The sequence below is a fragment of the Bradyrhizobium sp. I1.14.4 genome (assembly GCF_050435825.1).
In the GTDB taxonomy this organism is placed as follows: Bacteria; Pseudomonadota; Alphaproteobacteria; order Rhizobiales; family Xanthobacteraceae; genus Bradyrhizobium.
In genome coordinates, this window is record NZ_JBNDLA010000007.1 from 228,371 (window position 1) to 286,041 (window position 57,671).

The 57,671-nt window shown below is 64.5% G+C and carries 48 protein-coding genes (1 of these 48 cut by a window edge); 27 read left to right on the forward strand and 21 right to left on the reverse strand.

Going from position 1 to position 57,671, the window contains the following annotated elements; all coding sequences use genetic code 11:
• The 3 genes in view from ABIB78_RS17200 to ABIB78_RS17210 are tightly spaced (at most 36 nt apart) and all read right to left on the reverse strand, a layout consistent with a single transcriptional unit that may run on beyond the window.
• Window positions 1-24, reverse strand: the 5' end (the start) of a protein-coding gene (locus ABIB78_RS17200; protein ID WP_429026562.1) for a hypothetical protein. It extends 276 nt beyond the left edge of the window; the window shows 24 of its 300 coding nt (coding positions 1-24); its start codon is at window positions 22-24; the stop codon falls past the left edge of the window.
• Between the two features lie 36 nt (window positions 25-60).
• Window positions 61-798 carry a hypothetical protein gene (locus ABIB78_RS17205; RefSeq protein ID WP_429026800.1) on the reverse strand — a complete coding sequence of 246 codons (738 nt, stop codon included), beginning with the start codon at window positions 796-798 and terminating at the stop codon, window positions 61-63.
• Window positions 798-1,367, reverse strand: coding sequence for a sigma-70 family RNA polymerase sigma factor (locus tag ABIB78_RS17210; protein ID WP_429026563.1), 570 nt, complete (start codon window positions 1,365-1,367; stop codon window positions 798-800). The genes ABIB78_RS17205 and ABIB78_RS17210 overlap by 1 nt, the downstream gene beginning before the upstream one ends.
• Before the next feature lie 412 nt (window positions 1,368-1,779).
• On the opposite strand from ABIB78_RS17210, the gene ABIB78_RS17215 reads away from it, so the two are divergent.
• Window positions 1,780-2,928, forward strand: a complete 1,149-nt coding sequence (locus ABIB78_RS17215; RefSeq protein ID WP_429026565.1) for a GGDEF domain-containing protein — start codon at window positions 1,780-1,782, stop codon at window positions 2,926-2,928.
• A gap of 60 nt (window positions 2,929-2,988) precedes the next feature.
• On the forward strand, window positions 2,989-4,095 hold the full coding sequence (locus ABIB78_RS17220) for a DUF2336 domain-containing protein (RefSeq protein WP_429026567.1): 1,107 nt from the start codon (window positions 2,989-2,991) through the stop codon (window positions 4,093-4,095).
• Between the two features lie 33 nt (window positions 4,096-4,128).
• Here the strand turns inward: ABIB78_RS17220 and ABIB78_RS17225 are convergent, their stop codons facing one another.
• On the reverse strand, window positions 4,129-4,767 hold the full coding sequence (locus tag ABIB78_RS17225; protein WP_429026570.1) for an NrsF family protein: 639 nt from the start codon (window positions 4,765-4,767) through the stop codon (window positions 4,129-4,131).
• Window positions 4,768-4,769: 2 nt separating this feature from the next.
• Window positions 4,770-5,315: a sigma-70 family RNA polymerase sigma factor gene (locus tag ABIB78_RS17230; RefSeq protein ID WP_429026572.1), complete on the reverse strand. Its 546-nt coding sequence runs from the start codon at window positions 5,313-5,315 to the stop codon at window positions 4,770-4,772.
• A 324-nt stretch (window positions 5,316-5,639) separates the two neighbouring features.
• Here ABIB78_RS17230 and ABIB78_RS17235 point away from each other — a divergent pair, with 324 nt between their 5' ends.
• Together ABIB78_RS17235 and ABIB78_RS17240 are read left to right on the forward strand one after the other, a co-directional pair.
• Complete coding sequence (locus tag ABIB78_RS17235) at window positions 5,640-6,317, forward strand: hypothetical protein (RefSeq protein WP_429026574.1); 678 nt, start codon at window positions 5,640-5,642, stop codon at window positions 6,315-6,317.
• A 127-nt stretch (window positions 6,318-6,444) separates the two neighbouring features.
• A complete protein-coding gene (locus ABIB78_RS17240) occupies window positions 6,445-7,224 on the forward strand; it encodes an enoyl-CoA hydratase (RefSeq protein ID WP_429026577.1) in 780 nt (259 codons plus the stop codon).
• Here ABIB78_RS17240 and ABIB78_RS17245 read toward each other — a convergent pair.
• Entirely contained in the window at window positions 7,221-9,083 is a 1,863-nt protein-coding gene (locus tag ABIB78_RS17245) for an acetyl-CoA hydrolase/transferase C-terminal domain-containing protein (protein ID WP_429026580.1), read from the reverse strand. The two genes, ABIB78_RS17240 and ABIB78_RS17245, sit on opposite strands and share 4 nt — an antisense overlap.
• A gap of 242 nt (window positions 9,084-9,325) precedes the next feature.
• Between ABIB78_RS17245 and ABIB78_RS17250 the strand changes: the two genes are divergently transcribed.
• Complete coding sequence (locus ABIB78_RS17250) at window positions 9,326-10,744, forward strand: TolC family outer membrane protein (RefSeq protein WP_429026582.1); 1,419 nt, start codon at window positions 9,326-9,328, stop codon at window positions 10,742-10,744.
• 138 nt (window positions 10,745-10,882) lie between these two features.
• Window positions 10,883-11,851: an amidohydrolase family protein gene (locus ABIB78_RS17255; RefSeq protein ID WP_429026584.1), complete on the forward strand. Its 969-nt coding sequence runs from the start codon at window positions 10,883-10,885 to the stop codon at window positions 11,849-11,851.
• Here the strand turns inward: ABIB78_RS17255 and ABIB78_RS17260 are convergent.
• The 3 genes from ABIB78_RS17260 to ABIB78_RS17270 form a co-directional block, all read right to left on the reverse strand.
• Window positions 11,844-14,978, reverse strand: coding sequence for an efflux RND transporter permease subunit (locus ABIB78_RS17260; RefSeq protein ID WP_429026587.1), 3,135 nt, complete (start codon window positions 14,976-14,978; stop codon window positions 11,844-11,846). The genes ABIB78_RS17255 and ABIB78_RS17260 overlap by 8 nt on opposite strands.
• Window positions 14,979-15,093: 115 nt before the next feature.
• The gene (locus tag ABIB78_RS17265) at window positions 15,094-16,341 is read right to left on the reverse strand and encodes an efflux RND transporter periplasmic adaptor subunit (protein ID WP_429026590.1); all 1,248 of its coding nucleotides are present in this window, start codon (window positions 16,339-16,341) and stop codon (window positions 15,094-15,096) included.
• A 151-nt stretch (window positions 16,342-16,492) separates the two neighbouring features.
• The gene (locus ABIB78_RS17270; protein WP_429026592.1) at window positions 16,493-17,884 is read right to left on the reverse strand and encodes a CoA transferase; all 1,392 of its coding nucleotides are present in this window, start codon (window positions 17,882-17,884) and stop codon (window positions 16,493-16,495) included.
• Between the two features lie 183 nt (window positions 17,885-18,067).
• Between ABIB78_RS17270 and ABIB78_RS17275 the strand changes: the two genes are divergently transcribed.
• Window positions 18,068-18,355 (forward strand): hypothetical protein, encoded by a 288-nt coding sequence (locus ABIB78_RS17275; RefSeq protein WP_429026593.1) that lies wholly within the window; start codon window positions 18,068-18,070, stop codon window positions 18,353-18,355.
• Window positions 18,356-18,958: 603 nt separating this feature from the next.
• Here the strand turns inward: ABIB78_RS17275 and ABIB78_RS17280 are convergent.
• Window positions 18,959-19,495: a GlcG/HbpS family heme-binding protein gene (locus tag ABIB78_RS17280; protein WP_429026596.1), complete on the reverse strand. Its 537-nt coding sequence runs from the start codon at window positions 19,493-19,495 to the stop codon at window positions 18,959-18,961.
• A gap of 222 nt (window positions 19,496-19,717) precedes the next feature.
• Here ABIB78_RS17280 and ABIB78_RS17285 point away from each other — a divergent pair, with 222 nt between their 5' ends.
• Window positions 19,718-20,488 (forward strand): SDR family NAD(P)-dependent oxidoreductase, encoded by a 771-nt coding sequence (locus tag ABIB78_RS17285; RefSeq protein ID WP_429026597.1) that lies wholly within the window; start codon window positions 19,718-19,720, stop codon window positions 20,486-20,488.
• An 83-nt stretch (window positions 20,489-20,571) separates the two neighbouring features.
• Here the strand turns inward: ABIB78_RS17285 and ABIB78_RS17290 are convergent, their stop codons facing one another.
• The 3 genes from ABIB78_RS17290 to ABIB78_RS17300 are packed head-to-tail and all read right to left on the reverse strand — an operon-like array spanning window position 20,572 to window position 26,673.
• A complete protein-coding gene (locus ABIB78_RS17290) occupies window positions 20,572-24,180 on the reverse strand; it encodes an error-prone DNA polymerase (RefSeq protein ID WP_429026599.1) in 3,609 nt (1,202 codons plus the stop codon).
• Window positions 24,177-25,970, reverse strand: coding sequence for a Y-family DNA polymerase (locus ABIB78_RS17295; protein ID WP_429026602.1), 1,794 nt, complete (start codon window positions 25,968-25,970; stop codon window positions 24,177-24,179). The genes ABIB78_RS17290 and ABIB78_RS17295 overlap by 4 nt, the downstream gene beginning before the upstream one ends.
• Window positions 25,861-26,673, reverse strand: a complete 813-nt coding sequence (locus ABIB78_RS17300; RefSeq protein ID WP_429026603.1) for an ImuA family protein — start codon at window positions 26,671-26,673, stop codon at window positions 25,861-25,863. Before ABIB78_RS17300 ends, ABIB78_RS17295 begins: the two co-directional genes overlap by 110 nt.
• A 255-nt stretch (window positions 26,674-26,928) precedes the next feature.
• On the opposite strand from ABIB78_RS17300, the gene ABIB78_RS17305 reads away from it, so the two are divergent.
• Both ABIB78_RS17305 and ABIB78_RS17310 read left to right on the forward strand, forming a co-directional pair.
• Window positions 26,929-28,362, forward strand: a complete 1,434-nt coding sequence (locus tag ABIB78_RS17305) for a UdgX family uracil-DNA binding protein (RefSeq protein ID WP_429026606.1) — start codon at window positions 26,929-26,931, stop codon at window positions 28,360-28,362.
• A 538-nt stretch (window positions 28,363-28,900) separates the two neighbouring features.
• A complete protein-coding gene (locus ABIB78_RS17310) occupies window positions 28,901-30,523 on the forward strand; it encodes an inorganic phosphate transporter (RefSeq protein ID WP_429026609.1) in 1,623 nt (540 codons plus the stop codon).
• Between the two features lie 97 nt (window positions 30,524-30,620).
• On the opposite strand, the gene ABIB78_RS17315 is transcribed toward ABIB78_RS17310, so the two are convergent.
• Window positions 30,621-31,526 (reverse strand): LysR family transcriptional regulator, encoded by a 906-nt coding sequence (locus ABIB78_RS17315; protein WP_429026611.1) that lies wholly within the window; start codon window positions 31,524-31,526, stop codon window positions 30,621-30,623.
• A 136-nt stretch (window positions 31,527-31,662) separates the two neighbouring features.
• Here ABIB78_RS17315 and ABIB78_RS17320 point away from each other — a divergent pair, with 136 nt between their 5' ends.
• Entirely contained in the window at window positions 31,663-32,844 is a 1,182-nt protein-coding gene (locus ABIB78_RS17320; RefSeq protein WP_429026614.1) for a cytochrome P450, read from the forward strand.
• Window positions 32,845-32,847: 3 nt separating this feature from the next.
• Here the strand turns inward: ABIB78_RS17320 and ABIB78_RS17325 are convergent, their stop codons facing one another.
• Window positions 32,848-34,020, reverse strand: coding sequence for a M20 aminoacylase family protein (locus tag ABIB78_RS17325; protein ID WP_429026616.1), 1,173 nt, complete (start codon window positions 34,018-34,020; stop codon window positions 32,848-32,850).
• A 359-nt stretch (window positions 34,021-34,379) separates the two neighbouring features.
• Here ABIB78_RS17325 and ABIB78_RS17330 point away from each other — a divergent pair, with 359 nt between their 5' ends.
• Entirely contained in the window at window positions 34,380-34,805 is a 426-nt protein-coding gene (locus ABIB78_RS17330) for a hypothetical protein (protein ID WP_429026619.1), read from the forward strand.
• A gap of 307 nt (window positions 34,806-35,112) precedes the next feature.
• On the opposite strand, the gene ABIB78_RS17335 is transcribed toward ABIB78_RS17330, so the two are convergent.
• Window positions 35,113-35,883, reverse strand: a complete 771-nt coding sequence (locus ABIB78_RS17335; protein WP_429026622.1) for an IclR family transcriptional regulator domain-containing protein — start codon at window positions 35,881-35,883, stop codon at window positions 35,113-35,115.
• A gap of 174 nt (window positions 35,884-36,057) precedes the next feature.
• Here ABIB78_RS17335 and ABIB78_RS17340 point away from each other — a divergent pair, with 174 nt between their 5' ends.
• The 5 genes from ABIB78_RS17340 to ABIB78_RS17360 all read left to right on the forward strand — a co-directional run bounded on the left by ABIB78_RS17340 (window position 36,058) and on the right by ABIB78_RS17360 (window position 41,137).
• Entirely contained in the window at window positions 36,058-36,549 is a 492-nt protein-coding gene (locus tag ABIB78_RS17340) for a MaoC family dehydratase (protein ID WP_429026625.1), read from the forward strand.
• 11 nt (window positions 36,550-36,560) lie between these two features.
• On the forward strand, window positions 36,561-37,010 hold the full coding sequence (locus ABIB78_RS17345) for a MaoC family dehydratase (protein ID WP_429026628.1): 450 nt from the start codon (window positions 36,561-36,563) through the stop codon (window positions 37,008-37,010).
• Window positions 37,011-37,206: 196 nt separating this feature from the next.
• Window positions 37,207-38,514 (forward strand): MFS transporter, encoded by a 1,308-nt coding sequence (locus ABIB78_RS17350; RefSeq protein WP_429026630.1) that lies wholly within the window; start codon window positions 37,207-37,209, stop codon window positions 38,512-38,514.
• Window positions 38,515-38,608: 94 nt separating this feature from the next.
• Window positions 38,609-40,228, forward strand: coding sequence for a GMC family oxidoreductase (locus ABIB78_RS17355; RefSeq protein ID WP_429026633.1), 1,620 nt, complete (start codon window positions 38,609-38,611; stop codon window positions 40,226-40,228).
• Window positions 40,229-40,234: 6 nt separating this feature from the next.
• Window positions 40,235-41,137, forward strand: a complete 903-nt coding sequence (locus tag ABIB78_RS17360; RefSeq protein ID WP_429026636.1) for an alpha/beta fold hydrolase — start codon at window positions 40,235-40,237, stop codon at window positions 41,135-41,137.
• Between the two features lies 1 nt (window position 41,138).
• On the opposite strand, the gene ABIB78_RS17365 is transcribed toward ABIB78_RS17360, so the two are convergent.
• On the reverse strand, window positions 41,139-42,107 hold the full coding sequence (locus ABIB78_RS17365; protein WP_429026641.1) for a LysR substrate-binding domain-containing protein: 969 nt from the start codon (window positions 42,105-42,107) through the stop codon (window positions 41,139-41,141).
• Between the two features lie 106 nt (window positions 42,108-42,213).
• On the opposite strand from ABIB78_RS17365, the gene phnA reads away from it, so the two are divergent.
• The 7 genes from phnA to ABIB78_RS17400 all read left to right on the forward strand — a co-directional run bounded on the left by phnA (window position 42,214) and on the right by ABIB78_RS17400 (window position 48,236).
• Complete coding sequence (phnA, locus tag ABIB78_RS17370; RefSeq protein ID WP_429026643.1) at window positions 42,214-43,446, forward strand: phosphonoacetate hydrolase; 1,233 nt, start codon at window positions 42,214-42,216, stop codon at window positions 43,444-43,446.
• A 30-nt stretch (window positions 43,447-43,476) separates the two neighbouring features.
• Window positions 43,477-44,778, forward strand: a complete 1,302-nt coding sequence (locus ABIB78_RS17375) for an MFS transporter (RefSeq protein WP_429026644.1) — start codon at window positions 43,477-43,479, stop codon at window positions 44,776-44,778.
• Between the two features lie 96 nt (window positions 44,779-44,874).
• On the forward strand, window positions 44,875-45,141 hold the full coding sequence (locus ABIB78_RS17380; RefSeq protein WP_429026647.1) for a hypothetical protein: 267 nt from the start codon (window positions 44,875-44,877) through the stop codon (window positions 45,139-45,141).
• 392 nt (window positions 45,142-45,533) lie between these two features.
• Entirely contained in the window at window positions 45,534-46,487 is a 954-nt protein-coding gene (locus tag ABIB78_RS17385; protein WP_429026649.1) for a metallophosphoesterase family protein, read from the forward strand.
• Between the two features lie 12 nt (window positions 46,488-46,499).
• On the forward strand, window positions 46,500-46,823 hold the full coding sequence (locus ABIB78_RS17390) for a cupredoxin domain-containing protein (RefSeq protein WP_429026651.1): 324 nt from the start codon (window positions 46,500-46,502) through the stop codon (window positions 46,821-46,823).
• A 94-nt stretch (window positions 46,824-46,917) separates the two neighbouring features.
• On the forward strand, window positions 46,918-47,475 hold the full coding sequence (locus tag ABIB78_RS17395; RefSeq protein ID WP_429026652.1) for a sigma-70 family RNA polymerase sigma factor: 558 nt from the start codon (window positions 46,918-46,920) through the stop codon (window positions 47,473-47,475).
• Complete coding sequence (locus tag ABIB78_RS17400) at window positions 47,472-48,236, forward strand: anti-sigma factor family protein (RefSeq protein ID WP_429026654.1); 765 nt, start codon at window positions 47,472-47,474, stop codon at window positions 48,234-48,236. Before ABIB78_RS17395 ends, ABIB78_RS17400 begins: the two co-directional genes overlap by 4 nt.
• 147 nt (window positions 48,237-48,383) lie before the next feature.
• On the opposite strand, the gene hpnO is transcribed toward ABIB78_RS17400, so the two are convergent.
• Window positions 48,384-49,775, reverse strand: a complete 1,392-nt coding sequence (hpnO, locus tag ABIB78_RS17405) for an aminobacteriohopanetriol synthase HpnO (RefSeq protein WP_429026656.1) — start codon at window positions 49,773-49,775, stop codon at window positions 48,384-48,386.
• Between the two features lie 102 nt (window positions 49,776-49,877).
• Between hpnO and ABIB78_RS17410 the strand changes: the two genes are divergently transcribed.
• Entirely contained in the window at window positions 49,878-50,510 is a 633-nt protein-coding gene (locus ABIB78_RS17410; RefSeq protein WP_429026658.1) for a DUF2147 domain-containing protein, read from the forward strand.
• A gap of 147 nt (window positions 50,511-50,657) precedes the next feature.
• Here the strand turns inward: ABIB78_RS17410 and ABIB78_RS17415 are convergent, their stop codons facing one another.
• Window positions 50,658-53,273, reverse strand: coding sequence for an MMPL family transporter (locus ABIB78_RS17415; RefSeq protein WP_429026661.1), 2,616 nt, complete (start codon window positions 53,271-53,273; stop codon window positions 50,658-50,660).
• A 455-nt stretch (window positions 53,274-53,728) separates the two neighbouring features.
• Here ABIB78_RS17415 and ispH point away from each other — a divergent pair, with 455 nt between their 5' ends.
• Window positions 53,729-54,655, forward strand: coding sequence for a 4-hydroxy-3-methylbut-2-enyl diphosphate reductase (gene ispH, locus ABIB78_RS17420; RefSeq protein WP_429026663.1), 927 nt, complete (start codon window positions 53,729-53,731; stop codon window positions 54,653-54,655).
• A gap of 45 nt (window positions 54,656-54,700) precedes the next feature.
• Entirely contained in the window at window positions 54,701-55,861 is a 1,161-nt protein-coding gene (hpnH, locus tag ABIB78_RS17425; RefSeq protein WP_429026666.1) for an adenosyl-hopene transferase HpnH, read from the forward strand.
• 68 nt (window positions 55,862-55,929) lie between these two features.
• Here hpnH and ABIB78_RS17430 read toward each other — a convergent pair whose 3' ends face one another.
• Together ABIB78_RS17430 and ABIB78_RS17435 are read right to left on the reverse strand one after the other, a co-directional pair.
• Complete coding sequence (locus ABIB78_RS17430) at window positions 55,930-56,832, reverse strand: Rossmann-like and DUF2520 domain-containing protein (protein ID WP_429026669.1); 903 nt, start codon at window positions 56,830-56,832, stop codon at window positions 55,930-55,932.
• A complete protein-coding gene (locus ABIB78_RS17435; RefSeq protein ID WP_429026671.1) occupies window positions 56,829-57,671 on the reverse strand; it encodes a class II aldolase/adducin family protein in 843 nt (280 codons plus the stop codon). Before ABIB78_RS17435 ends, ABIB78_RS17430 begins: the two co-directional genes overlap by 4 nt.

Below are 57,671 nucleotides of genomic sequence, written 5' to 3' on the forward strand. Positions count from 1 at the left end.
TCTGGTCCGGCCGTTAGCGGTCATGGTGACCACAGCTCGGCGCAGAACCGTCAGCGCCGCTTACGGCGTTTCGACCGCGAGGCTGACGATCTTCTCTTTCTGCAAGCGGGCGATCAGCGCGGCGACGGCGTTCTTGTCCATCGCGCGGAACTGCAACCGGAACATCCCGCCCTTACCATCGACGATCGAGGCCTGGTAATTGTCGAGCAGCGACGTGATATCGGCGATCCTGGCATCCGGCGTGAAGCGCACCAAGAGCCGCGTCGGCGTGGCCGCCACGCTGGCGCCGAGGTCGCGAGTGATCGGTGCACTGGCCGCGCTCGGCGCTGTTGGGGCGCTGCGTTGTTCGGCGACATCAAGCGAGGCGGTCTGGAACGAAGCCGGCGGGCTGTGCATCAGCACCGCGCCGATCACGCCGGCTTGCAGCAACACTACGAGCGCACCGAGGCTGGACGACCAGGCCAGCGTCCGCGGCGACAATTTCGAAAAGAACTCCGAGACGCTGGCCGACATGCGCGCGCCCATCGACGGCTTGCGCTCCGGCTCGGCATCGATCGCGGCAAACAGCTTCTGCATGGCGCGCGCCGATGGCGCACCGAGGCTCTCGTTGAGGCCGATGGTCTCGGCATATTCCTCGCGGATGACGGCATATTGCCGGGCCAGTTCCGGATCGCCCGCGAGCGCGTCCTCGACGCGGCGCGCGTCACGCGCGTTCAGCGTACCGGCCGCATGCCAGGGCAGCAGCATTTCGACATCGTCTGGCTCTTGACCCTGCACCTTCTTGTTGCTCGCAGCCATCATGGCCAACCTCGCTCGACACCGGCTGCCTTCAGCAACTCGGCAAGTTTCTTGCGCGCATAGAACAGACGCGTCTTCACGGTGTTCTCCGGAATCCCGACGATCTCTGCGACGTCTTCCACGGATTTCTCGTGATAGTAGACAAGATCGACGATCTCCCGATGTTCCGCTGATAGTCCCGTCAGGCACTTACGCAGCGTGTCGCCGGTGTCCTTCTTTTGCACCACCGTTTCCGGATCGTCGGACGTGTCCTCGATCGCGTTCGCGGCCTCATCGTCCAGTTCGGCGTCCTTCCTTCGCCGCAGCGAAGACAACGCCTTGAACCGGGTAATCGCCAGAAGCCAGGTCGAAACGGCGGATCGTCCCTCGAATTTGCCCGCCTGACGCCACACGTCCAGAAAGACCTCGCTGATGAGGTCCTCCGCCACCTGTTCGTCCCGCACGAGCCGGAGCCCGAAGCGGTACACCCTAACATGGTGCCGTCCGTACAGCACCTGCATGGCGATCCGGTCGCCTTGAGCGATCCGAGCGATCAGAACCTCGTCTGAAGCCGCCTGTGTCGCGCTCAATGGCCGTCTCGCAAAGTTGGTCTGAGGGGGGTGGTGCGTGGTTCGACGCGAGAGCCAAGATTCTTCACATTACGGCAATGTCCGGACCGCATGTGTGATCTATGACACAGTCGGCAGTCCAAATATGGAAAAATCGCCGAAGGCTCGAGAAACGGTATCATAATAATGGACACTCTCGCAGACACACACCATCCGGCGTGACCATACCAAGGCCTTGCCGGCAAGCCAGCAGGGTCACGAAGCCAGCCCAGCCCCCCGGCAGAATCGCTCCCGCTCCGCGTCGGTGAACGGATTCCCCTTACGAAACAAGGATGATAACCGCATTTCCCCGGAGCAGATTCGGTTCCAAAAGATACCAAACCTAAAGGCTTTCCCACTTAGATTTTCGCCGGATTTCACCAATGGCGAGACCATGGGCAGCGCGGCGTCGTCACTTCCCAGCCCGATCACGGACACATCGGAAAGCGTCCGTCCCAGGCTGACGGTCGAGCGCCTCACGCGCCGGGCCAAGCAGCGCCGCCAGATCCAATCGATGATTGCCGCCTGCTTCGTGCTCGATGCCGTCGTGCTGCTGGTGTACGCGCATGGCGGCACCACGTCGGCTCTGGTGGCGGCGGGCTATGCCCTGACCGGCCTCTCTCTGGTCGCCGTCTACGTGTTGCTCTCGGAGCGCGGCTTTCACGAGCGCTTTCGCGACCACTATCTGGTCGCGCCGCAATCGGCCGTCAACATGGTTAACCTGCTGGTGTTCACCTACATCGCGCCGGAAGTCGGCGTGCTGTTCCTCTGCAACCTGTTCGTGGTGTTCGGCTTCGGCGCACTGCGTACCTCGGCGCGGCAGACCGCGATCATCTGGACCATCATGGTGCTGGGACTCGCCGCGCTGTTCCTCGGCACCGACAAGGCGATCGGGATGCCGACCGGCACCAGGATCGATCGCCTCGCCACCATGCTGGTGTTCGCGCTGACGATCGGGCGCTGCATGTATCTCGGCATCTTCTCGAGCTCAATGCAGCAATCGCTGTATCAGAGCGGCCTGAAGCTGAAGGAGGCCTACCGGCGCATCGAGGAACTCGCCGAGCTCGACGAACTGACCGGCGCCTCCAATCGCCGCAGCATCATGCGCACGCTCGAGGAGGAGATCGCGCGCTGCGCCCGCAATGGCAGCTCCTGCGCGGTCGCGCTGATCGACCTCGACCACTTCAAGCGCATCAACGACGTCTACGGTCATCCGATTGGCGACGAGACGCTGCGCACCTTCGCCATCGGCATGTACGCCAATCTCCGCAGCATTGATCGCTTCGGCCGTTACGGCGGCGAGGAATTCCTGCTGGTGCTGCCCGACCTGTCGCAGGACCAGGCGATCCGCGCGCTCGAGCGGCTGCGCGCGATCATCGCCGATCTCGACTGGAGCGCGTTCTCGCCGGGCATGCGGGTGACGATCTCCGCGGGCGTCACGACGCTCAAGCCGCGCGAAAACTCCGACACATTGCTCGCCCGCGCCGATGGCGCGCTTTACGCAGCCAAGGCGAGGGGACGCAACCGCATCGCCAGCGCCTGAATCCTTTCATTTCCCTATTCGGCGCCGGAGAATCCGTCGCCACCGCTCCAGGACAGAGTCATGAGTTCGAAGCCCGCGACCGCCCCCGAAAGCCTGCTCGACGAGCTGCAGACGACCCTCGCCCACGGCACCGTCGCACGCCGTGTCGAGACGCTGCGCCGCGTCACCGACCTCTTCATCAACGGCTCGGTGAACTATTCGGACGAGCAGATCGTGCTGTTCGATGACGTGTTCCAATGCCTGCTCGAGCACATCGAAAACTCGGCCAAGGCGCTGCTCGCGAACCGCCTTGCCCCGATCGACATCGCGCCGCCGCAGACCATCCGCACCCTGGCATTCGACGACCTGATCGAGGTCGCGGGCCCCGTGCTGACCCTGTCGCCGCGGCTCGACGACGACAACCTGATCGAGACGGCGCGCAGCAAGAGCCAGGCGCATCTGCTCGCGATCTCCAACCGGAAGACGCTGAGCGGCGCCGTCACCGACGTGCTGGTGCTGCGCGGCAATGACGAGGTGATCCAGAGCGCCGTCAACAATCCCGGCGCGGAATTCACCGAGCGCGGCTTCACGCGCCTCGTCAGCCGTGCCGAAGGCGACGACAACCTGTCGACCTGCGTCGGCCTGCGTCCGAGCATCCCACGGCATCTTTATCTCAAGCTGGTCGCCAAAGCGTCGGACACGGTCAGACAGCGACTCGAGGCCGCCAATCCTCAGCAGGCCAAGGAGATTCCGCTTGCGGTGAAGGAAGCGACGCGACGCGCGCGCTCGGCGCCGGCGGCCGTGACGCCGGACACCACGATCGCGCATGCGCTGGTCAAGTCGCTCTACCAGGACGGCCGGCTCGACGAATTCCAGCTCGCAGCCTTCGCCGAGGCCGGCAAGTTCGACGAGACCAATGCCTCGCTTGCCGCGCTCGCCAACGTCTCGGTCAGCGTCGCCGAGAACATGATGATCGAAACCCGCGCCGAGGGCGTGATGATCCTGGCCAGGGTCTCGGGCCTGTCATGGTCGACGGTGCGGGCAATCATCAACCTGCGCGACGACATTTCGGGCGGCGAGCCGACCGACCTGCAGGCCTGCAAGGACACCTATGAGCGGCTGCGGCCATCCACCGCGCAGCAGGTGCTCCGCTTCCACCGCATGCAGCAGTCCGCGCCCGCGGCCTGATTTTCCCGTTGGGTCCATACGGACTACAAGCAGTCAGTATCGCAACGCCCGATTTCCCATCAGGGCGCCGACGCTCGCGACGATTGCGGTCGCCAGCGTGTACCAGGTTGCGACGAACAGCGGCGAGTCATCGGTGCAATGCGACGCGTAGACGGTCGCCGCCAGTCCTGCCGAGAGCAGGCCCGCAACCGCGCCGGCGACCGCCGGCCGCGCCGGTGCGCCCTGCCGCAAGCCGTACAGCGCGCCGACCAGCAGCGGCAGCGACATCGCGGGAATCGCGGTCATGCACGCCATCGAATTCTTGCCGATCAGGCGCGTCATCATCGGCGTACGCTGCAGCATCATCATCTCGCCGCTGATGGCGGCAACGAGGATGCAGGCGGGAATCAGCAGCCACCAGCCGAAGCGGCGCAGCGAGGCTTCCGGCCGCGACAGATGCAGACTGACCGCGATCGCCGAAGCGGCGAGCGCCAGCGTCACCGCGAACTTCAGGTCGAAGAACGGATTGTGCATCGCGGTCATCACGTCGGGCCGCACGCCGAGCTCCGCGAAGAAGATCAAGAGCGAGACCGGCGCCGCCGCCAGCAGTGCCAACATCAGCGCTAGACCGATCGGACGCGCACGATAGGTGTTGTCGGCGGCAAGGGTTCGAATGAGTTGATCCGTATCCATGCTCATCGGTCCCGTAATTTCGCGGTGAGGCTTGCGAGCCCACGATGCAGCGCAACCCGCACCGCGCCCTCGGTCATCGAGAATTTCGCCGCGGTATCCTTGATCGAGGCGCTGTCGACCGCGATCGATTGCAGCACGTCGCGCTGCCGCGCGGGCAACGCCTGCAACTGGGCGGTCACCTCGCTGGGCGACGCCGTCGGCTCCGGTGTTTGCCCCGGCAGCGTCTCAGCGAAATCATCGATGTTGACGAAGATGCGCTTGCCGCGGCGGCGCAGCGCGTCGATCAGCTTGTTGCGCGCGATCGCGAACAGCCACGGCGCGAACGGGGCGCTCGCGTCCCAGGTCTGTCGCTTCAAATGCACCGCCAACAAGATGTCCTGCACGATGTCCTCGGACTGATCGACCGGTTGTCCCGCGCGCGCTAGACCACGTCGCGCCGCGGCACGGAGTACCGGCGTGATGGCCTTGAGCAGGCGATGATACGCCGCGTCATTGCCTGAAATGGCCGACCGCATCAGGTCGGTCCATTCATCCTCACGTTCGCGCACGCAGGCTCCTGAATTGCAATTCGGCCGATCTTTCAGTTCGTTACGCGGCAAGCCCGGATATCACGAACTCGTGATCATGATACTCCAGCGTCACCGCGCCAACGCTCGGCCTCAAAGAATCGCTCCGGCGGGTTTCAGTCGGTCTGGCTCATAACACCGATCGGTCCGACAAGCATCGGGCTGCCGTTCGTTGGTCCTCCGCTCGGAGGAGATTGCCCAGCTTTCGCCCCTGGATGCCCGAAGATTCCCTTTTTTTGCCCCGGTGTGGACACGCAGCGGGGTCTCATTTCGCCGTTGGGCGGGCAAAATGGGGAGATCATCAGAATGAAGATCAAAGCCAGCGGGCGCTTGGCCTTGGTGGTTGCGACAGGGCTGACAGGGTTTTTTGTGTGTATCGCCGGTCCGTTGCCGGCGCGTGCGGCCGGTTCGGATCCCGCCACGGCGAAATCCGACAGCGCAACGACCGACACGTCCGCGCAGCAGAGTTCGCGGCACGGTCGGCGCCACGCGCGTCAACACTCTTCCAAAACTGCTGACAAGACAGCGGACAAATCCGAGAGCAAGAAGGCCACCAGCGATGCCGGCAGCGTGACGTCGGCCGGCATGCCCGCCACGGTCGCCAATGCCAATGCAGAGCTGACCTCCGGCGACGACAATGCCGCGGCGACGCCGGTCAGGGCCAACGCGTTGATTGCCGCGGCCGACAAGCCCGCTGACCAGCAGTCTGACGGCAACGTGGTCGCATCCGACCAGCTTAACGACGTCGACCGGGCCCTGCAGCAGGAGCAACCGCCGGAACAGCCGCAACCCGTTCAACCGCAGATGGCCCAGCAGGAGGCGCCCGCGGCGCAGCCGCCGGCTGTTGCTGCACCCAAGCCGGCCCCGGTTCTCGCAAGCAGCGACAGCGCGAGCTGGGACCAGACCTCGCTGATCGGGAAGATCTTCATCGGCTTCGGCGCCCTGCTCACGGTGGCCTCCGCCGCACGCATGTTCATGGCCTAGCCGAGGAGCCTGCGGTCCGCCCGCGCGGGGTAGCGCCGGACCGCGGCCCAAAGCCTCGTTTCAGCCACTTGAAGCGCATCCCTCCAGCGGGCACATTGCTCGGCAAATCAGGCACGGGGTTTGCGTCATGGCTACGTTCGAATTCATCATCGTCGAGAGCAAGGGACCGGTCGGCGTCATCACGCTGAACCGGCCGAAAATGTTGAACGCGCTGTCGTTCGGCGTGTTCCGCGAGATCGCCGCGGCGGTCGACGATCTCGAGGCCGACGACAAGATCGGCTGCATCCTGATCACCGGCAGCGAGAAGGCCTTTGCCGCCGGGGCCGACATCAAGGAGATGCAGCCGAAGGGCTTCATCGACATGTTCAACAGCGACTTCACCGCGATCGGCGGCGACCGCGTCGCCCGCTGCCGCAAGCCGACCATTGCGGCAGTCGCAGGCTACGCGCTCGGCGGCGGCTGCGAGCTTGCGATGATGTGCGACATCATCATCGCCGCGGACACCGCCAAGTTTGGCCAGCCGGAAATCACCCTCGGCACCATCCCCGGCATCGGCGGCACGCAGCGCCTGACCCGCGCGATCGGCAAGTCGAAGGCCATGGACCTCTGCCTCACCGGACGGATGATGGATGCGGCCGAAGCCGAGCGCTCCGGCCTCGTGTCGCGGATTGTTCCGGCCGACAAGCTGATGGAAGAGGCGCTCGCGGCAGCCGAGAAGATTGCCTCGATGTCGCGCCCGGCCGCCGCGATGGCCAAGGAAGCCATCAACCGCGCGTTCGAGACGCCGCTCGCGGAAGGCATGAATGTCGAGCGCAACCTGTTCCACTCGACCTTCGCGCTCGAAGATCGCTCCGAGGGCATGGCGGCCTTCATCGAGAAGCGCAAGCCGGTCAACAAGAACCGCTAACCTCCCCGGCTTCTTTGTAATGCCGCGGTGACGAGCGCGCGATAGGCGCGCTCGGTGAATTGCGTCGGCTTGTCGAGGCCGAGCCGCGCCAGGCATTCGCGGTCGGCGGCTTCGGGCGGATGCCGCATGCCCTGCCACAGCAGACCGGCGAGTAGCGGCGGCGTGCGCTGCGCCTGCTGCAATATCTGCAACGCAGGAATCAGCCGCTGCTCGACGTCGGTGAAGTCGCTGCCGAACGGGAATGACGGCAACAGACCCGCGGCGCGCGCCGGCTTCAGCGCATCGCCGATGCGCTCGGGATAATTCTCGCGGTGCGCCGCTGGAATCGCGTAGCTGCGCGGCAGCTTGCCGGCGTCCTTGGCCTGCCGCATCAACTCGCTTTGGAAGCGGGCATCCGACACCTGCAACATCGCGGCGATCACGTCGGCGTCGGATTTCCCCCTGACGTCTGCGACGCCATATTCGGTGACGAAGATATCGCGCAGGTGCCGCGGGATGGTCTCGTGGCCATAGGACCAGCGGATGTTCGACTGCGTCTGTTTGCCGGACTGATGGGTTGCCTCCAGCGCCAGCACCGAACGCGCGCCTTCAAGTGCGAACGCCTGTGCCACGAAATTGTACTGACCGCCAACGCCGCTCACGACCTGGCCGTTCTCGAGTCCGTCCGAGATTCCGGCGCCCAGCAGCGTTGCCATCATCGCATTGTTGACGAAGCGCGCATCGACGCGGGCACGGCGCTTGCCGTCCTCGTCGCCAAAAATCTCGTTGGTGAAAGAGACCGGCATCATCTGGATGCGCGCCAATTGCTCCGGTGGCATCTCGCGTAGAGCGCGGTAGAACGATTGCGGCCCGAGGAAGAATGCGCCGTGCAGGATCACGCCGTCGACGTCGCGCCTGAGGATGCCGGCATCGATCAGCCCGAGGAACGCCTCGAACAGCATCTCGCTGACGCCGTACAGGCCCTTCTCGAACGGCCCGATCTCGGCCGCTGCGAGCTGTTCGGTACCGGGCGCAAGGCGCTGCATGATGCCGTGGAATTGGGCGTTCTCGCGATGGCGGACCACGAGCCCCTGCGCCAGCGCATCGCCGACCTGCCCGATGCCGATCTGCAGTGTGCCGCCGTCGCGGACCAGACCCGCGGCATGCAATCCGATCGCATATTTGGTGTCGCTGATCGGCTCCGACGGCGGCGCGAACAGCGGGAAATCGGTGTCCGGACTGTCGAGCACCGCGGCGAATTCATCCGCCGGCAGATCGCCGGGCCCGGGCATGAACGGCAGCCCGGAATTGACCTGGCCGATCAGCTTGAACGACGCCCGCCCGTGCGCACGGGCGCGCAGGACGTCGAGCGTCGTGTCGGTGTTGCAGCTGAGGCTGTAGCGCGGCACGCCGTCGACCACACGCTTGGCGACCAGCTGAGGGACGACATTCAGTCCGCGCGACAACAGGTATGACGCCGCATGGGTATAGTTTGCGGAAATGTAGTGCTGCTGGGCGAATGGCCGATACAGCCACTGCCCGGCAAGGAAGAAGAACTCGATCACCTTGATGTTGGGCGGCAGCGCGTCGCGATGCAGCGCATCCGCATAGGCCAGATCCGGATAGCCGCCGAACAGCCGATCGATCACCGGACCTATGAAGCGCTGTTCAAGCAGGCTCTTCGGCTTCGGCTTTTCCAGCGTCAACGCCGAGAACAGCGTCAGATTGATCGAGCGGTCGGCGACCGCCCGCGCATACAGCGCGTTGACGATGTGGTTGGCCTTGCCGAGGCCGAGCGGCAGCCCGACCACCAGTTCGGTTCCGACGTCACGAATGACGTGCTCCGCGATCGCCTCGGGGTCGGAGAAGAATATGGGCATCAGCAATGCACCCGGAGGAGACAGTGGATAACCGGCGTCGCTGAATCGGCGGCCGGCGGTTCGAACCTATACTTCATATGACTGTTACGTTCGCCTGTGACGAACCGGCAACAGACAAGAACTGAAATGATGTGCAGATGTCGCGCGGCGGTTTGCCTGTGGCGATACCGCCCCGTAAACAGGTAGATGTGTCGAAGGCGTCGGCGGGGGCGGACTGCCGGGATTTTGGTTTGCGGGATCACATGGTTGAGCGTGCCGCGAGGGTTGGCGATGCAGCGAGGCGCGTGCTTTTGTCGGGCATCGGCCTTGGGGCGTTGGCATGCGCGCTGCTCGCGAGCCCCGGCGCCCGCGCCGAGAGCCTGCCCGAAGCCCTGGTCAAGGCCTACCAGACCAATCCGCAGCTCAATGCCGAACGGGCGCGCCAGCGTGCCACCGACGAGAACGTGCCGCAGGCGCTGGCCGGCTACCGCCCCCAGATCATCGCCGGCCTTTCGGTCGGCCTGCAGGCGGTGCGCGACCAGCTGCCAGGCAATGTCATCCAGACCGCGACGCTGAAGCCGTGGCAGATCGGCGTCACGGTGACCCAGACCCTGTTCAACGGCTTCAAGACCGCCAATAGCGTGCGCGTCGCCGAGCTGCAGGTGCGGTCCGGCCGCGAGGCCTTGCGCAATGTCGGCCAGGGCGTGCTGCTCGACGCCGTCACTGCCTATACCAACGTGCTGGCCAACCAGACCCTGGTCGACGCGCAGCGCGCCAACGTCGCCTTCCTGAAGGAGACCCAGGCGATCACGCAGCGCCGCCTCAACGCCGGCGACGTCACGCCGACCGATACCGCCCAGGCTGAGGCCCGGCTCAACCGCGGCCTCGCCGATCTCAACGCCGCCGAGGTCAACTTCGCGATCAGCCAGGCCACCTATGCGCAGGTGGTCGGCAGCCCGCCATCGCAATTGCGGCCGGCCGACACCATCGACCGGTTGCTGCCGCGCAGCCGAGAGGATGCGATCGCACTTTCGTTGCGCGAGCATCCCGCCGTGACCGCGGCCGGCTTTGACGTCGACGTCGCCTCGACCTCGATCCGCGTCGCCGAAAGCAGCCTGATGCCGAACGTCTCCGTGCAGGGCAGTGTCAGCCGCGCCCGCGACACCGATCCCACGCTCGGCACCTTCGGCACCGATCAAGCTTCGGTGATCGGCCAGGTCACGCAACCAATCTACGACGGCGGCACCGCCGCCTCGCAGACCCGGCAGGCCAAGGAAGTGGCGGCGCAGAGCCGGCTCGTGCTGGACCAGGTCCGCAACCAGGCCAAGACCGCCGTGGTCAGCGCGTGGGTCGCCAATGAGGGCGCCAAGATCGCCGTGTCGGCCTCCGAATCCGAGGTGAAGGCTGCCGAGGTCGCGCTGGCCGGCGTGCAGAAGGAAGCCGCCGGCGGCCAGCGCACCACGGTCGACGTGCTCAACGCCCAGCAGGACTTGATCACGGCGCGGGCACGGCTGATCGGTGCGCAGCGCGACCGCGTGATCGCTTCCTACACACTGCTCAGCGCGAGCGGGCGCCTCGACGTCAAGACGCTCAATCTCAAGACGCCGGACTATCTGCCCGAGGTACACTACCATCAGGTCCGCGACGCCTGGCAGGGCCTGCGCACGCCATCGGGACAATAGGCTTTGTGGAACCGTTCGCGCGGCGCACGAACCCTTTCCGCCCGCTCTCTCCGCCGATAACCTCCCGGCCTGCCGGCAACCGATAATGCCGGTGCGCGGATCACGCGCATAACAGCCGAGCACGCAGGGAGACGTCCAATGCTGACGCGACGCGATATGATGCTGGCTTCCATCGCAGCGGGAGTCACCATGACCGGCAGCAACGCATTTTCGAAGGCAGCGCAACCATCGACCCCGGTGAACTTCGACGTGCCTGCCGGTGCGTGCGACTGCCACACCCACATCCATGGTGACCCCGAGAAGTTTCCGTTCTTCGCCGGCCGCGTCTACACACCGGAACCGGCCTCGCCGGAGGAGATGAGCGCGCTGCACAAGGCGCTGCATGTCGAGCGCGTGGTGATCGTGACGCCGAGCGTCTACGGCCCCGACAATTCGTCGACCCTGTTCGGCATGACGGCCCGCGGACCAACGGCGCGGGGCGTCGCCGTGATCGACGACAAGACCAGCGAGAGCGATCTCGATGCCATGCACAAGGCCGGCTTCCGCGGCATCCGCCTCAACCTCGCGACCGGCGGCGTCAACGATCCCAATGTCGGCCGGCAGCGCTTCTCGGCCGCGATCGAGCGGATGAAGGCACGCGGCTGGCATGTGCAGCTGTTCACCAGCCTCGCCATGATCTCCGCGATCAAGGACCTGGTCGCCGCCGCTCCGGTGCCGGTCGTGTTCGACCATTTCGGCGGCGCCGAGGCCGCGCTTGGCACAGGGCAGCCGGGATTTGCCGACCTCCTCGCACTCGTCAAGTCCGGCAAGGCCTACGTCAAGATTTCCGGCGCCTATCGCGCCTCCAAACTCGCGCCCGACTATGCCGACGCCGCGCCGCTGGCGCAGGCGCTGATCGCGGCCAATGCCGAGCGCATCGTCTGGGGCACCGACTGGCCGCACCCTGATTCTGTGACGCCCCAGGGCAAGAAGGTCACTGACGTGACGCCGCTGTACCAGATCGACGACGGCCGCCTCCTCAACCAGCTCCCGGTCTGGGCGCCGGATGCCAAAGTGCGCAAGACCATCCTGGTCGACAATCCCGCACGGCTCTACGGCTTTACCTGACGTTGTCCTTCGGCCGGCGCGAGAAGTAGGAGATCAGGATCGGCAGGGTGACCAGAATCACCAGCGGCGCCAGCATCATGCCGGTGACGACGACGATGGCGAGCGGCTTCTGCACCTGCGAGCCGATGCCCTCCGACACCGCCGCCGGCAGCAGGCCGACGCCTGCCACGACGCAGGTCATCAGCACCGGACGAAGCTGCAGCTCGCCGGTGCGGATCACCGCGCGCATCCGGTCATAGCCCTCATCGATCAGCTGGTTGAACTGCGACAGGATGATGATGCCGTCCATCACGGCAATGCCGAACAGCGCGATGAAGCCGATCGCCGCCGAGACGCTGAACGGAATGCCCGAGATCAGAAGCCCGAGCACGCCGCCGAAGATCGCCATCGGGATCACGCTCATCGCCAGCATGGTGTCGACCATCGAGCCGAAATTGAAGAACAACAGCGCCGCGATCAGCACGAGGCTGATCGGCACCACGATCGACAGCCGCTTGATCGCGTCCTGCAGATTGCCGAACTCGCCGACCCATTCGAGACGCGACCCCGGCGGCAATTGGACCTGCTCATTGACCTTCTGCTGCGCCTCCAGAATCGCGCTGCCGAGGTCGCGGTCGCGCACCGAGAACTTGATCGGCAGGTAGCGCTCCTGCTGCTCGCGATAGATATAGGCGGCGCCCGAGACCAGCTTGATCGAGGCGACCTCGCTCAGCGGAATCTGCATGATGCCGCCATTCGCGCTCGCAACCCCGATCCGCAGGTTCTGGATCGCCTCCGCGCTCTTGCGATATTCCGGCGCCAGCCGGACGATGATCGGGAAATGCCGGTCGCTGCCGGGTTCGTAGAGGTCACCGGCGCTGTCGCCGCCGACCGCGACCTTGATCGTGGCGTTGATGTCGCCGGGCGCCAGCCCGTAGCGCGCGGCACGCGCACGGTCGACATCAATCTGGATGGTTGGCTGGCCGAGCGATGTGAACACCGCAAGGTCGGTAATGCCCTGCACGGTCGACAGCACGGCCTTGATCTTGTTGGCGGTGTCGGTCAAAGCCTGCAGGTCGCTGCCGTAGAGCTTGATCGAATTCTCGCCCTTCACGCCAGACACTGCCTCCGAGACGTTGTCCTGCAGGTACTGCGAGAAGTTGAATTCGACCCCGGGGAACTTTTCCTGCAACTGCACGAGCAATTGCGCGGTGAGCTGTTCCTTGTCACGCGTGCCGGGCCATTCGTTGACCGGCTTCAAGGGCGCAAAGAACTCGGCGTTGAAGAAGCCTGCGGCGTCAGTGCCGTCGTCGGGCCGGCCATGCTGCGACACCACGGATTCCACCTCGGGACGGCTGCGGATCAGCCGCCGCATGTCGTTGACGTAGGCATTGCCTTCCTGCAGCGAGATCGTCGACGGCAGCGTGGCGCGGATCCACAAATTGCCTTCCTCGAGCTTGGGCAGGAACTCGAGGCCGAGGAAGCGCGCGAAGATGAGGGTCATGACCACGAGGCCGGCGGCGCCGGCCATCACGATCTTGCGGTTGGCGATTGCCCAGTTCAGGGCCGGCAGATAGATCGCGTTGAGCTTCTTGACAATCCAGGTCTCGGTTTCGCGGATATGCGCCGGCAGGATGATCACGCTCAGGGCCGGCGTGATCGTGAATGTCGCGAGCAGTCCGCCGGCCAAGGCATAGGCATAGGTCCGCGCCATCGGCCCGAAGATGTTGCCCTCGACTCCGCCCAGCGTGAACAGCGGCAGGAACGCGGCAACGATGATGGTAGCGGCAAAGAAGATCGAGCGGGAGACGTCGGCCGCGGCCGACAGAATCGCATGGCTCTTCATTCCCATCACCGTGTCTTCGGAGATGTGGCTTTGCTCCGCCTCCGACAGCGCGATGGTCTGCGACAGCCGCCGGAAGATCGCCTCCACCATGATCACGGTGGCATCGACGATCAGGCCGAAATCGATCGCGCCGACCGACAGCAGGTTGGCGGATTCGCCGCGCAGCACCAGGATGATCACGGCGAAGAACAGCGCGAACGGAATCGTCGCGCCGACTATCAGCGCGCTGCGGAGGTCGCCGAGGAAGATCCATTGCAGCAGCACGATCAGGAGGATGCCGACCACCATGTTGTGCAGCACGGTGTGGGTCGTCAGATCGATCAGGTCCTTGCGGTCGTAGATGCGTTCGATCTTCACGCCCGGCGGCAGGATCGAGGAATTGTTGATCTGGTTGACGAGCTGCTCGACGCGCGAAATGGTCGGGGAACTCTGCTCGCCGCGGCGCATCAGCACAATGCCCTGCACAATGTCATCGTCATTGTCGATGCCGGCGATGCCGAGCCGCGGCTTCTCGCCGATGGTCACCGCGCCGATATCCCTGACCAGCACGGGATTGCCGCCGGACTGCGAGATCATGCTGTTGGCGAGATCGTCGACCGAACGGATCAGGCCGACGCCACGCACCACGGCCGATTGCGAGCCGATATTCACGGTGTTGCCGCCGACATTGATGTTGGCGTTGGAAACGGCCTGCAGCACCTGCGGCAAAGTCAGGCCGTTGGCGACCAGCTTGTTGAAGTCGACCTGGATCTCATAGGTCTTGGTCTTGCCGCCCCAGCCGGTGACGTCGATCACGCCGGGCACCGCGCGGAAGCGGCGCTGCAACACCCAGTCCTGCAGCGTCTTGAGATCAAGCACGCTGTAGTTTGGCGGGCCCTTCAGCCGGTAGCGGAAGATCTCGCCGATCGGGCTGACCGGCGAGATGCCCGGAAGCACGTTGCCCGGCAGCGGCGCAAGCTGCGACAGGCGGTTGAGCACCTGCTGCAGCGCCTCGTCATAGGTGTAGTCGAAGGAGAACTGCAGCTTGACGTCGGAAAGGCCATACAGCGAGATGGTGCGGATGGTCCTGAGGTTCTTGATGCCGGCGACCTGGGTCTCAATCGGGATCGTGATGTAGCGTTCGATCTCCTCGGCCGAGAGGCCCGGGCTCTGGGTCACGATGTCGACCATCGGCGGGGTCGGATCGGGATAGGCCTCGATGTTGAGCTGCTTGAACGCGAGCAGGCCGCCGATGAAGACGGCGACGAACATGGCCACCATCAAATAGCGGCGATTGACGGCAAAGGCGACGAGGCGATCCATTCAGATCGGCGCTTTCAACTGGAAGGATTTTTCTTGATTGAACATGGTCTCTGCGCAAACGCATTCCGCGTCTGTCGCGAGCGAAAACCGGTTCACCCTTTTCCGGATCATGCCGTCAGGTACCGGAGGCGGCGCGGTCGATGAAGAGGCTTCCCTTCGTCACGATCTGCTCGCCCGGCTTGAGATTGCCGGCCACCTCGACAAGGTCGCCGTTGACGAGGCCGGGCTTGATCTGGCGCAGCTCGATCGTCTTGTCGTCGGGCCGCGCGACCCACACGCGAACCTGGTCGCCCTCGTAGATCAGCGCCTGCTTCGGCACGCCGACCGCCGGGTGATCGCCCTTCGAATACAGCGTCACGTTGGCGAACATCTCGGGCTTCAGCCGCTTGTCGGCGTTGTCGATGGTGGCGCGGACCAGGAGGCGACGCGAGGTCGCGTCGATCGCGGCGGCGACATAATTGACCCGGGCGTTCAGCACCTTGCCTGGCAGCGCCATCACGCTGAAGGTGAGGTCCTGCCCGACCGCGACATTGTCGGCGTCGGATTCGCGCACAAAGGCGATCAGCCAGACCGTCGAGAGATCGCCGATCACATAGACCGGGTCGCTGGCACCGGTCGAGACATACTGGCCGGGGCCGGCCTTGCGCTGGACCACGGTGCCGCCGATCGGCGCAAACACCGTCGTCTCCGGATTGAGGCGGCCTTTCTGCTGCAGCGTCGTGATGGCGTCATCGCCGAAGCCGAGGATGTGCAGCTTGTTCTGCGCCGCTTCCAACAGCGTCTGCGCCGAGCGCGCATCGTTCTGCGCTTGCACCAGCGCCGCCTGCGCCTGCTGATAGTCCTTCAGCGGGATCGCCTTGCCCTCGGACAGGTCCTTGGCGCGCTTCTCCTGGATCTGCGTGAGGTCGAGCGCCGACTGTGCCTTGTTGAGGCCGGTGATCGCGGCGACGTAGTCGTTCTGCGCCTGCACGGTGTCGGCCGCTTCGATCACGAACAGCGGCTGCCCCTTCACCACGGCATCGCCCGGCCGCACCAGCAGGCGGGTGACGCGCCCGGTATAGGGCGAGTAGACCGGGGTGGAGCGGTCCTCGTCGATCCCGATCTTGCCCTCGGTCACCAGTTCGGAGCGGAAGGTGTGCTCAGTCACGGCCTGGAAGGTCAGGCTGGTCCACTCGGCCGCCGACGGGGCATAGCGCGCGGAGCCCTTGCGGGACTGGCTGGAGACTTCCGACGATGTCTGCTTTTCTGAGCCGAAACGTGTGTAGCCATAGGCGCCCGCGCAGGCGACCGCCAGCACCGCCGCGGCAAGGACCAGGCGCGGTCGGCTAAAGCTCTGCATTCTCTTGGTAAACTCTTTCACCATGCGGTCCGCGGGGTCGATCGTTGCAGCGTCCGGCGGGACTGCCCCAGCGGTGCGCTAATAGTGCCGAATTGGCGTTTCAAACAACCTAAAAATCGCGCTTCGGCGGCGCCTGCCGTTAAAGTTTGGATAGCCTGAACGGCTGCTGAATGTCTCATCCGGGAAACTCCGGGGGATTGCTGCCGAGCGGCATGGCTGGCCGGGACCAATAGGCCGGGGTCTTCGACAAACGCGCCGCATGCCGGACTGAACTCAGCGTGCCAAAGCCGGACGGCAGCTGCTCGATGAAGGGCTGCACTGCGTCCGCCGTCAGGTCCTCGGTCGCAAGGCCGCCTTTGAGGCGGCCGAGATTCCACAACCAGCGCCCGGTCTGCGCCAGCGACACCCGGACGTGCCAGCTGCCGCCCTCGCACGCCTGGCGGGCCTTCGCCATCATGGCGCCGAACGCCATGAAGTATCCGGTGGCGTGATCGAGCATCTGGGCCGGCAATTCCTTCGGCCCGTCGACGCCGGCCGCCTGCCCTTCGGCGTGGTTGAAGCCGGTCGTGGTCTGCACCAGCGAATCGAAGCCGCGGCGCTCCGCCCACGGTCCGGCATGGCCATAGGCCGAGAGTGTCACATAGACGATCCCGGGGTTGATGCGCGCCGCTTCCTCCGATGAGAAGCCGAGCCGCGCAATCGCCTGCGGACGATAGCCTTGCGAGAGGATATCGGCCTGCGCCACGAGATCGCGCATCACGCCCCGGCCCTCTTCGCTTCGCAGCTCGACGAAACTCGTCAGCTTGCCGCGACCGGTATCGATGGTGAGCCAGGGGATCGCAGGCAGAGCGGGACCTGAGATCAGCAGCACATCCGCGCCATGCGCCGCGAGCGTGCGGCCGGCGACGGGACCTGCGATCACGCGCGACAGATCGAGCACACGGATGCCGGCCAGCGGCCGGTCACCCGGGGGCCACGGTTTTGGCGCGGCGTCGCCGATCCTCTCGATCGAGATCAGCGGCAGTTTTGCCAGTTCTTTTGCATGCGGCGTCGCTGACCACTCGTCATGCGAACGCATCAAGGCGACGACGCCGCCGGCGGCGTAGGCCGCGGTCTCGAACGCCTCGCCGTCCCATTGCAGCAGCGCGGCCTGGACGTCGTCACGCTCGGCGTTGCAGCCTAGCACTTTGCAGACGGCGTCGCGGTGATGCGGGAAATTGGTGTGGAGGCGGACGAAGCGGTTGTCTCGGACACGGTAGACGCCGGCGATCTTGTCCCAGGCCGGCGGTGGCGGCTTGTCGTCGACGCGCAGGTAACGTTCGCTGCGGCATTCGACGACGGCGTGGCGCATGTCGACCGCGACGTCCTGCTGCTCGCCGCTGCGGGCCTTCCAGATCTCGGCCGCGGCAAGGCCGGCTGCAGCGATCGGTACCTGCGCCGCGGCTGCGACCCGAAACGACGACGGCAGCTGCGGCTCGCTGCCGGTCAGCGTGACCGCGTCGAGCGCGGACGGCGCGCCACCGGCGCCGGTCCAGACATCGGCAAGAATTTCACGAATGTCCTGCATGCGCATACCTGTTTACGATTATTCTATGCATGAGCATCATGACAAGAAGGCGGTGCCGATCCCAACCGTCAAAGCTTGTTTGGGCGCGATCTCCGCGCAAGCGCGTTCCGCGTTTGTCGCGAGGCAAACCCGCTTCGCACTTTTCCGCATCAAGCCTTCTGCCTGACCCACACAGGAGTTGCAATGGCTGCCATCGATCCCATCACTGCCGGCGCAGTCTTCGTCGCAACCGCGGCCACCGACGCGGTCTATGTCATGTTCACCTCGGCGGTGGTGGCGCGCAAGCGCGTGCCGGCGGCGACCTGGAGCAGCATCTGGTATCTGCTCTCGTCCTATGCGGTGATCAGTTACACCGAAAACTGGGTGTATGTCGCCTTTGCCGCAGCGGGCTCGTGGGTCGGCGCTTATGCATCGATCACCTTCCTGCACCGCCCGCCGGGCGGACCGCCGGTGGGTGCGGCAGTGGAGTAGTCAATTTGGGACCGCTTGTAAGCTTCGTGTCAGCATTCGCATGTAAGGCACACGTCAGCATTCTCGCGACATGATTTGTCCGAGCTTTGCGTCTCGTTTCACCCTCTCTTGACAGAGGGCGCAGGGAAAGCCGGGTGCCGATCGCACCCATGGGCCCCGAGCAAAGGGTGGAAAGCTCGGGGGTAGGACCACAGGTGTAACCGGAGCAACCCGGCTTTCCCTGCGCGATGGGTTACGGCTTACTTCGCGCTCTCCCCGGCGAGACTGGGCTTGCTTGTCACCGCCTTCGCAACGCGCATCGCGCAATGCGAAAAGACACCTGCCACTAGGGCGTCAGGACCACGCGACTTCACCGTCCGCCTCGCGTGCTCTCGTCAGTCACACGCGCGGCGTCCACCGCATCTCGACCCACGTTCGTGACGACCGCGAAGCGCCCCTCGTGCCGGGTGAGACGGGAGCATTGAACATCTGAGTTGGGGTGCGCGTCAAGTTAAATTCTGAAAAGCCGAACAAATAAATCAAGGTGGAGCGCAGCGATACCCATCGATCACATCAGCGGCGTCTGCCGGACGAAGCCCGGCAGAAGCTCGCACCATTTGCATCCTACTTGAGCGCAGCCTGGCCGGCGAGCGAGATCACATTGTCCTGCGAGCCCGAACCGCCGCTGACGCCGATGGCGCCGACGATCTTGCCGTCGACGACCAGGAGGTTGCCGCCGCGCGAGGCGACCACGTCGTCGAGCGTTGCGAGATAGGAGAAGTATGGCCCCTTGCCCATCAGATTTTCGAACGTCAGCGTGGGCCGGCGATAACGCGTCGTGGTGCGCGCCTTGTGCTGCGAGACGCCGATCGAGGCGTATTGGCAATTGTCCTGCTTCTCGAAGTAGACGAGATCGCCGGCCGGATTGACGATCGCAATGCAGAACGCATTCCAGTTTCGCTTCTGCGTCTCGGCGACCGCGGCGGCGGCGACCTTCTTGGCGGTTTCGAGGTTGATCGGCTCGCCATAGGGCGGCGGCGTCAACGCATCGGGGACGACGTCGTTCGGGTTGTCGGGATTGGAGGGCACCTGGGCAAACGCGCCGGTGGCCGTGACGAACGCGACGCATGCCGCGCCGATGAGCGCAGTGAAATAACGCATGTCATTCTCTCCCAGTTTGATTGTTCTTTTAAGACGCCCCAGATCCGATCGCCGGGCGGCGGGACGATAGCAATTGATCCGCGGCGCACAAGGCGAGATCGATTGGTTGCAACGCGGTATGCGACATCCTGCGATGAAAATCGCGTGACGCGACGGGATATCGAGGTCGCGCAAGGCTGCGATGGACGCTACAGTCCGCGCGCATCAGCAAAGGACATGCGAATGGATCTGGGTTTGAAGGGAAGAAACGCGATCGTGCTCGGCGGCACGCGCGGCATCGGGCGGGCAATTGCGGCGACGCTGGCCGGCGAAGGCGTGGGCGTGGCGGTCTGCGCCCGCAATGCCGAGCAGGTTGCGGCGGGCGTTGCCGAACTGAAGGCCGCCGGCGGGCGCGCTACCGGCGCGGCGGTCGATATCACCGACAGCACGGCGCTGAAATCGTGGATTACCAATGCCGCGGCGGGATTGGGCAGCATCGACATGATGTTCTCCAATGCCGGCGCCATGGCGCAAGGCGGCGATCCGGCATCGTGGGAGCAGAATTTCCGGCTCGACGTGCTGGGCGCGGTGAACGCCTTCGAGGCAGCACGCCCGTTCCTCGAGGCGAGCGGCGAACAGACCGGCGACGCGGCCTTCATCATCATCTCGTCGATCTCGGCAGCGCAGGCGGATCGCGCCGGCTCCTACGGCCCGATCAAGGCGGCGCTGGTGCACATGGCGAAGGGACTGGCGCGGCAATATGCGGCGAAGAAAATCCGCGTCAACGTCGTGTCGCCGGGCACGGTATATTTCAAGGGCGGCATCTGGAACATGGTCGAGCAGAACGCACCCAAGATGTACCAGGATGCGCTGGCCCGCAATCCGACCGGCCGCATGGCCACCCCACAGGAGATCGCCAACGCGGCGGTGTTCCTGGCGAGCCCGGTCTCCTCGTTCACGACAGGCTCGAACCTCGTCGTCGACGGCGCGATCTCGAACCGGGTGAATTTTTGAGGAACACTTCGCCGTCGTCCTGGCTTTCGCCGGGACGACGTTGGGGAGATAGCCGGCTCAACGGCGCCGTCATCGCACGATGACTAATGAAAATCGCGTGACGGCGGCAGGATGCGGACGTTGCGCGGGTGGCGGATCTTCTGCGCCGGCGCATCGCCGTGATCGCGGCTGATGTCGTTGAGCGGCTCGATCAATGCCGGGCCCGCAGGCACCGGATGCTTGCGGCTCAGGGATTCGTTGGCAAGGCCGATCAGATCGTGGGAGCGGTCGATCATGCGCTGCGCCACCAGATGCGTCACCCCTTCCGGGCTGCTCTGGATGTAGCCCTCGACCAGGATCAGGCGCGCACCCATCACCTCCTTGCGGTACTGCTCCATCACCTTCGGCCACACCACGATGTTGGCGATGCCGGTCTCGTCCTCCAGCGTCATGAACACGACGCCCTTGGCGCTGCCCGGACGCTGCCGCACCAGCACGACGCCGGCACAACGGACGCGGCGGCGGTCGTTGCTCCGGTTGATGATGTGGCAGGCTACGACGCGCTCTTTGGTGAACATCTCGCGCAAAAACTCCATCGGATGGCCCTTCAGCGACAGGCGGATGGTCTGATAATCGGCGACCACCTGCTCGGGGCGCGGCATCTCCGGCAGCGGCTTGGCACCTTCATCCGGCTGCTCGCGCGCGGTGGCGGCCTCGAACAGCGGCAGCGGCACGTCGTCGGGCAGCCGCCGCACCGCCCACAGCGCCTCGCGGCGGTCGAGCCCGAGCGAGCGGAATGCATCGGCATCGGCGAGCAGGATCAGTGCGCGCTTGGGCAGGCCGGTATCGCGCGCGAAATCTTCCAGCGAGGTGAAGGGCCGGCGGTTGCGCGCGGCGACGATGCGGTCGGCCCAGTCCTTTTCTTGCTTCGCCTCTCCCACTTGCTCCGTCTTATTCACGTATCCCGTTGACGCACGCATCTGGTCCAAAGCCGCGCGGGAGGTGGTTGGGCTCTCTCCCCCCTTGCGGGGGAGAGTTGGAGAGAGGGGTAAGCCACGACCACTGCCCGTGCGGCTGACCCCTCTCCCTAACCCTCCCCCGCAAGGGGGGAGGGGACCCATCCATTCGTGCCTCCCTGACTCATGCACGTTTACGCTTCGCGCACTACACAGCGCCTGCTGCTGTTTCAGCCTCTCCTCATCCTCATCCAGCCAGTGAAAGCCGTCGATCTGGCGGAAGCCGAGCCGCACCGCGCAGTATTTCCCGTCGCGCTCTTCCAGCGTGTTCTGCGCAAAGCTGAAGGAAACATCGACCTCGCGCACCGTGACGCCGTTGTTGCGGGCGTCGCCGACGATCTGCGCCGGGGCGTAAAAGCCCATCGGCTGTGAGTTGAGCAGGCCGCAGCAGAACGCATCGGGATGATGGTGCTTCAGCCATGAGGAGATGTAGACGAGTTGGGCAAAGCTTGCGGCATGGCTTTCCGGGAAGCCGTAGGAGCCAAAACCCTTGATCTGGTCGAAGCAGCTGCGGGCGAAATCCGGATCGTAGCCGCGCGCCACCATGTTGCCGACCAGCTTCTCCTCATAGCTGCCGATGGTGCCGAGATTGCGGAAGGTCGCCATCGAACGGCGCAGGCCGTTGGCCTCCTCGGAGGTGAACTTTGCCGCCTCGATCGCGATCCGCATCGCCTGCTCCTGGAACAGCGGCACACCGAGCGTCTTGTGCAGCACGTTGTAGAGTTCATCCGGTGGGCCGTGCTCGGGCGCGGGCGACGGATAGCTTTCCTTCTCCTGCTTGTTCCGCCGCCTGAGATAAGGATGCACCATGTCGCCCTGGATCGGCCCCGGACGCACGATCGCGACCTCGATGACGAGGTCGTAGAAGGTGCGCGGCTTCAGCCGTGGCAGCATGTTCATCTGGGCGCGGCTCTCGACCTGGAACACGCCGAGCGACTCCCCGCGGCACAGCATGTCATAAACTCTCTTGTCGTCCTGCGGGACCGAGGCGAGCTCCCAGTGCTCGCCCTTGTGGTCACTGATAAGGTCAAAGCATTTGCGGATGCAGGTCAGCATGCCCAGCGCCAGCACGTCGACCTTCATCATGTTGAGCGCGTCGACGTCGTCCTTGTCCCATTCGATGAAGGTGCGGTCGTCCATCGCGGCGTTGCCGATCGGCACATAGGTGTCGAGCCGGTCCTGGGTCAGCACATAGCCGCCGACATGCTGCGAGAGATGGCGCGGAAACTCGATCAGCTCGGTGGCGAGTTCGACCGCGAGGTTGATCATCGCGTTCTTGGGATCGAGCCCGGCCTGCCGCACTTGCATGTCGTTGAGGCCCTTGCCCCAGCTGCCCCACACGGTGTCGGCGAGCGCCGCGGTGACGTCCTCGGTCAGCCCGAGCGCCTTGCCGACGTCGCGGATCGCGCTGCGCGGGCGATAATGGATGACGGTGGCGATGATGGCGGCGCGGTGGCGGCCGTAGCGGCGATAGACATATTGCATCACCTCCTCGCGCCGCGAATGCTCGAAATCGACGTCGATGTCGGGCGGCTCCAGCCGCTCCTTGGAGATGAAGCGCTCGAACAGCAGATCGACCTTGGTCGGATCGACCGAGGTGACGCCGAGCACGTAGCAGACCGCGGAATTCGCCGCCGAGCCCCGCCCCTGACACAGAATGTTCTGGCTGCGCGCATAGTGCACGATGTCATGCACGGTGAGGAAGTAATGCGCGTATTTCAGCTCGGCGATCAGCGCGAGCTCCTTGTTCAGGGTGTCGCGGAGCTTGCTGTCGATGTTGGCGATGCCGCCGAAATATTTGTCGACGCCAGCCCAAGTCAGGTCCTCCAGATGCTGCTGCGCGGTCTTGCCCGGCGGCACCGGCTCGTCGGGATATTGGTATTTGAGCTGGTCGAGCGAGAAGCTGATGCGATCAGCAAAGCGCATGGTTTCCGCGATCGCAGCAGGCCAGTCGCGGAACAGCCTCGCCATTTCGTGCGCCGGCTTGAGATGTCGTTCGGCATTGGCCTCGAGCCTGCGGCCGATCGCCTCGATCGTGGTCTTTTCGTGGATGCAGGTCAGCACGTCCTGCAACGGGCGGCGCGCGGGATGGTGATAGAGCACCTCGTTGGTGGCGAGCAGCGGCACGCCGGCATCAGTGGCGAGACCATGCAGCCGCGCGAGGCGGCGCTTGTCGTCGCCGCGATAGAGCAGGCTTGCGGCAAGCCAGACGCCGTCGGCAGCGCTCGCCTGCAATCGCGCCAGCAGATCAATCGCGTCAGCCATCTCGAAACGATGCGGCAGCGCCAGTACCAGGAGCTGGCCTTCGGCAAAATCGAGCAGATCGGACAAGCTAAGACGGCAATCGCCCTTCTCGATCCTCTCGCCGTCATCGCCGCGCTTGCCGCGGGTCAAGAGCTGGCACAGCCGGCCATAGGCGGCGCGGTCGCGCGGATAGACCAGGATGTCGGGCGTGCCGTCGCTGAAGACGATGCGGGCGCCGATCAGGAGCTTTGGCGGATGGGCGACCTTCTCGCTGTCGAGCTCCTTCCAGGCGCGCACCACGCCGGCCAGCGTGTTGTGATCGGCGATGCCGATCACGGGAATCCTCAGCTCGCTCGCCTGATACACATAGGCGCGCGGATCGGAGCCGCCGCGCAGGAAGGAGAAATTGCTGGTGATGCCGATCTCGGCATAGTCGGGCACTGATGTCTTCATGCGAACAGTCCGTGCACATACCAGTTAGCCGGAACGGACTTGCCCTGCTCGTCCCGCAGCTCGCTCTCGTAGAGGCCGTCGCGAAAGATCCAGAAGCGCTGGCCCTCGGCGTCCTCGACGCGGAAGTAATCGCGCGTCAGCGACGCGCCGTCCTGTTTCCACCATTCCATCGCGATCCGCTCGGGGCCCTCGACCCGCACCACCGCGTGCAAGGCACGCCGCCAGGTGAATTGATGCGGCGGACCGTCGGGCACCGTCGCGAACGGCACTTTTATGAGTTCGGGCCGCTCGAACAGCCGCAACGGACGCAGCGGCGGCTCGCCGGCGACACGTTCCGGCCAGGCGGCCGCGCTCGCGGCGGCCAGATGATGCTGCGCCGGCAGCGCGAGCGCTGATCGTTCGGGGATGTGGCTCTCCAGCGGCAGATGCACGACGACGCGCTTGCCCCCGATGCGGGCGGCGATGCGGTCGATCAGCGCCGAGAGCGCGTCATTGTCGTGCACGGTGGCGTCGAGATCGCGCTGCTGCTGCACCACGATCTCGGTACGCCCTGCGGCAAGACGGATGAGATCGAAGCCGAAGCCGGGATCAAGGGGATCGTTGAGCGCATCGAGCCGCTCGCGGAACAGGCGGTCGATCATCTCGGGCCGCGTCACCGGACGGCCGGTCTCGACCAGGATCGCGCGCACCGCGCCGTCGGTGCGGAAGAAGCTCGCCTCCAGTTGCCGGGCTCCCTTGCCCTGCTTGTCCATCGCGGTAACCAGCATCTTGGCGAGGCTTGAGAGGGTCAGCGCGATCACGGTGTCGGTGGCGATGGGCTCGGGGAAACGCTTCTCGACGATGTAATCGGGCAGCGGCTTGCGCGGGCTGATCGGGGCATCGCCCTGCCCGAGCGCGTGGCCGAGCAGGGTCGTGAAGGCTGCGCCGAACCGCGCCGAGATTTCATGCGGCGCGCGCGCGGCGACATCGCCGATGGTCTTCAAGCCGGCGCGGCGCAGGCCGGTGGTGATCGTGGCATCGGCGCCGAGCGCCGACACCGGCAGCGGGCCGACCGCCTGCGCTTCCGCGCCATCGGCTACGATCTGCCCCGAGGCGTAGCGCGTCAGCGTGCACGCCGCGATCGAGGTGCCGGCGATTGCGGCACTGATGGCAAAGCCGCGCCGGTTCAGCGCGCTGGTCACGATTTGCAGCAGCGCGCGCTCGCCGCCGAACAGATGAGCGCAACCGGTGATGTCGAGGAACAGCCCGTAAGGCGGATCGAGCGCGACCAGCGGCGTGAAGCGGTCGCACCAGTCGGCGATATCGTTCAGCGTCTTCAGATCGGCCGCGGGATCGGCGTCGTAGACCGTGAGCTCCGGACAGATCGCCCGCGCATTGGCGAGCGGCAATCCGATCGACAGCCCGGCGCGCACCGCAGCCTCGTCGATGGCGTGCAGCAGGATCGCGTTGTGGTCCTTTGCCACCACGACGCTGGGGAGACCGCTACTTAACCCATTTGTGAGGGAGGCATCAACGGATGGGTTCCCTCCCCCCTTGTGGGGGAGGGTTAGGGAGAGGGGTAAGCCGCATACGCTGGCGTCCGTGGTACCCCTCTCTCCAACTCTCCCCCGCAAGGGGGGAGAGAGCCCTGGCAACGTGCTCATCTCACTTGAAGGTTCATCCAGCTCGCCTGCAACGAGCTCAGCTGGCGAGGCGATGCTCTGCGCGAGCTTGCGCTTGATGCGATCGATCGGCAGGCGTGGCAGCCACAGGCTGAGGATACGCCGACGGTTCACTGAATTGGCACTCATCACATTTCCATTCCATGATCCATCGCCCGACCGGGCCATGACGATTGCGCACGAGTTCGGCCTCGAAGCGCGGCGCGCCCCAGGCGCTGCAAAGCGCCGCAGGCATCGCGGCATTGCCGGGCGGCGAATGCGCCGCGCGCACGATCCAGCGCGTCTCCGCGGTCGAGGGGATCGGGGTGGCCGCGATCCGCAACACCAGCGCGGTGACGCCGGAGGCTTGCGCGGCCAGCGTCAATTTGCGGCTGGCGACGAGATCGAGCTGGCGCGCATGGCCCCAGACCTCGAGCACAACCGCGCCGAGCGCATCGCAGGCGAGCGCGTCGGCCGCGGTGCGCAGGCCGCTATCGATATCGGCGGCACGCACCGTGACCAGCAGGCGCGGATCGAGGCCGAGTTCGGCCAGCCCGCGCATCGACAGCGCGCCGTTTTCGCGATCGGAAAAGTCCTGCCGTACCCAGACCAGCGGCTTGCGCGAGGACATGCGGCCGGCAAGCCCCGCGATGAAGCCGGTCGCCGCGCCCCCCTGATGGCCGGCCGCGAACACCTCGTGCAGCGCGGCCGCCGCAAGCCCGCCGCGCAGCATCGCGTCCGCGCTGGCATGGCCGAGCGCGACGCGGTTCGGCATCGCCGCATCCGATGGCGCCTCGATGCGCGCGATGCTGCCGCGCAGAGACGCAAGCGTACCCGTGCGTGCGCCATTCATTGCGCCGCTCCTTCCACCTGAAAATTTGAGGCCGTCACTGACCTGAATAGAGAACCAGGGACTGGCCCATTTGTTCATGATATGTTCTAATATAAAGCTAACAGGGCCTGCGGAGTCAATCGGATTGGTGAACTCATCGATTCATGAGTGGAATCAATGGGATTCAGCAGCCGCCGAACCGGATGGCCCTGATCTTCCGCAGTGTCAGGCGCACAAGCCGCGAAAATGGCGGCGTGACGGAAACGGAGCAATCGCATGCGCATCATCGTGCTCGACAACGACACCGATTTCGAAGGCTGGCGCAAGGCCGCGCGGCGATTGGCGCTGAATGACGTGAAGCCTTCGGAAGTCACGTGGACCGTACGCCGCGATGACGAACTATCATCGGCATCCTGCGTGAATGAATTGCCGGATCCGCCGCAGGCACAGCTCAACGTCCCTGCCAAATTCGTCGAGCTGGCAAGAACCGCGATCCTGCATCGGAACGACGAGCGCTTCGCCCTGCTCTATCGCCTGCTGTGGCGGCTGCGCAGCCATCACGATCTGCTCGGCGCGACCACCGCCCCTGATGTCGCCGAGGTCCACGCGATGGCGCGCGCGGTCTATGGCGATATCGACAGGATGCACGCGCATCTGCGCTTCCGCGAGATCGGCCGCGAGCGGACGGCGCATTACGTCGCCTGGTTCGAGCCGGAGCATCGCATCGTCGAGCTCGCCGCACCATTCTTTGCCGGCCGCTTCGCCGACATGCCGTGGTCGATCCTGACCCCCGACGTCTGCGCACATTGGGACGGGCACGCGATCTCGATCACGCCGGGCATCGCCAAATCCGAAATGCCGACCGAGGATCGGCTCGAGGAAGTTTGGCGGCGTCATGACAACGGCCTGCTCAATCCCGCACGGCTGAAAGTGATGGAGATGCCGCAGGCCTATTGGAGGAACCTGCCCAAGGACTCGATCATTAAGCCTCTGATCGAAGATGCAATGCGCATGACGAGCGGCCCCTTCATCACACGCAAGGCGGCCGAGCCGCTGAAGCGGCAGGATGAGCCGATGCCCCGCAAGCAAACCCAGGATATGCAAGCCCGCGACACGATCGCGGCCTTGCGCGAAGAGGCCGCCGATTGCCGCGCCTGCCCGCTGTGGAAGGACGCAACCCAGACCGTGTTCGGTGAAGGCCCGCAAAGCGCAACGCTGATGCTGGTCGGCGAGCAGCCCGGCGACAAGGAAGATCTCGCAGGCCATCCCTTCGTCGGACCGGCCGGACAGATGCTCGATCGCGCGCTGGAGGAAGCCGGCATTGCGCGCACCAAGGTCTATGTCACCAATGCGGTGAAGCACTTCAAGTTCGTGCCGCGCGGCAAGATCCGGTTGCACCAGAAGCCGAACACGCCGGAGATCCGCGCCTGCCGGCAGTGGTATGAACGCGAGCTCGCTACCATCAAGCCGGACCTGGTGATGGCGCTCGGCGCCACGGCAGCGCAGAGCGTGCTCGGCAAGATCACGCCGATCAACAAGAACCGCGGCCGTCTGATCGACCACGATGGGATCAAGGTGCTCGTCACCGTGCACCCATCCTATCTGTTGCGGCTGCCCGACGAAAAAGCAAAGGCGCTGGAATATCATCGCTTTATCGACGACCTGAAAATCGCGGCACATCAGCTGCGCAGATCAGCCAACGCGGCTTGAGTTCCGCCAAACCAGCGGAACCACACTTCAACGTGAAATTGTTCTAAACCCTGACAAACACCTACAACCTTGAATTGATCTGTGTTAGGGTAGCATGTTCCGCAGGTATCGGGCGTCATGTTCACGCCATGACGTACCCTGAGGCGGGCGCGCTGCGCGGTTTGCTAGCCCCAATCGTGCGGCGCGCCACCTCATCTATCTGCCTGCAACCTGGCCCGCACCCTCGCAGCATTTTCCCCCTTGTAGCGTTCATGTCACGGCCGCCGGGCCTTGACGGCCCGGAGCGTGGCCGGTGTGGCCTCATCTTCACAATGTCTCGCCCTGCGAAACGCAGGCGGCGAGTTTCCGTCGTGATCGGTGACCTTCCATTGCCACAGGCCGCCACGAGGCCGCGAAGGCGCGTGGGCCATCAATCCGTTGCACAAAAATTCGGCTCGATGTCCACCGCCATGGGTAGCCGCCTCATTTCGCGGGCCGGATTTCAATTGCTTGTCATATGCATCGATCAAAATCGGAGGCATTGGGACAGGAGTTTACCATGAGCGATATGGCGTTACCCGGCTCGATCGAGCCCGCCCTGAAAAAGGGTCCGGACCTCGACAAGGGCTTTCATCCTCTGACCGGCGTTATCTATTTGGGCGTGGTTGCGGCCGCGCTGCTGTTCGTTGCCTACAGCATCTATGCCGACGTCGACGCCACCGGCACACGCATCACGTCGTTCCTGCCGTACATCCTGCTGTTCGTCGCGCTGCTGATCGCGCTCGGCTTTGAATTCGTCAACGGCTTCCACGACACCGCCAACGCGGTCGCGACCGTGATCTACACCCGCTCGCTGCCGGCGCATATCGCCGTGGTCTGGTCTGGCATGTTCAACCTGATCGGCGTGCTGCTCTCGAGCGGTGCCGTTGCCTTCGGCATCGTGTCGTTGCTCCCGGTCGAGCTGATCCTGCAGGTCGGCTCCAGTGCCGGCTTCGCGATGGTGTTCGCGCTGCTGATCGCCGCCATCATCTGGAATCTCGGCACCTGGTGGCTCGGCCTGCCGGCCTCGAGCTCGCATACCCTGATCGGCTCGATCATGGGCGTCGGCATCACCAACGCGCTGCTGCGCGGCCGTGACGGCACCTCCGGCGTGGACTGGTCGCAGGCGGGCAACATCGCCAAGGCGCTGCTGCTGTCGCCGCTGTTCGGCTTCGCGCTCGCGGCCGGCCTGCTCTACGTCCTCAAGATCGCGCTGGCGCGCGCGACGCCGGCGCTGTTCGGCGAGCCGGTCGGCAACCAGCCGCCGCCGTGGTGGATCCGCGGCATCCTGATCCTAACCTGCACCCTGGTCAGCTTCTTCCACGGCTCCAACGACGGCCAGAAGGGCATGGGCCTGATCATGCTGATCCTGATCGGCACCGTACCGACCGCCTATGCGCTGAACCGCGCGCTGCCCGCGAGCCAGATCGAGCAGTTCGCCGCGCACTCGACCTCGGCCAGCAAGGTCATCGAAGGCAAGGCGGCCGGCTACAACGTGATCGGCAATCCGCGCCCGGCCGTGACCAACTATGTCGCGCAGCACCAGATCAACGAAGGCACCTATCCGTCGCTGGCGGTGCTGGTGCGCGACATCGGCCAGCAGGTTGCCCAGTATGGCTCGCTGGCCAAGTTCCCGGCCGACGCGGTCGGCAACACCCGTAACGACATGTACCTGGCCTCCGAGGCGATCCGCTTCCTGATGAAGGACAAGGAAGCCGAACTGACCACCGCCGACGTCGCCACGCTGAACGCGTACAAGGGCTCGCTCGACAGCGCGACGAAGTTTATCCCGAGCTGGGTGAAGTTCGCCGTCGCCATCGCGCTCGGCCTCGGTACCATGGTCGGCTGGAAGCGCATCGTCGTCACCGTCGGCGAGAAGATCGGCAAGACCCACCTGACCTACGCGCAGGGTGCCTGCGCCGAGATCACGGCGGCCGCGACGATTGCGGCGGCCGACGGCTACGGCCTGCCGGTCTCGACCACGCACGTGCTGTCGTCGGGCATCGCCGGCACCATGGCGGCCAACGGCTCCGGCCTGCAATGGTCGACGATCCGCAACATCGCGATGGCCTGGGTGCTGACCCTGCCGGTCGCGATGATCCTCTCGGGCTGTCTGTACTACGTGTTCTACCACGTGTTCTGATGCCCCCACGCTTTCGGCGCGGCACCGCGCCGGACCAAGGCCCGCACGTCAGGTGCGGGCCTTTTGCTTTTTGCCGTTGCGGCGCCAAGCCGCGCGCTCAATCGTATGCCTTGGCCACCTCTGCCAGCAGGCCGCGCGCCCATTTGTGCAGGCCCGATTTGGCCGTCCGGGCGCTCCAGTAAAGGTCGATCGAGATCGGCACGCGGAACGGCAGCGCAGCGACGTGCAGCCCGCCGCGCAGCGCCCGCGCCAGATGGTGTGGGATCGTGGCGACGAGCCTTGTGCCTGTGATGATCCGCTCCAGACTGTCGTGGTTGGGAAGGCTGACCAGAGGCTCGATCTCGATCTTCCTCGCCTTGAGCGCCTCGAGATAGAGCGGCTGCCACTCGCCGCTATGGGTGATGAAGACATGCTTGGCCTTCGCATAGGCCGACAGGGCGATCCGGCCGCGCGCCAGTGGATTGGCCGGATCCATCACGCAGACATAGTGATCGGTGAGGATATGGCGCCTGAAGAAGCTTTCGCCGACGACCCCGACCGGACCAAGGACGATGTCGCACTGGTTCTGTTTGAGATGGACGTCGCCATGGCCCGCGGCGTCGAGCAGCACGAGGCGGACCTTCGGTGCGCCGGCACGCAGCCGCGCGCTGAACTGCGGGATCAGGGTCTGGCGCTCGTGATAGTTGCAGGAGATCGTCACGCTCCCCTGCACCGTCGCCGGATCGAACTCCACCGGTGAGGCGAGCGCGTCGATCTCGCCGATCATGTCCCGCGCCCAGCCGACCAGCGCCGCGCAGCGCTCGGTGGCCGTCACGCCGTTGCCGTGGCGGACGAACAGCGGATCATGGAGCGCGCCGCGCAGCCGCTCGACCGCATAGCTGATGGTGGACTGGTTGACGTCGAGCCGCTTGGCTGTCGCCGAGAACGACTGCAGGTCGTAGACCAGCACAAGCGTCCGCAAAGTCCCGATGTCGATCTGATCGATCGAGGAATTGACCGCCACGCTGCACCTCCCGCATTGCCGGCGACCAAGCCTATCATAACGTCATTTGATATTTCGATGGCCTCGATCGATCCCATCGAATTGAGCGATTACGTTCCTGGCGCTAGCCTTGCAAAAAAGCACTCCGGGAGGACCAATGGCCAGCACCGTGCCTGTCGTGACTGACATCGCGTATCAGGATCTGCTCGACGACCCCTATCCGATCTTCCGCCGCCTGCGCGAGATGGCGCCCGCCGTCTTTGTCGCGCCCGCGAAGCTGACGCTGGTGACGCGCTTCGACGACATCATGCGGATCGAGCGCGATCCCGCGACCTACTCGGCCGATAATCCGACCTCGCTGGTCAACAAGGTGATGGGGCCGACCTTCATGCGCAAGGACGGCGCCGAGCATGCGATCGGCCGCAAGGCGATCGAGCCCTCGTTCCGTCCCGCCACGATCAGGGAGTATTGGGCGCCGAAATTCACCGCGATCGCACGGACGCTGATCGATGATCTATCGGTGGCTGGTGAGAGCGATCTGTTCGCCACGCTGGCCGCGCCGATGGCCTCGCGCAGCCTGATGGCGATGATCGGCTTTCGCGACATGCCGTGGCAGATGTTGGCCGAGTGGTCACAGGCGTTGATCGACGGCGCGGGCAATTACGCCGCCGATGCCGAGACCGAGCGGAAGGCGATGCAGGCGAGCGCCGACGTCGATGCCGCAATAGACGCGGTGCTCGAGGATCACCGCAGCCACCCCAATCCCTCGATCCTGTCCTCGATGATCAATGCCGATCCGCCGATGCCGATCGACGGCATCCGCGCCAACATCAAGGTAATCATCGGCGGCGGATTGAACGAGCCACGCGACGCGATCCTGACGCTGGTGCTCGGCCTCCTGGAAAACCCGGCGCAGAAGGACGGCGTACTGGCCAAGCCCGAGCTATGGCCGTCCGCGCTCGAGGAAGCAGTGCGCTGGATCTCGCCGATCGGCATGTATCCGCGCCGCGTTACCCGCGATGTCGACCTCTCCGGCACCACGCTGCCCGAGGGCCTTCAGATCGGCCTCTGCGTCGGCGCCGCGAACCGCGACGGCAATCGCTTCGCCGAGCCCGATCGCTTCGACGTGATGCGACAGAGGCAATCGCATCTGGCGTTCGGCGCCGGGCCGCATTTCTGCGCCGGCACCTGGGTGTCGCGGCTCACGGTCGGCAAGATCGTGGTGCCGACGCTGTTCGAGCGCTTGCGCAATCTGCGCCTCCGCGCGGAGGCGCCGCCTGTCGTCCGCGGCTGGGTGTTCCGCGGTCCGGTGTCACTGCCGGTGCGATGGGAGGCGTGAACATCACCCCGCCAGCGCGTTTTCCACGATCTTCACGAAATACGAGGTGCCGTAGACGATCGCATCGTCGTTGAAATTGTAGGCGGGGTGATGCAGGCCGGCGCTGTCGCCATTGCCGCAGAAGATGAAGGCGCCGGGCCGCGCTTCCAGCATGTAGGAGAAATCCTCGGCGCCCATCAGCGGCGGCATTTCGTGCACGTTGGAAGCGCCTGCGACGTCGCACGCGATGCGGCTCGCGAATTCGGTCTGCGCCTCATGGTTGACAGTGACCGGGTAGCCGCGCTCATAGGTGAGATCGATCTTCGCGCCGGTCATCTTGGCGACGCCATCCACCACCTCGCGCACGCGCTTCTCGATGAGATCGCGCACTTCCCTGGTCAGCGTGCGCACGGTGCCGCGCAGCTCCGCGGTCTGCGGGATCACATTGCGGGCATTGCCGGCGTGGAATTCGCACATCGAGATCACGGCGGAGTCGAGCGGATCGACGGTGCGCGCGACGATCTGCTGCAAAGCGGTGACGAGTTGCGCGCCGACCAGCACGGAATCGATGCATTTATGCGGCCGCGCGGCGTGACCGCCGAGCCCTTCGATCTTGATGTCGATCGCATCTGTCGCGGCCATGATCGGGCCGGTGCGGATCGCGAACGAGCCGATCGGAATCCCCGGACCATTGTGCATGCCGTAGACCTGCTCGATGCCGAAGCGGTCCATCAGGCCGTCCTTGATCATGGCGGCGGCGCCGGCGCCGCCCTCCTCGGCCGGCTGGAAGATCACGACCGCGTCGCCGGCGAAATTGCGCGTCTCGGCGAGATAGCGTGCCGCGCCGAGCAGCATCGCAGTGTGGCCGTCATGGCCGCAGGCGTGCATCTTGCCCGGCGTCTTCGAGGCGTAAGGCAGGTTGGTCTGTTCGTGAATCGGCAGCGCATCCATGTCGGCGCGCAGGCCGATCACCTTGACCTCGCCCTTGGCCGGGCCCTTCTTGCCCTTGATGACCCCGACCACGCCGGTCTTGCCGAGCCCGGTCGCGACCTCATCGCAGCCGAATTCCCGCAACCGGTCGGCTACGAATGACGCAGTGCGGTGCACATCGTAGAGCAGTTCGGGGTTTTCGTGGATGTTGCGACGCCAAGCCTGGATATCGGGTTGCAGATCGGCGACGCGGTTGACGATGGGCATGAGAATTCTGGCCTCGAAGGTTGGACGTAACTCATCTCTAGCATGCAAGAGCCGGTCCACCCAACAGATGTGGCATGTTCCAGATTGGGCCCCGCGGCGCGGCAAATGCAGAGCCAGCCGACCGACAGCCATCGAAAGCGTCTGGATGAGCTCTTGTCGAGGGTGTATCTCCCTTACCGCAACGGTGTACTTACAGACTAAGGACTTGCCGCACGGCTCAACCGTCAGGTCATTTTTGCTGACCCGACGTGAACGATCACATCCGACCAAAGCCCAATAGTGCCGAAGATATCCCGCGCGGATACTCGCGCAAGTTTCCGCACCGGGATTCTTCCCGCCTGCGAGGATGGGACAACTGCATGGCGCCGGATCAAGCGGTCCTGTTTTCCACCATCATCCTGCTGGTGCCGATGGGATACTTCCTGCTGGCGGCGCCGGCGTTCCTGCTTGTGAAGCTCGAGGTCCCGCCCGTCACCCGCCTGCTGCGCGGCATGTTCAATGCCTACTTCCTGGTGCTGGCGGTCGCTGGCGTGATCGGGGCACTCGCCTTCGCAATGGCGGGGCGGCCGGCTGTCGCGCTCGGCATCGCCTTGATCGCGGCGTTCGCGGTGCTGGCACGCCGCTGGTTTCTGCGCCGGATGGACGCCGAGGCAAGCGCGAGAGACGCCGGTGATCCCAATGCAGTACGGCGGCTGCGCCGGCTGCATTGGTGCGGCATGCTGTGCAACGCGGTCCAGGTGTTCGCTCTAGTCGGCAGCATTCCCTACATGGCGCCGCTGCCTTGATCGAGTGCACCTAACCCACATCAGCATCTGGCTGGAAATCTCCACTGCGGTGCGACTATCTTCCTCGCGCCTGCTGGTCGAACACACTCAGCCCGACCAGCGTCATGGCCTCGGTTGGTCGGCAATTGCGGGCCGGTGCCTTCGCGGGCCGCGGCGACGCGCTCCGGCTCGTAGATACCGAGCTGCACGATCTAAGCAGGCAGGACGAAGGGAAACAATGATCTATCCGGAACGTGCCCGGGCAGCGACCTGTCCCGGCTGGATTTCTGGATTGCGCTTCAAACCGAAGAGATATCGGACATGCCGCCTAGCCCGACGTGAGCATCTGGCTGCGGATCTCCTGCGCGGTGCGGCGCAGCGGCAGCAGATATTTCTTGCGCGCGCCCGCCTCGCTGACCGTGCCGGAAATCGTGTTGACGCTGAGCGCCGCGACCACCGCGCCTGCGGGATCGCGCAGCGGCACCGCGATGCCGCAGATCGCCGGATCGAGCTCGCCATCAACCCAAGCATAGCCCTCGCCCTCGACTCGCACCAGCAATTCGCCGAGGCGTTCCGGATCGGTGACCGTGCGCGGCGTGACCGCTTTGAACGTGCTGTTCGTAAGGTAAGTATCGCGGGTGCCAGGCGGCAGCGCGGCGAGCATGACACGGCCGAGCGACACCAGATGCGCGGGCAGCCGGCTGCCGACGCCGAGATTGGCCGACAGTATCCGCCGCGCCGGCAGGCGTAGCGCATAGACGATCTCGTCCTCGTCGAGCACCGCCATCGCGCAGGACTCGCCGACCTCGTTGCGCAGATTTTCCAGCGCACGCTGCGCATGCGCCCAGTATGGCAGCGCGTTGAGATAGGACAGTCCGAGCCCGAGCGCGCGCGGCCTCAAGCTGAAATAGCGCCCATCGGAGGCGCAATATTTCAGCGCCACCAGGGTCGCCAAGATGCGGCGCGCGGTGGCGCGGTTGAGGCCCGCGGTATCGGCGGCCTCCGCCAGCGTGTGCCGGCCCGGCGGCTTGCCGAGCGCCTCGATGATCGAGAAACCGCGCGCGATCGCGCGCACGAAGCCGTCACTCTCTTTGCCCATCTGATCGTTCTTGGTGCCGTTCTGCTGGGGCGTCGCGCCTACATCGCAGCCCGCATGGCTGCCTGCACATGACGCGGCTCTGCGCGCTTGTCAGGGACTCCCAACCGCGCTAGCGTCAGTTCACATAGCGAATTAATTGTTCGCCTGGCGAACTCAGTAGCAGGAGGATCCACAATGGCGCAAGCAGAAAATTCTGCGGCCGCACTGTTCGAAACCGATTTCTGGAAGGACGCGAAGCTGCGCAAGATGTGGGACGACATCGTTCCCGGCGAGCCGCGCAAGACGCTGCCCTACAAGCTGACCCAGGAGGCGATCGCGCTGTACTGCCGCGCCGTCGGCGAGACCAATCCGCTCTATCTCGACGAAGCCGTCGCGAAGGCCGGGCCCTATGGCGGGCTGATCGCGCCGCCCGCGATCCATATTCTTTTGATGTTCGCCTGCACGCCGGCCGACGACTGGATGCGCTCGCCGGGCACCGTCAATGCCGGGCAGTCGTGGAACTACAACATCCCCGCCCGTCCCGGCGACACCATCACCCTGCAGGCCCGCGCGCTCGACAAGTTCATCAAGCGCGAGCGGCTGTTCGTGGTGCACGACAACGTCTTCTTCAACCAGCATGGCGACGTGATCTGCTCGGGTCGCGGCCAGACCATCCGTCCGATGTAAGGAGGATCACGATGACCACAGCGAATTTCGAGTCTCTCAAGGCCGGCGACACCATCGATGGCCCCGCCTTCGCGGTCTCGCGCGAATCGATCCGCCTGTTCTGCGATGCGTCGCTCGACTACAACCCGCTGCATCTCGACGACAACTACATGAAAGGCGATTTCGGCAAGACCAATTTCGGCGGCATCATCATGCACGGCATGAACAATTTCGGCCTGATCTCGCGCATGCTGACCGACTGGGCCCTTCCCGCGGGCGCGATCCATCGAAGGCTCGAGACGCGCTGGCTGAAACCGGTGAAGCCCGGCGACACCATCCGCCCGGCCGGCACCATCAAGGCCAAGCAGACGACCGCGAAGTCGCGCTGGGTGCTGGTCGACGTCGCCGTGCAGAATCAGCGCGGCGAGACGGTCGCAGCCGGCGAAGCAATGCTGGAGTTTCCCAACGCGAAGGCGAGCTAGCGGGACCTTAGCCTGCGGGGAGAGGCCGGAAAGCGTCGCAGATGCGTTCCGGGTGAGGGGGAGTCTCCGCAAATCCAGCTGTCAGCGAAACGCGGAGGCGGCACCTCACCCCCCGTAAGAACGGGCGAGGGAGCGCGGTTCCTATGCGGCACTATTCGACCCAACTACCAAAACAAAATCCTTCGAGGAGACTTTCATGCAGGATGCGGCTCATTCGCGGCTCTATGGTCGGATCGCCTGGCGCCTGATCCCATTTCTGCTGGCGTGCTACACGGTTGCGATCATCGATCGCTTCAACATCGGCTTTGCCAAGCTGCAATTCCTGCACGACCTGAACATCGATGACACGGTGTTCGGGCTCGCCGCCGGCATCTTCTCGGTCGGCTACGTCGCGCTCGAAGTGCCGAGCAATCTGCTGCTGGTCAAGATCGGCGTCCGCAAGACGCTGCTGCGGATCATGGTGCTGTGGGGCGCGGTTACCGTGCTGCTCGCGCTGGTGCAGAACCAGTATCACCTCTACCTCCTGCGCTTCCTGCTCGGCGCGGCCGAGGGCGGGTTCTTCCCCGGCATCCTGTATTATCTGACGCTGTGGTTTCCGGACCGCGTGCGCGGTCGCATGACGAGCCTGTTCGTGATGGCGGTGCCGCTCGGCGGCGTCATCGCAGGACCATTGTCGGGCCTGATCATGGATCACATGCAGAGCGTCCATGGGCTGCATGGCTGGCAGTGGCTGTTCATCCTCGAGGGCGTTCCCGCGGTTCTGCTCGGCATCGCCGCCTATCTTTATCTCGCCGACGGGCCACGGGCCGCGAGCTGGCTCAGCGCCGATGAGCGACGGCAGGTCGCCAGCGATCTCGCCCGCGATCGCGCCGGCGCCCCTGGCACCACAAGCAGCTTCACGGCGGCGCTGCGCGAGCCGCGCGTCTATCTCTTGTCCTTCATCTATTTCGCGTTCTTCTGCTCGCTCAACACCATCCTGTTGTGGACGCCGACGCTGCTCAAGCGCGTCGGCGTGGCAACCACCACCGAGATCGGCTGGCTGAGCGGCGCGATCTCGGTTGCGTCCGCGATCGGCATGGTGGCGATCGGCTACAGTTCCGATCGCACCCGCGAGCGTCGCTGGCACGTGGTGTGCTGCGGTCTCGTCGCCGCGGCCTGCTTCATCGCCCTGCAGGCGGCGCAGGGCAGCGTCCTGTTGACGGTGACGCTGCTCGCTATCGCCTCGATCGGCATCTTCGCGATCCTCTCGCTGTTCTGGACCATTCCGAACGCGATGCTGGAGGGCAGCGCCGCAGCCGGCGGCATCGCGCTGATCAGCGCGATCGGATCGTTCGGCGGCGCGGTCTGCCCTGCCCTGATCGGATGGATGAATGTCGCGACCGGGAGCATCTACGCACCGCTCGCCCTGGTCGGCGCCGTGCTCGGCATCGGCATGCTGGCGCTGATCGTCTGCGTTCCCAGGTCCGAACCTGAGGTCACACTGGCCGAACCGAGCCGTCCCTGATCATCCGGCGCCCGGCGCGCCGGCCGGGCTTGTCTCGACCGGCTGCGTCTGACTAATAGGAGACCAACAAAAGACGCTTGCCGGGAACGAGGACATGCCGCGAAGGATCGAGGGTGATTTCGACTACATTGTCGTCGGCGCGGGCACGGCGGGCTGCATCATGGCCAACCGCCTGTCCGCCGATCCGAAGAAGCGCGTGCTGCTGCTGGAAGCCGGCGGCAAGGACAACTGGATCTGGTTTCACATCCCGGTCGGCTATCTGTTCGCGATCGGCAATCCGCGCTCGGACTGGATGTTCAAGACCGAGGCCGAGCCTGGTCTCAACGGCCGTGCGCTCGCCTATCCGCGCGGCAAGGTGATCGGCGGCTCGTCTGCGATCAACGCCATGATCTCGATGCGCGGCCAGGCTGCGGATTACGATCACTGGCGGCAGCTCGGCCTCACGGGCTGGAGCTACAGCGACGTGCTGCCGGCATTCAAGCGGCTCGAGGATCACTTCCTCGGCGAGAGCGAGCATCACGGTGTCGGCGGCGGCTGGCGCATCGAGGCGCCGCGGCTGTCGTGGCAGATCCTCGATGCGGTCGGCGATGCCGCCGAGGAGATGGGCATCAAGCGCATCAGCGATTTCAACACCGGCGACAACGAGGGCACCAGCTACTTCCACGTCAACCAGAAGCGCGGCCGGCGCTGGTCGTCGGCGCGCGGCTTTCTCAAGCCGGTGCTGAACCGCAGCAATCTGCGGCTCGAGACCGGCGTGCTGGTCGACCGCCTGATCATCGAGAGCGGTCGCGCCGCCGGTGTGGTGTTCCGCCAGGGCAATGAGAGCGTGGCGGCGCGCGCCAAAGGCGAAGTGATTCTCTGCGCCGGCTCGATCGGAACCACGCAGGTGCTGCAGCGCTCTGGCATCGGCCCGTCCGAATGGCTGTCGCCGCTCGGCATCGACATCGTGCTCGACGTGCAGGGCATCGGCCATAATCTGCAGGACCATCTGCAGCAGCGCGCGATCTACAAGGTATCGGGCGTGCGCACGCTGAACGAGACCTATTACAACCTCGTGCGCCGCGGCCTGATGGGGCTCGACTATGTGTTCCGCCGCCGCGGGCCGCTGACCATGGCGCCGTCGCAACTCGGCATCTTCACGCGCTCGGACCAGACGCGCTCGCGCGCCAACATCCAGTTCCACGTGCAGCCGCTGTCGCTCGACAAGTTCGGCGATCCGCTGCATCGTTTTCCCGCGATCACGGTGAGCGCCTGCAACCTGCAGCCGACCTCGCGCGGCACCGTGCGCATCCGCTCGACGGCGCCCGACGACAAGCCGTCGATCGCGCCGAACTACCTGTCGACCGACGACGACCGCCAGGTCGCGGCCGACGCGATCCGCACCACGCGCAGACTGATGAAGCAGAAGGCGCTGGAGAAATATCATCCCGAGGAATTCCTGCCCGGCCCCTCGGTCGGCGACGACGATGCCTCGCTCGCCAAGGCCGCGGGCGACATCGGCACCACGATCTTCCACCCCGTCGGCACCGCGAAGATGGGAATGGCGAACGATCCGATGGCCGTGGTCGACGAGCGCCTGCGCTTCTACGGTCTGCACGGCCTGCGCATCGCGGATGCCTCGGTCATGCCGACCATCACCTCGGGCAACACCAACACGCCGACCGCGATGATCGCCGAGAAGGCCGCGACGATGATCCTGCAGGATGCGCGATAGCAACCAATGACGCAGCCGCAGCGGATTCTCGTTGGCGATGCCGGCGCGCAGGTCGCGGTGGCGCGATGGGGCGAGCCGGCTTCCGGCAAGCCGCCGGCACTGCTGCTGCACGGAACCGGCTTTGTGGCCGAAGTCTGGAGCGAGGTCGCGGAAGCGCTGGCCGCCGATCACACGGTCTATGCGCTCGACCGCCGCGGCCACGGCCTGAGCCACAAGCCGGCGGCCGACCGCTATCACTTCCAGGATTTCGCCGAGGATCTCTGCATGGTGATCGAACGCCTCGGCCTCCATGACATCTACGGCATAGGGCACAGCGCCGGCGCGACTGACCTGCTGCTCGCAACGAGGCTGATGCCGGACCGCTTCGCGCGGCTGTTCGTGACGGAGCCGACCGCGATGGATCCGCGCACGCCGCGCAGCGGCGGCCTGAGCGACGTCGCGAGCGCGTCGGTGCAAGGCGTGCTGCGCCGCCGGACCGAATTCGACAGCGCCGACGACCTGTTCCAGCGGCTGCGCACCGCGCCGGCGTTCGCGCTGTGGACCGAGCCGTCGCTGTGGGCCTATGTTCATCACGGCTTCGCAAAGCTCGACGACGGCCGCATGCGGCTGCGCTGCACGCCGGAGATCGAGTCGGCGCTGCTTATGCCGATCTTCCAGACCATGGAGCAGATCTACACCGGCGACGACCGCGGCAATCCTTTTCCGTGGTTCTCCGAGATCGCCTGCCCGGTCTGCATCGCGACCGCGGAGCAGTCCTGGCCGATCTACAAGGACATGGCCGACCGCGCCGCGGCCCTGATCCCGCACGCGAGCCGCTGGACGTTCGAGCGCGTCGGACATTGCGTCGCGCAGGAGGTGCCGGAGCTAAAGGCTGCGGCGCTCAGGACGTTTGCCGCACGAACCGGTTAGATCAACGGCTGCGCCTGGAGCCCGATTTCGCCGGACCCTGACGTCCTCCGGTCCGCTGTGCTGCGCGCGGTGCGTTGGCTTGCGATCGCGATTCCTGAACCAGCCAATCCCTGAATTTCTGTGTCGCGGGATCGATCTTGGCTTCTGCGCCATAGCAGAAATAGGATTCACCCGGAAGATTCAGCTCCGGAAAAGGACTTGCTAGGTCATGGCGCGCGATCGCCTCCTGCAGGACGTTCTGCGGCGCCACCACCGACCCAAGTCCATCCTTGACTGCCTGTATCGCCACGAACAGGTGATCAAAGCGGTGGCCGCCGGCCATGAAGGCATCGGTGATGCCCACGTGCTTCAACCATGCCGCCCACTCCTGAGGCCGGGTCATCGATTCGATCAGATGATGGCACTTGACGTCGGCCGGCTTTGCGAGCGGCTTCCGCGCCAGCAATTTCGGCGACGTCAGCACCGCCAGGTCCTCGCGAAACAGCAGCGTGCGCTCGCTGAGACGCGAGGATGTCACCGTCGTCTCTCCGCGCGTCACGACAAGGTCATGCGCCGAGAAATTCGGCAGCTGCCCGGTCATCCTGGTCGAAACCCAGACCTCGGTCCGTGGGTTCTGGGCGCGATAGCGATTCACGCGCGGCAGCAGCCAGTACATCGCAAAGGTCGCCGGCGCCTCGATAGTGACCGTGCGGCGTTCGCGCTGGCGCTGCACATAGGCGCAGGCACCGGCAATATCCTCCAGCGCACGCCCCACCTCGCGCGAAAGCACAATGCCGAACGGTGTGAGAACCAGCCGCCGTCCCTCCAGCGTGAAGAGCGCCTGTCCCAGCCAGCGCTCGAGCAGCTTGACCTGCTTGCTGACTGCGCTGTGGGTGACGCCCAGCACGTCCGCGGCAGCGGCGACCCCGCAGGTCTCCGCGACGACGGCGAATGTCCGGAGCGACACCAGAGGAAGGTCGCGCAGCTTCATGGAATGGAAGTTACATGAAGCGGTAAATTATTCAATTTTTATTCCGATCGCCGCTTCCTAGAATTGCTCCGAAACCGCTTATCGGCCCTGGCCGGAAGGAGCCACCATGATCGAAGTCAACGGGCGAACCTACAGCAAGCCCGCGCGTCCCACCGTCGTCATCTGCCTCGACGGATGCGACCCGCGCTATCTCAATTTCCCCAACGCGAAGGAGGTCTTCCCGAACATTTCGCGGATGATGCGAAGCGGGTTCGCGACCCTCGCCGACGCCGCGATGCCGACCTTCACCAATCCCAACAACGTCTCGATCGTGACCGGCGCGCCGCCGGCAATTCATGGCATCTCCGGCAACTATTATCTCGATCGCGAGACCGGCAAGGAAATCATGATCGTCGATGCAACGCCGATGCGGGCAACGACCATCCTCGCCGAGATGTCGCGCTCCGGTGTTCGTGTCGCCGCGGTGACCGCCAAGGACAAGCTACGCAAGATGCTCGGCCACCGGATGGAGAGCGGAATCTGCTTCTCGTCGGAAAAGGCCGGAAGCGCGACCATGGCGGAGAACGGCATTGAGGATGTCGAGGCCCTGGTGGGGCGGCCGACACCGGACATGTACAGCCCCGACCTGTCGCTGTTCGTCCTCGATGCAGGAATCAAGCTTCTCGAGCAGAGTCGCGCCGAGTTGCTCTATCTCTCGCTGTCCGATCTGGTCCAGCACGCGCACGGCCCGGGCGAGGCGGAGGCGGACGCCTTTCACCGCGCGGTCGACCAGAAGGTGGGCCGCATTGCCGAACTCGGCGCCGTCGTCGGGTTGATTGCCGATCACGGCATGAACGACAAGGCGAATGAAGACGGGACGGCGCGCGTGATCTTCCTCGAGGACGAACTGAACCGGCGCTTCGGCACGCAGGCGGCGCGCGTGATTTGCCCGATCACCGATCCGTTCGTGAAGCATCACGGCGCGCTCGGCTCCTTCGTTCGCGTCTACCTGCGCAAGGGGCTTGATCTTGCCGAGGTCATGGAGGCTTCGGCGACAATTCCGGGAATCGCGCTCGTCCTCGACGGACTGAGTGCCGCAAGCCGCTACCAGATGCCGCTCGACCGCGAAGGGGATTTCGTCGCAATCGGCGATACCCACACGACCATCGGCTCGACCCAGGCCGAGCACGATCTCAGCGGACTCGACGGCCATCGCCTCAGGTCGCATGGCGGACTGAGCGAGCAGATCGTGCCGTTCATCCTGTCGCATCAGCTGAACGATACCTATCGCAAGCTCGCGAAGACCAGGCGCATGCGCAACTTCGATATCTTCGAGTTTGCGCTGAACGGCGCGCAATAAATCAAAACAGAAAGCACGGGAGGATACGCCATGCTCGATACTGGGCAGGCCTTTGCACGCGCGCTCGCAACCGAAACGGCTGCGGCGCAGATGTATCGGCGCTACAAATGGACGGCGCTGCTCGGTGTGTCCTTTTGCTACCTCTTCTACTACCTCGGACGCCAAACCTTCGGCTTTGCCATCCCCGGCATTCAGAAGGAGCTCGGACTCTCCAAGGAAATGCTCGGGTGGGTCAGCGCCTCGATGCTGTGGGCCTACGCGCTCGGCCAGTCGATCAACGGCAACCTCGGCGACAAATGGGGTGGCCGCGTCATGATGCTCGCCGGCGCGGTCCTCTCGTTCGCGGCGAATTGGGCGACGAGCCTGTCAAGCAGCTTCGTCGCGCTGCTGCTGGCATGGGGCCTCAACGGATATTTCCAGGCCATGGGATTCGCGCCGGGCAGCCGGCTGCTCTCGAACTGGTGGGGACACCGGCATCGCGGCTTCGTCTATTCGTTCTATGTCGGCATGTCCGGATTTTCGTCGGTCCTCGCCTACTTCGTTCCGATCATCATTCTCGGCACGCTCGGGCTCGACTGGCGCTGGATCTTCCGATTGTCGGTGTTCCTGATGCTGTTCGGCGCCATTGTCATGTTCCTTGTGGTGCGCGAGCGGCCCGAGGATCTCGGCCTCAAGGGACCGGTCGACGAGAAGTCGCCCGAAGAGGTGGACGTCGACAGCGAGATCGACACCAAGACAAGCGGCGCGCGCTATCGCGCGGTGCTCTCGAACTGGCGACTCTACGCAACAGGCCTGTCGATCGGATTTCAGAACGCCGCGCGATACGCCTTGCTGGTCTGGGTCCCCGTCCACTTCCTCGGGCCGAACTGGAAATCGGCCGCGACAGTCATCGATCCGGTGTGGATCACCGTCGCGCTGCCGGTCGGGATGGCGCTTGGCGCGTCGACCAACAGCTGGATTTCGGACGTTCTGTTCAGGTCGCGGCGTTATCTCGCGATCATCTCCTACATGGTGCTGGCCGCGATCATCGCGCTCGCGATGGAGCTCGTGCCGCACGGCAGCCTGCTCGGGATCGCAGGCCTGTTCCTGTGCGGCTTCTTCGTGTTCGGCCCGGCGTCGTCGTTCTGGGCGCTGTGTCCCGACATCTTCGGCCGTCGCCTGGCCGGAACCGCAACCGGCGTCCTCAATTTCATTTCGTATGCCTGTGCCGGGATTGGCGAACCGCTGATTGGACGATTCATGGATCACACCGGCAATACGGCGATCATCTTTCCGGTCGTCGCGTGTCTGTGCGCAGCGAGCGCCGTCTCGGCGCTGCTCATCAGGCGATAGACATACGCGACGCTTGGGCTGACGCCCGCCGAAAGAAAACGCCGTCCCCTCGCAGGGACGGCGGAAGCCACTCACGCAGTACTGGAACGGTTGTTAGTGCTTGCCGTGGTGTTCGGCGTGGTGCCGACTCGCCTCGGTGTGGTGATGCTGGGCATGGCTGGCGTGACCATGGGCGCTGTGGGCGTGATGCGCCGCCTTGTGGTGGTCGCCGGCTTCGTGGTGCTTGGCGGCTTCGCGGTGATGACGCGCCGCATGCTCGTGATGCTCAGCTGCCTTGTGATGATGTTCAACGCCTGCGTGATCGCTCATGATGCTCTCCAGATGTGGCGAATGAAGTCCACCATTCTTATGGAGGCGCCCTGACACTATGCTGACGGCTGCAAGACAGCTTTGTTGCGGCCGTTTATGTGTTGCGCAACGTTTCCATGTTGCAGCGCGCATAGTGGCGACCGCGTTCATCAACCGCCACGGATCGCCGGCGACGGGAATGCGGTCGAAGGCCGGCAGCTCGTGCAGTGACAGCCGCCGATCACGTCAGCCATGCTTTCCTCCGATCGATCAGTGGCTTGCCGGATCGATAGCCCTGCAAACCGGGCGACTTCAATGACGCGTCTTGGCCTTGCGTCCGTCTCTCGCGGGCCCTCACGAAATCGTCATCCAGGCCCTCGGCGCCGTCCAAAGCCGCGGGAATAAAGCCCCGCTCCGGCCGATCACCTACCCGGAAACCCAATCCCTGGGCCCACGGGAGACTTGCCATGAGCGGACACGATCACGATCACCACGATGAGGAGAGGGGCGTCAGCCGACGCAAGGTGCTGGAATGCATGACCTGGGCCGGCACCGGCGTGCTGTGGACGGTCACCGGCGGCGTGCCGCATTCGCTCGGCATCGTCGGCTCGGCCGCAGCTGCCGAAGCGGCGCCGGGCATGACCTTCATGCAGATCAGCGACAGCCATGTCGGCTTCGACAAGCCGGCCAACCCGAACGCCATCGGCACGCTGGAGGAAGCCATCAACAAGGTCCGGGCGATGCCGGTCAAGCCGTCCTTCATGATCCACACCGGCGATATCACACATCTGTCGAAGGCGTCCGAATTCGATGACGCCGATCGCATCATCTCGCAGGCCAAGCTCGACGTGCACTACGTGCCGGGCGAGCACGACTTCATCGACGAGGAGGTCAAGCTCTACAAGGAGCGCTACGGCCGCGGCACCAAGGGTCCGGGCTACTATTCGTTCGACGCCGGCGGCGTGCATTTCATCGGCCTCGTCAACGTCGTCGACCTCAAGGGCGGCGGCCTCGGCAATCTCGGCAACGAGCAGCTGGAATGGCTGGAGAACGACCTCAAGGGCCGTTCGAAGTCGACGCCGATCGTGCTGTTCGCCCACATCCCGCTGTGGACGGTCTATCCGCAATGGGGCTGGGGCACCGAGGACGGCGCCCGCGCGCTGGAATACGTCAAGGGCTTCGGCTCGGTGACCGTGCTCAACGGCCACATCCACCAGGTGATGCAGAAGGTCGAGGGCAACGTCACCTTCCACACCGCGCGTTCGACTGCCTTCCCGCAGCCGGCGCCGGGTGCGGCCCCCTCGCCCGGCCCGATGAAGGTCGAGGATGCCAAGCTGCGCAGCATGCTCGGCGTCGCCAGCATCAACTTCAAGCAGAACAGCCAGCCGCTGGCCATCATCGACACGCCGCTGCAGGGCTAAGGGACAAGACCGATGAGTTCGATCAATCGACGCGACTTCGGGTTCGCCGTGGTCGCGACCATGCTGCTGCCGGTCACGGCGGCCCGCGCCGAAGATACCGCGATCCATATCGACAACTTCTCGTTTAATCCGGCCCAGCTCGACGTGAAGGTCGGCACTACCGTGACCTGGACCAACCGCGACGACATCCCGCACACCGTGGTGTGTGCGGGCAAATTCCGCTCCAAGACCATGGATACCGACGGCACCTTCTCGTTCACCTTCACGGAAGTCGGCGAGTACAAGTATTTCTGCTCGCTGCATCCGCACATGACAGGCAGTATCAAGGTTGGGTAACGTGACCAGCCATACAATCACAACCATGCCCGGCCAGTGGCCCTCCGCCCCCGGCCGGGCGCAAGCCGTCTCTCGACATGCCGGACAGGACACGATGGTTGTCAAAGCGTCGCAGGACGATCCCGAAAAGGCGCGGCGCTTCCGCGAAGCCGCGCTGCCGTACCTCGACGACGCCTATACCCTGGCGCGCTATCTGCTGCGCGATGCCGCCGACGCCGAGGATGCGGTGCAGGAATGCTATCTGCGCGCCTACAAGCATTTCGACAGCTACCGGGGACCTGCGATGAAGCCGTGGCTGTTTGCGATCCTGCGCAATGTCTGCCGCGCCGAGTACGCACGGCGCAAGACCGCCCCCACCGCGGTCGAGGAGCTGCCCGAAGGCCGCGACCAGACCCCGCTGTGGAACGAAGCCCCGGAGACGCCGGAAAAGCAGCTGCTGCGCCGCTTCGACGGCGACACCGTGCGCAAGCTGATCGCGGCGCTCGCCGAGCCGTTCCGCGAGACCTTCGTGCTCAGGGAGATCCAGAATCTGTCATATCGCGAGATCGCCGATGTCGCCGCCGTGCCTGTCGGCACCGTGATGTCCCGCCTCGCACGCGCCCGCGCCATGCTGCGATCGGCCTGGCTTGCGGAACAGGAGCAAGTGAAATGACCTGCGAGGAAGCCGAAGTGCTGATCCACGCGCTGATCGACGGCGAACTCGACGCCGGCCATGCGCGCGAAGTGGAAGCCCATGTCGAGGGGTGCGCGCATTGCGCCGCTCTCATGAAGGAATATCAGGAGATCCGTCAGATGATGGCCGAGAGCGACGTGCGCTACAAGGCGCCGCTCGAACTGCGCCGCAAGATCGAGAAGGCATTGCCGCAGTCGCAGGCGGCGCCGACTCGCCGCTCGGTGCTGCGCGGCTTCGCGATGGGTTCAGCGGTGTCGGCGATGGCTGCGACCGGCCTCGTCGCGATCGTGCTGCGTAACGATGACGAGCAGCGCATCGAGAACGAGGTGGTGTCGGCGCATCTGCGCTCGCTGCAGGCCGGCCACCTCATCGACGTGGTCTCGACCGATCAGCATACGGTCAAGCCGTGGTTCAACGGCAAGCTCGACGTCTCACCGCCGGTGATCGATCTCACCGCGCAGGGCTTTACGCTGATCGGCGGCCGGCTCGACTACGTCAACGCCCGCGAGATCGGCGCCGTGGTCTACAAGCGGCGCCGGCACGTGATCAATTTGTTCGTGGCGCAGACCGCGAACACCGAACGGAAATCCGCGAAGATCTCGACGCTGCAAGGCTTCAACATCCGGCGCTGGAGCGACCGCGGCCTGAACTACTGGGCGGTCAGCGATCTCGGCGTCGACGAGCTGACGGAGTTCGGCGACAAGTTCGAGGGCGCGATGCACGCGAACAAGGAGGGATGAGCAAACTGTTCACACCCCGTCATTGCGAGGAGCTCGCGACAAAATTGCAAAGCAATTTGCGCTGAAGCGACGAAGCAATCCATCTCTCCGCTTGCGGTGCGGTGGATTGCTTCGCTTCGCTCGCAATGACGGATAAGCCAGCTTAAGTTACGCCGACTTGCGCACCGCGTTGTCGACCAGCGTCTTGCCGAGCGACCAGATCGCGCCGGGCACCTTGTGGCTGCCGGCGATCACCTCGTCGAACGACTTCTCGATCCAGGCGCAGTCCTGTTCGGTGATGACGAGCGGCGGCAACAGCTTGATGGTGTGGCTGCCGTGGCCCGCGACCTGGGTCAGGATCTTGTGATCCTTGAACAGCGGTACCGTGATGAGCTGGCAGAACAGACCCTTGTTGGCGGTCTCGAGCAGGTTCCACGACGCCTTCAGCCGCAGCGATTTCGGCGGACCGAACTCGACGCCGATCATCAGGCCCTTGCCGCGGACTTCCTTCATCAATTCATAGCCCGGCACCATGCGCGTCAGCGCGAGGCGAAGCTCGGCGCCGCGCTTGGCGGCGTGCTCGACCAGCTTCTCGGCCTTCATGACGTCAAGCGTTGCGATACCGGCGGCCATCGCAAGATCGTTCTTGGCGAAGGTCGAGCCATGCACAACCGCACGATCCATCTGGTTGAAGATCTTGTCGAAGATGTGCTTGCGCGTCAGAAGCGCGCCGATCGGGACGTGCCCGCCGGAGAGCGCCTTCGCCAGCAGCACCATGTCGGGCTCGATGCCCCAGTGCTCGATCGCGAGGAATTTTCCGGTGCGGCCGATGCCGGTCTGGATTTCGTCGGCGATGAACAGCGTGCCGTATTTGCGGCACAGCGCCAGCGCTCCGGGCAGGAACTCGTCGGTGGGCATGTTCACGCCCTTGCCCTGGATCGGCTCGACGATGAACGCGGCGACCTGGCGCGACGACAGCGCCTTCTCCAGCGCCTCGAGATCGTTGTAGGGAATCGGGGTGCAGCCCGGCAGCAGCGGCTCGAAGCCGCCGCGGAAATTCGAATCATCGGTCAGCGACAACGCGCCGTAGGACAGGCCGTGGAACGAATGCCCGCAATAGACGATACCGGGACGACCGGTGGCGCCGCGCGCGAACTTGATCGCGGCTTCGACGGTTTCGGCGCCGGAATTGGCAAAAAACACCTTGTCCAGATATGGAACATGTTCCAGCAGCCGTTCGGCGAGCACGCCGGCCAGCGTCGAGACATCGAGTTGCACGAGATTGGGCAGGTCGGCGTCGAGCACGCTCTTCAGCGCCTGGCGCAGGGCCGGATGATTGCGGCCGATCGCAAAAACGCCAAATCCGCTCAATAGATCAAGGTAACGAGCCCCCTGACGATCGAAGAGGTATTGGCCTTGCCCCTTCTGGAAGCCGACGTCGTAGCCGATGGTCTTGAGAACGCGAACGAGCTGCTCGTTGAGGTGACGCGTGTGCATGGCACCGCGCTGCCCCTCGCGCTCCACAAAAATCTCGGAAACGTCTAAATTGGAACTTACCATTCGTTACATACGTCGGTTGATGGCCATCTCGTCAACTTAAAACGCTCGATAGCGGCGTTTTGACCCCCGCTCGGATCGTCTAGTTAAGCACAGGTTTGGACCATGTTGCACTGCCCAAGAACTTTCACGCGTACAATAGCCTTTTCAGGTTTATTTTTGGCCACCGTATTATCACCGGCACTTGCAGCGGACCCGACCGGCGACTGGAAGGTCGCAGACGGTGTCGCCACCATCCGCGTCGCCCAGTGTAATGGCAGCATGTGGGGTGCGGTGTCCTGGGAAAAAACCCCTGGCGGCAAGGATAAGAACAATCCTGATCCCGCGAAGCAGAGCAGGCCTACGCTCGGCATGCCGATCCTGATCGACATGAAGAAGAAGGCCGGCACCGATGCATGGGAAGGCCAAGTCTACAACGCGAAGGACGGCCAGCTCTACAGCTCGACCATCAAGCCGGTCGGCGCCGATCAGCTCGAGATCCAGGGCTGCGTGCTCGGCTTCCTCTGCGGCGGCGAGACCTGGACCCGCGTCGGTCCGCCGATCCCGGTGAGCGCCGCCGGCAACCCGGCAGCGAAGGGCGCGCTTCCCAAATCGGCATCACCGCAGACCCAGAAAACCACCGGTGCCGTCGCGCCTGCGACCAAGCCGGGTCAAAAGCAGCCGGCCAACGCCAACGCGTCAGCTGACACCGTGGGCGATATCTGCCTGCTCCCGGACATCGCGCGACCGACGCATTAGCAGAGGCGGCCGCGGGCAACACCGCAAGCAGTGTGGTCACGCGCGAGCACACTGCGGCCTCTGGCGGCCTGAAATCACGGCCCGGCGGCAAATCGCGGGCTCGGCGGCTCTGTCGCCAAGCCGGATCGACAGCGGGCCGCCGACGCGTCAGGTGACGTCGTTGGCGATATCCTCTTCCTTGAGGGCCTCGCGCGGCTTGCCCATCAGCGCCGGCTGGAACAGCAACACCGCCGCCAGCGTGGTGACGAGCGAGAGCGCAAGCAGCTTGCCCATGCTCGCGGTGCCGGGATGGCTGGATAGCCACAGGCTGCCGAACGCGGTCGCCGTGGTCAGCGCGCTGAAAAAGATCGCACGGGTCAGGCTCGACTGCAGCAGGTTGGTCCTGCCCTGCCGCCACGCCGTGACATAGTAGATCTTGAACGCCACGCCGACGCCGAGCAGCAGCGGCAGCGCGACGATGTTGGCGAAGTTGAGCGGCAGCCCGATCAGCACGCAGATCTCCAGCGTGACGATGCCGGCAACCAGCAGCGGCACCAGCGTCATCAGCACGTCGACGACGCGGCGCAGCGTCAGCCACAGCAGCAGACTGATCGTGACCAGCGCCAGAATGCCGGCGTGGATAAATGCCTTCACGATCACATCGCCCGACTTCAGGATCGAGACCAGTCCGCCGATCGCGGTTGGCTCGGCGGCGAGCACGGCGTCGGCAAAGCGGCGCAGATTGTCGTTGTCGTTCGGATCGCCCTTCGGCTCAACCTCGACACGCATCAGACCGTCCTTGGTCTTCCAGCTGTCGACCAGTTCCGGCGGCAGGTTCTGCAGCGTGACGGTCTGGGCCTGCAGCGTGTTCCGCAGCTGATCGAACACGATCTTCATCGGCGAAACAAAAATCTCCTGCGCCTTGTCGCGGGTCACCTGGTTCGAATCGGCGAGCTTCTGCAGGGCGCCGGCGAGCCGGCGCGCGGCAACCGCGCCCGGCCCCTTGCCGTCGCCCGCAGTCTTGCGCAGGCTGTCGACCGAGCTCTTCAGCGACTCGACATTCTCCTGGTCCGATGGCGCCGGATCGACCGAGTCAGGGTTGAGCGCGGGGCCGAGCGTCTTGGCCGCCTGCGCGATCAGCTTCAGCTTGGCCGGCTGGTCGTCAGGCACAAAGCTGTCGAGCGACATCACGCGCGACACTTCCGGCAGCTTCTCGAGCTTGGCCTCGATCTTCTTGGCGTCGGCCTCCGAGTGCGTCATCACATTGATGGCGTTGGCGCCGGTATTCGGATCGTTCCTCAGATCGAGGAAGGTCGCGATCGATTCCGCGTGCTTGTTGCGCAGATTGATCGGATTGAAGTCGAACTTCATGTAATGGAGCAACGGCAGGCCCGCGACCGCGACCAGCAGCGTGCCGACGATGATCGGAACGCGATGCTTCTCCAGGAAGTGGTCGAGCGGAGCAAGGAAGGCGTAGCCGACCGGTTCCCTCTCTCCCGGAGGGTTGAGCAGGTCGAGCAGCGCCGGCAGCACCGTGATGCTGGTGATGAAGGCCACCAGCATGCCGGCACCGGCAATCTTGCCGAGCTCGGAGATGCCCTTGTAGTCGGTCGGCAGGAAGCAGAGGAACCCCGCCGCAGTCGCCATCGCCGCGAGCGACAGCGGCACCGCCGAGCGGCGGGCGGCGTTCTCAAGCGCCAACGTCAGATTGTCGTTCTTGAAGCGCTCGGAGCGGTAGCGCACGCTGAACTGGATGCCGAAGTCCACGCCGAGACCGATGAATAGCACCGCGAATGCGATCGAGAGCAGGTTCAGCGATCCGACCATCATCAGGCCGATCGCGGTTGTGACGGTAAGGCCGATGAACAGGTTGACGAACACCGCGAAGATGATCTTGCCGGAATGCAGCGCCAGCCAGAGGATGATCAGCACGATCACCACGGTGCCGATGCCGTTGGTAATGGCGCCGTCCTGCACGGTGGCGTATTCCTCGTTGGCGATCGGCACGGGTCCGGTCAGGCGAACGCGCGCGTGATATTCGGTCGGGAATTTCAGGTCGGCCGCCGCCTGCCGGATCGCATCGGTTGCGCCCTTGCCCGGCTCCAGCGCCGAATAGTCGATGATCGGCTTGATCTCGATGAAGGCGCGCTTGTCGGAATCGGTCAGCGGCGTGTCGCTGGTGAGCTCGCGCCAGGAGAAGGTCGCGTTGCCCTTGGCGAGGATAGTCTCGACGGTCTCCGAAATCTGGTTGAAGGGCCGTATGGTGTTGTCGAGCTTGATCTGTCCGCGCTTGACGCCGGCAAGGCCGGTCTCGAGCGCACCGGTCAGCCCGCGAATCGAAGGATCGCCCGCCATGATCTCGATCAACGGCGCGGCCGATGCGAGCTGGCCGGTGACCTTGCCGACCTCTTCGGTCGGCAGGAACAGCAGGCCGTTCTTCTCGAAGAATTCGCCGGAGCCGAGCGCGGTGATCGCCTCGAAATTCTTCTTGTCGGCTTGCAGCTTCTCGGTGAGCGCCTTGGCGGCGGAGCTGGTCAGCTCGGGCGTCGCACCCTCGACCACGGCCAGGATCAGCCGCTCGCGATCAAAGGCTTCCTCGAACTGGTTGTCACGCTTGCGCCAATCCAGATCGGGCGAGATCAGCTTGTTGATGTCGGTGTTGATCGAGAAGTTGCGGGCCGTATAGAAGCCAGCCCCGATCGACAGCAGCACAGCGAAAATGACAACCGGAAGGGCAAAACGCGTACAGGTCCTAACAACGGAGACGACAATATTTGTCAGCACTTCGTTTCTTTCTAATCTCGGGGAAGCATGGCCGAAAACGCTCGCTCTCTAGCGGAGTTCCCGGGACCGATCTAATGTTGTTTTGGTTATCTTCCTCGACGGGATGGCGAGGAGGTTCCAAACGACAGGGAACGGCCACGAGTGGCCGGTATAAACCGCAGGACTGGGCGATAAAGTGACGAACAAGTGAGGGGGACGGACGGTCGCAGCGCCCGATATCCCATACTATATTACCTCAGGCGTCCTTTCCCACAGATCTTGCAATCTCTCGAAGCGCTACCTTTTTGACACAAAACCCTGTATTTCCATGCCCTTGAGGGCGCGGATCACGTGCAGAACCTGAGATGGTGCGGACATTGCAACTGACGTTGCGGCGTCCGATCGAGCGGAGTGCGTTGCCGAAAAGGCCGCAGGGCGTTGAATGAGATTGGTGCAATTTGCGTAACGGACATCCTATGGAAGTGTTTCTTGCTCAACCGCGCGGCTTTTGCGCGGGCGTCGTGCGCGCGATCGAGATCGTCGAACGCGCGCTCGAGAAGTACGGCCCGCCGGTCTATGTCCGCCACGAGATCGTGCATAACAAATACGTGGTCGAAAGCCTGAAGAAGAAGGGCGCAATCTTCGTCGAGGACCTGTCGGAAGTGCCGGCCAAGGCGGTGACGGTGTTCAGTGCTCACGGCGTGGCCAGGAGCGTCGAGGAGGAGGCGGAAGCCCGCGACCTGCCGGTGCTCAATGCCACCTGCCCGCTTGTCACCAAGGTCCACAACCAGGGCAAACGCTATATCTCGAAGGGACGCGCCCTGATCCTGATCGGGCATGCCAGCCATCCCGAGGTCGAGGGAACCATGGGCCAGGTTCCGGGGCCGGTTCTGCTGGTCCAGAGCGTCCAGGATGTGGCGGAACTGAGGCTGCCGACCGACGCGCCGGTCGCCTATATCACCCAGACCACGTTGTCCGTGGACGACACCAAGGACATAATCGCGGCTCTTCAGGCAAAATTTACAGATATTCAAGGCCCGGACACCCGGGATATCTGCTATGCGACACAGAACCGCCAATCTGCGGTAAGGGACCTGAGCAAGCTGGTGGACGTCATTCTGGTGGTGGGGGCCGCCAATAGTTCCAACTCAAACAGGCTTCGTGAGATCGGCACCGAGGTCGGCGTCGCGAGTTATCTTATTGCCGATGGGAGCGAGCTCAACCCCGATTGGCTGAAGGATGCGAAGGCCGTCGGCATCACGGCGGGCGCGTCGGCGCCTGAAGTTTTGGTCGACGATGTGATCGAGGCCCTGCGGCGCATCGGACCGGTATCGGTCTCGGTCGTTCCGGGCCGAGAAGAGAATATCGAATTCCGGCTGCCAGCCGAACTGACTGCGGGCTGATCTGAACCCACTTCCCTTTGATAAGTGCAGAAAGAAAATCGTCTAATGGCTATACCGTTCTTCAAGGAGATGCGTATCGGCGGTTATCTGATCAAGCAGAAGCTGCTTGGCCGCAAACGCTATCCGCTTGTGCTGATGCTGGAACCCTTGTTCCGTTGCAACCTGGCCTGCGTTGGCTGCGGCAAGATCGACTATCCAGATGCGATCCTCAACCGCCGCATGACCGCGCAGGAATGCTGGGATGCAGCGGATGAATGCGGCGCGCCGATGGTCGCTATCCCGGGCGGCGAGCCGCTGATCCACAAGGAGATCGGCGAGATCGTGCGCGGCCTCGTGGCGCGCAAGAAGTTCGTCTCGCTGTGCACCAATGCGCTGCTGCTCGAGAAGAAGCTCGATCTGTTCGAGCCGTCGCCGTATTTGTTCTTCTCGGTGCATCTCGACGGCCTGAAGGACCATCACGACAAGGCGGTGTCGCAGAAGGGCGTGTTCGATCGCGCCGTCTCGGCGATCAAGGCGGCGAAGGCGCGCGGCTTCACGGTCAACGTCAACGCAACCATCTTCGACGGCCATCCGGCCGAGGAGATCGCCAAGTTCCTCGACTTCACCACCGAGCTCGGCGTCGGCGTCTCGATGTCGCCGGGCTACGCGTATGAACGTGCGCCCGACCAGGAGCACTTCCTCAACCGCACCAAGACCAAGAAGCTGTTCCGCGACGTCTTCGCGCTCGGCAAGGGCAAGAAGTGGAATTTCATGCATTCCGGCCTGTTCCTCGACTTCCTCGCCGGCAACCAGGAATACGAGTGCACGCCCTGGGGCATGCCGGCGCGCAACATCTTCGGCTGGCAGAAGCCCTGCTATCTGCTCGGCGAAGGCTACGCCAAGACCTTCAAGGAGTTGATGGACACCACCGATTGGGACACCTACGGCACCGGCAAGTATGAAAAGTGTGCCGACTGTATGGCGCATTGCGGCTACGAGCCGACCGCGGCCACCGCTGCGATCAACAATCCGCTGAAGGCGATGTGGGTTGCGCTGCGCGGCATCAAGACGACCGGCCCGATGGCGCCGGAGATCGACATGTCCAAGCAGCGTCCGGCGCAGTACATCTTCGCCGAACAGGTGGAGAAGAAGCTCTCGGAGATCCGCCGCGACGAGGCGGCTGCCGCCGCTGCCAAGCAGCAGCAGAAGGCTTCCAGCGCCGCCTGATGCTCGTGTGAGCGGAGAGCAGAAAGTTGAGGGGCCTCGGTTCAGCGAACCGGGGCCCTTTTCTTCGATCAGGATGCCGCCTGCGCTTCCCGGCCATTCCGCAGAAGCAACCTCTCGATCTCTGCCGCGCGCTGTGCGCTGAGTGTGCCGCGCTCGATCCCGAGCGGGACATTGCGCAGAGCCAGTTCGCGGTACAACGCACCCGAGGCGGGAAAGCGTTCGTCCAAGGCGCTGATGTGCTTGAGGATCGTTCCAACGTCCCCGCGCGCCACGCAGCCGCCCATGCCGTTGGCCAGTCCGCCGTCAAGGACGGCCGCGACCGTTCCCCGCAGCAGCGGCATCATTGCACGCAGCGCGTCGGCCTCGCTCGCACCAAAGCTCTTCCAGAGCTCAACGCCTTCCTTGAGCAGCGCGATCAGGAACGGACCGACGTAGTAGGCCGAGGCATGATAGAGCGCCCGCACACCGGCCGGCAGCGCCAGCGGTTCGCACCCGATGCTGACGGCGAGCCGTTCGAGGTCATGCCGGAAGTTGCCTTCTGCCTCGATGCCGACGGTGCATCCGCGCAGCCCCTCGAGCGCGACGTCGGGATTTGCAAACATCTGCATTGGATGAAATCCGCCAGTTGCGGCGCCTGCGGATCGCGCATCATCGAGCGCCGCCAGTTCGGTCGCGCCGCTGCAATGGACCACGCGGTGACGCGGCTCCCAGCGCAAACCGCGGCAGACCGGCAGGATCGCGTCGTCGCTCACCGTCAGGAAAACCATGTCGCAGCTGTCCACGACCTGCTGCGCGTCCGTCATCTGCGTTGCCGACGGGATGCGGGATCCGAGACGCTGTGCAGCATCGGGACCGCGGTTGTAGAAGGCCGCGACGTCCAGGTTCGCGCGGGCAAATGCCGGCGCGAGCGTCTGCGCCACGCGGCCGGCGCCGATGAAGCCGATCCGCAACGCCGCGAGCGACGTGCTCATTGCGCGTAGCTCCCATCGATACGGTCGAGCCTGCGCCGCAGCGCCGGCCATTCCAGCAGGCCGTAACCGGCTTGCAGATTCTGCGCTGATTCATTCAGCACCGAATTGGTGTCGCGCTCGTTGTCCAGCGTGATCTCGGTGCCCGCAAAGCAGGTCACCGTGTTGCCGATCGCAAGTTCGGTCGGCGCATGAAGCGGCCGGCCGCAGCCGAGCGCATCGACCTGTATCCGGCAGGCCTGCTCCAGCCAGTAGATCGCATTGAACGCCTGCGGAATCGTGCTGCCGCAGACCAGAAGGCCGTGATTGCGCAAGACCAGCACGTTGTTGCGGCCGAGATCGGCGACAACCCGGTCGCATTCGTCGCGATCGATCGCCGGCCCCTCGAAATCGTGATAGCCGATCCGCCCGTGAAACCGCATCGCCGTCTGCGACAGCGGAAGCAGCCCTTCGGCAAGCGTGCTGACTGCCGTGCCTGCCCTGGTGTGGGTGTGCAGAACACACTTTACGTCGGGCCGCGCGCGATGGATCGGGGCATGCAGATAGAATCCGGCCACATTGACATTGTAGCCATGGTCGGGCTGCAGCAAGGTCCGGCCCTCGATGTCGATCTTGACGAGGCTCGACGCCGTGATCTCCTCGTAGAGCATGCCGTAGGGATTGATTAGATACTGGTCGTCATGTCGGGGGACCTGCGCGCTGATGTGGTTGTAGATCAGATCGGTCATTCCATAGAGCGCGACCAGTCGGTAGCAGGCCGCGAGATCGACCCGGGTCGCCCACTCCTCTTCTCCGACGATGGCCCTGACATCGTTGACGGCACAAACTTCGATCTGACGCAT

Bases quoted from the DNA above. Each gene is read 5' to 3' on its own strand.
- ABIB78_RS17205 (WP_429026800.1), bottom strand. From the start codon at position 798: ATGGCTGCGAGCAACAAGAAGGTGCAGGGTCAAGAGCCAGACGATGTC.
- ABIB78_RS17215 (WP_429026565.1), top strand. From the start codon at position 1,780: ATGGGCAGCGCGGCGTCGTCACTTCCCAGCCCGATCACGGACACATCG.
- ABIB78_RS17220 (WP_429026567.1), top strand. From the start codon at position 2,989: ATGAGTTCGAAGCCCGCGACCGCCCCCGAAAGCCTGCTCGACGAGCTG.
- ABIB78_RS17225 (WP_429026570.1), bottom strand. From the start codon at position 4,767: ATGGATACGGATCAACTCATTCGAACCCTTGCCGCCGACAACACCTAT.
- ABIB78_RS17235 (WP_429026574.1), top strand. From the start codon at position 5,640: ATGAAGATCAAAGCCAGCGGGCGCTTGGCCTTGGTGGTTGCGACAGGG.
- ABIB78_RS17240 (WP_429026577.1), top strand. From the start codon at position 6,445: ATGGCTACGTTCGAATTCATCATCGTCGAGAGCAAGGGACCGGTCGGC.
- ABIB78_RS17245 (WP_429026580.1), bottom strand. From the start codon at position 9,083: ATGCCCATATTCTTCTCCGACCCCGAGGCGATCGCGGAGCACGTCATT.
- ABIB78_RS17250 (WP_429026582.1), top strand. From the start codon at position 9,326: ATGGTTGAGCGTGCCGCGAGGGTTGGCGATGCAGCGAGGCGCGTGCTT.
- ABIB78_RS17255 (WP_429026584.1), top strand. From the start codon at position 10,883: ATGCTGACGCGACGCGATATGATGCTGGCTTCCATCGCAGCGGGAGTC.
- ABIB78_RS17260 (WP_429026587.1), bottom strand. From the start codon at position 14,978: ATGGATCGCCTCGTCGCCTTTGCCGTCAATCGCCGCTATTTGATGGTG.
- ABIB78_RS17265 (WP_429026590.1), bottom strand. From the start codon at position 16,341: ATGGTGAAAGAGTTTACCAAGAGAATGCAGAGCTTTAGCCGACCGCGC.
- ABIB78_RS17270 (WP_429026592.1), bottom strand. From the start codon at position 17,884: ATGCAGGACATTCGTGAAATTCTTGCCGATGTCTGGACCGGCGCCGGT.
- ABIB78_RS17275 (WP_429026593.1), top strand. From the start codon at position 18,068: ATGGCTGCCATCGATCCCATCACTGCCGGCGCAGTCTTCGTCGCAACC.
- ABIB78_RS17280 (WP_429026596.1), bottom strand. From the start codon at position 19,495: ATGCGTTATTTCACTGCGCTCATCGGCGCGGCATGCGTCGCGTTCGTC.
- ABIB78_RS17285 (WP_429026597.1), top strand. From the start codon at position 19,718: ATGGATCTGGGTTTGAAGGGAAGAAACGCGATCGTGCTCGGCGGCACG.
- ABIB78_RS17290 (WP_429026599.1), bottom strand. From the start codon at position 24,180: ATGAAGACATCAGTGCCCGACTATGCCGAGATCGGCATCACCAGCAAT.
- ABIB78_RS17295 (WP_429026602.1), bottom strand. From the start codon at position 25,970: ATGAGTGCCAATTCAGTGAACCGTCGGCGTATCCTCAGCCTGTGGCTG.
- ABIB78_RS17300 (WP_429026603.1), bottom strand. From the start codon at position 26,673: ATGAATGGCGCACGCACGGGTACGCTTGCGTCTCTGCGCGGCAGCATC.
- ABIB78_RS17305 (WP_429026606.1), top strand. From the start codon at position 26,929: ATGCGCATCATCGTGCTCGACAACGACACCGATTTCGAAGGCTGGCGC.
- ABIB78_RS17310 (WP_429026609.1), top strand. From the start codon at position 28,901: ATGAGCGATATGGCGTTACCCGGCTCGATCGAGCCCGCCCTGAAAAAG.
- ABIB78_RS17320 (WP_429026614.1), top strand. From the start codon at position 31,663: ATGGCCAGCACCGTGCCTGTCGTGACTGACATCGCGTATCAGGATCTG.
- ABIB78_RS17325 (WP_429026616.1), bottom strand. From the start codon at position 34,020: ATGCCCATCGTCAACCGCGTCGCCGATCTGCAACCCGATATCCAGGCT.
- ABIB78_RS17330 (WP_429026619.1), top strand. From the start codon at position 34,380: ATGGCGCCGGATCAAGCGGTCCTGTTTTCCACCATCATCCTGCTGGTG.
- ABIB78_RS17335 (WP_429026622.1), bottom strand. From the start codon at position 35,883: ATGGGCAAAGAGAGTGACGGCTTCGTGCGCGCGATCGCGCGCGGTTTC.
- ABIB78_RS17340 (WP_429026625.1), top strand. From the start codon at position 36,058: ATGGCGCAAGCAGAAAATTCTGCGGCCGCACTGTTCGAAACCGATTTC.
- ABIB78_RS17345 (WP_429026628.1), top strand. From the start codon at position 36,561: ATGACCACAGCGAATTTCGAGTCTCTCAAGGCCGGCGACACCATCGAT.
- ABIB78_RS17350 (WP_429026630.1), top strand. From the start codon at position 37,207: ATGCAGGATGCGGCTCATTCGCGGCTCTATGGTCGGATCGCCTGGCGC.
- ABIB78_RS17355 (WP_429026633.1), top strand. From the start codon at position 38,609: ATGCCGCGAAGGATCGAGGGTGATTTCGACTACATTGTCGTCGGCGCG.
- ABIB78_RS17360 (WP_429026636.1), top strand. From the start codon at position 40,235: ATGACGCAGCCGCAGCGGATTCTCGTTGGCGATGCCGGCGCGCAGGTC.
- ABIB78_RS17365 (WP_429026641.1), bottom strand. From the start codon at position 42,107: ATGAAGCTGCGCGACCTTCCTCTGGTGTCGCTCCGGACATTCGCCGTC.
- phnA (WP_429026643.1), top strand. From the start codon at position 42,214: ATGATCGAAGTCAACGGGCGAACCTACAGCAAGCCCGCGCGTCCCACC.
- ABIB78_RS17375 (WP_429026644.1), top strand. From the start codon at position 43,477: ATGCTCGATACTGGGCAGGCCTTTGCACGCGCGCTCGCAACCGAAACG.
- ABIB78_RS17385 (WP_429026649.1), top strand. From the start codon at position 45,534: ATGAGCGGACACGATCACGATCACCACGATGAGGAGAGGGGCGTCAGC.
- ABIB78_RS17390 (WP_429026651.1), top strand. From the start codon at position 46,500: ATGAGTTCGATCAATCGACGCGACTTCGGGTTCGCCGTGGTCGCGACC.
- ABIB78_RS17395 (WP_429026652.1), top strand. From the start codon at position 46,918: ATGGTTGTCAAAGCGTCGCAGGACGATCCCGAAAAGGCGCGGCGCTTC.
- ABIB78_RS17400 (WP_429026654.1), top strand. From the start codon at position 47,472: ATGACCTGCGAGGAAGCCGAAGTGCTGATCCACGCGCTGATCGACGGC.
- hpnO (WP_429026656.1), bottom strand. From the start codon at position 49,775: ATGGTAAGTTCCAATTTAGACGTTTCCGAGATTTTTGTGGAGCGCGAG.
- ABIB78_RS17410 (WP_429026658.1), top strand. From the start codon at position 49,878: ATGTTGCACTGCCCAAGAACTTTCACGCGTACAATAGCCTTTTCAGGT.
- ispH (WP_429026663.1), top strand. From the start codon at position 53,729: ATGGAAGTGTTTCTTGCTCAACCGCGCGGCTTTTGCGCGGGCGTCGTG.
- hpnH (WP_429026666.1), top strand. From the start codon at position 54,701: ATGGCTATACCGTTCTTCAAGGAGATGCGTATCGGCGGTTATCTGATC.
- ABIB78_RS17430 (WP_429026669.1), bottom strand. From the start codon at position 56,832: ATGAGCACGTCGCTCGCGGCGTTGCGGATCGGCTTCATCGGCGCCGGC.
- ABIB78_RS17435 (WP_429026671.1), bottom strand. From the start codon at position 57,671: ATGCGTCAGATCGAAGTTTGTGCCGTCAACGATGTCAGGGCCATCGTC.